Origin of the sequence: Streptococcus sp. HSISS3, assembly GCF_000448605.1 — a bacterium.
Lineage (GTDB): Bacteria > Bacillota > Bacilli > Lactobacillales > Streptococcaceae > Streptococcus > Streptococcus raffinosi.
In genome coordinates this window covers 1-43,208 of the sequence record NZ_CM002130.1, presented here as the reverse complement: position 1 = coordinate 43,208, position 43,208 = coordinate 1, and the positions used below count along the sequence as shown (strand labels likewise).

At 40.3% G+C, this 43,208-nt stretch carries 36 protein-coding genes, 13 tRNA genes, 3 pseudogenes and 1 other annotated feature (1 of these 53 running past the window's edge); of the genes and pseudogenes, 4 read left to right on the top strand and 48 right to left on the bottom strand.

Going from position 1 to position 43,208, the window contains the following annotated elements; all coding sequences use genetic code 11:
• Positions 1-207: a sequence feature (most likely nonfunctional fraction of RNA operon), on the bottom strand; it reaches 251 nt to the left of the window's first position.
• A 436-nt stretch (positions 208-643) separates the two neighbouring features.
• The 8 genes from spx to HSISS3_RS00225 all read right to left on the bottom strand — a co-directional run bounded on the left by spx (position 644) and on the right by HSISS3_RS00225 (position 7,717).
• Positions 644-1,042: a transcriptional regulator Spx gene (gene spx, locus HSISS3_RS00260; RefSeq protein WP_002886328.1), complete on the bottom strand. Its 399-nt coding sequence runs from the start codon at positions 1,040-1,042 to the stop codon at positions 644-646.
• A gap of 177 nt (positions 1,043-1,219) precedes the next feature.
• On the bottom strand, positions 1,220-2,329 hold the full coding sequence (gene recA / locus HSISS3_RS00255; protein WP_042766865.1) for a recombinase RecA: 1,110 nt from the start codon (positions 2,327-2,329) through the stop codon (positions 1,220-1,222).
• 64 nt (positions 2,330-2,393) lie between these two features.
• Entirely contained in the window at positions 2,394-3,665 is a 1,272-nt protein-coding gene (locus tag HSISS3_RS00250; RefSeq protein ID WP_021151326.1) for a competence/damage-inducible protein A, read from the bottom strand.
• Positions 3,666-3,759: 94 nt separating this feature from the next.
• Positions 3,760-4,314, bottom strand: a complete 555-nt coding sequence (locus HSISS3_RS00245) for a DNA-3-methyladenine glycosylase I (RefSeq protein ID WP_021151325.1) — start codon at positions 4,312-4,314, stop codon at positions 3,760-3,762.
• Positions 4,315-4,322: 8 nt separating this feature from the next.
• Entirely contained in the window at positions 4,323-4,913 is a 591-nt protein-coding gene (gene ruvA, locus HSISS3_RS00240; protein WP_021151324.1) for a Holliday junction branch migration protein RuvA, read from the bottom strand.
• A gap of 156 nt (positions 4,914-5,069) precedes the next feature.
• Positions 5,070-5,291, bottom strand: a complete 222-nt coding sequence (locus HSISS3_RS00235) for a hypothetical protein (protein WP_021151323.1) — start codon at positions 5,289-5,291, stop codon at positions 5,070-5,072.
• Positions 5,292-5,421: 130 nt separating this feature from the next.
• Positions 5,422-7,365, bottom strand: a complete 1,944-nt coding sequence (gene mutL / locus HSISS3_RS00230) for a DNA mismatch repair endonuclease MutL (RefSeq protein WP_021151322.1) — start codon at positions 7,363-7,365, stop codon at positions 5,422-5,424.
• 49 nt (positions 7,366-7,414) lie between these two features.
• The gene (locus HSISS3_RS00225; RefSeq protein ID WP_042771675.1) at positions 7,415-7,717 is read right to left on the bottom strand and encodes a hypothetical protein; all 303 of its coding nucleotides are present in this window, start codon (positions 7,715-7,717) and stop codon (positions 7,415-7,417) included.
• Positions 7,718-7,895: 178 nt separating this feature from the next.
• On the opposite strand from HSISS3_RS00225, the pseudogene HSISS3_RS00220 reads away from it, so the two are divergent.
• Together HSISS3_RS00220 and HSISS3_RS00215 are read left to right on the top strand one after the other, a co-directional pair.
• Positions 7,896-8,332: pseudogene (locus tag HSISS3_RS00220) on the top strand (LytTR family DNA-binding domain-containing protein).
• On the top strand, positions 8,329-8,760 hold the full coding sequence (locus HSISS3_RS00215) for a DUF3021 domain-containing protein (RefSeq protein WP_021151320.1): 432 nt from the start codon (positions 8,329-8,331) through the stop codon (positions 8,758-8,760). Before HSISS3_RS00220 ends, HSISS3_RS00215 begins: the two are co-directional and overlap by 4 nt.
• Before the next feature lie 56 nt (positions 8,761-8,816).
• Here HSISS3_RS00215 and mutS read toward each other — a convergent pair whose 3' ends face one another.
• Genes mutS through argR form a run of 3 tightly spaced genes read right to left on the bottom strand, consistent with a single transcriptional unit; the run spans position 8,817 to position 12,155 of the window.
• A complete protein-coding gene (gene mutS / locus HSISS3_RS00210) occupies positions 8,817-11,375 on the bottom strand; it encodes a DNA mismatch repair protein MutS (RefSeq protein ID WP_021151319.1) in 2,559 nt (852 codons plus the stop codon).
• Positions 11,368-11,727, bottom strand: coding sequence for a YlbF family regulator (locus HSISS3_RS00205; RefSeq protein WP_021144802.1), 360 nt, complete (start codon positions 11,725-11,727; stop codon positions 11,368-11,370). The genes mutS and HSISS3_RS00205 overlap by 8 nt, the downstream gene beginning before the upstream one ends.
• Positions 11,727-12,155, bottom strand: a complete 429-nt coding sequence (gene argR, locus HSISS3_RS00200; RefSeq protein ID WP_192805705.1) for an arginine repressor — start codon at positions 12,153-12,155, stop codon at positions 11,727-11,729. Before argR ends, HSISS3_RS00205 begins: the two co-directional genes overlap by 1 nt.
• Before the next feature lie 154 nt (positions 12,156-12,309).
• Between argR and argS the strand changes: the two genes are divergently transcribed.
• Positions 12,310-14,001 (top strand): arginine--tRNA ligase, encoded by a 1,692-nt coding sequence (argS, locus tag HSISS3_RS00195; RefSeq protein ID WP_021144801.1) that lies wholly within the window; start codon positions 12,310-12,312, stop codon positions 13,999-14,001.
• A gap of 875 nt (positions 14,002-14,876) precedes the next feature.
• On the opposite strand, the gene purB is transcribed toward argS, so the two are convergent.
• The 9 genes from purB to purD all read right to left on the bottom strand — a co-directional run bounded on the left by purB (position 14,877) and on the right by purD (position 22,569).
• Positions 14,877-16,175 carry an adenylosuccinate lyase gene (purB, locus tag HSISS3_RS00190; RefSeq protein WP_021144800.1) on the bottom strand — a complete coding sequence of 433 codons (1,299 nt, stop codon included), beginning with the start codon at positions 16,173-16,175 and terminating at the stop codon, positions 14,877-14,879.
• Between the two features lie 18 nt (positions 16,176-16,193).
• Positions 16,194-16,412, bottom strand: coding sequence for a hypothetical protein (locus HSISS3_RS00185; protein WP_042766863.1), 219 nt, complete (start codon positions 16,410-16,412; stop codon positions 16,194-16,196).
• Between the two features lie 6 nt (positions 16,413-16,418).
• Positions 16,419-17,663, bottom strand: a complete 1,245-nt coding sequence (locus HSISS3_RS00180) for a DUF4041 domain-containing protein (RefSeq protein ID WP_021144799.1) — start codon at positions 17,661-17,663, stop codon at positions 16,419-16,421.
• A 9-nt stretch (positions 17,664-17,672) separates the two neighbouring features.
• On the bottom strand, positions 17,673-17,900 hold the full coding sequence (locus HSISS3_RS00175) for a hypothetical protein (RefSeq protein WP_021144798.1): 228 nt from the start codon (positions 17,898-17,900) through the stop codon (positions 17,673-17,675).
• Between the two features lie 217 nt (positions 17,901-18,117).
• The gene (locus tag HSISS3_RS00170; protein ID WP_042766862.1) at positions 18,118-18,864 is read right to left on the bottom strand and encodes a hypothetical protein; all 747 of its coding nucleotides are present in this window, start codon (positions 18,862-18,864) and stop codon (positions 18,118-18,120) included.
• Positions 18,865-18,934: 70 nt separating this feature from the next.
• Positions 18,935-19,369 (bottom strand): hypothetical protein, encoded by a 435-nt coding sequence (locus HSISS3_RS00165; protein WP_021151318.1) that lies wholly within the window; start codon positions 19,367-19,369, stop codon positions 18,935-18,937.
• A gap of 167 nt (positions 19,370-19,536) precedes the next feature.
• A complete protein-coding gene (gene purK / locus HSISS3_RS00160; RefSeq protein ID WP_021144795.1) occupies positions 19,537-20,628 on the bottom strand; it encodes a 5-(carboxyamino)imidazole ribonucleotide synthase in 1,092 nt (363 codons plus the stop codon).
• The gene (gene purE, locus HSISS3_RS00155; protein WP_014633767.1) at positions 20,615-21,103 is read right to left on the bottom strand and encodes a 5-(carboxyamino)imidazole ribonucleotide mutase; all 489 of its coding nucleotides are present in this window, start codon (positions 21,101-21,103) and stop codon (positions 20,615-20,617) included. The genes purK and purE overlap by 14 nt, the downstream gene beginning before the upstream one ends.
• Before the next feature lie 200 nt (positions 21,104-21,303).
• Positions 21,304-22,569, bottom strand: a complete 1,266-nt coding sequence (gene purD, locus HSISS3_RS00150; RefSeq protein ID WP_021151317.1) for a phosphoribosylamine--glycine ligase — start codon at positions 22,567-22,569, stop codon at positions 21,304-21,306.
• A 307-nt stretch (positions 22,570-22,876) separates the two neighbouring features.
• On the opposite strand from purD, the gene HSISS3_RS00145 reads away from it, so the two are divergent.
• Entirely contained in the window at positions 22,877-23,716 is an 840-nt protein-coding gene (locus tag HSISS3_RS00145) for a CHAP domain-containing protein (RefSeq protein WP_042771674.1), read from the top strand.
• A 191-nt stretch (positions 23,717-23,907) separates the two neighbouring features.
• On the opposite strand, the gene purH is transcribed toward HSISS3_RS00145, so the two are convergent.
• The 28 genes and pseudogenes from purH to HSISS3_RS00005 all read right to left on the bottom strand — a co-directional run bounded on the left by purH (position 23,908) and on the right by HSISS3_RS00005 (position 43,182).
• Entirely contained in the window at positions 23,908-25,455 is a 1,548-nt protein-coding gene (gene purH / locus HSISS3_RS00140) for a bifunctional phosphoribosylaminoimidazolecarboxamide formyltransferase/IMP cyclohydrolase (RefSeq protein ID WP_021151314.1), read from the bottom strand.
• Between the two features lie 18 nt (positions 25,456-25,473).
• Positions 25,474-26,068: pseudogene (locus tag HSISS3_RS12550) on the bottom strand (hypothetical protein).
• Positions 26,061-26,618: a phosphoribosylglycinamide formyltransferase gene (gene purN, locus HSISS3_RS00130; protein WP_021151312.1), complete on the bottom strand. Its 558-nt coding sequence runs from the start codon at positions 26,616-26,618 to the stop codon at positions 26,061-26,063. The pseudogene HSISS3_RS12550 and the gene purN overlap by 8 nt, the downstream one beginning before the upstream one ends.
• Before the next feature lie 184 nt (positions 26,619-26,802).
• Positions 26,803-27,825, bottom strand: coding sequence for a phosphoribosylformylglycinamidine cyclo-ligase (purM, locus tag HSISS3_RS00125; protein WP_021144784.1), 1,023 nt, complete (start codon positions 27,823-27,825; stop codon positions 26,803-26,805).
• A gap of 210 nt (positions 27,826-28,035) precedes the next feature.
• Positions 28,036-29,475, bottom strand: coding sequence for an amidophosphoribosyltransferase (gene purF / locus HSISS3_RS00120; protein ID WP_021144783.1), 1,440 nt, complete (start codon positions 29,473-29,475; stop codon positions 28,036-28,038).
• Between the two features lie 163 nt (positions 29,476-29,638).
• The gene (locus tag HSISS3_RS00115; RefSeq protein WP_021151311.1) at positions 29,639-33,364 is read right to left on the bottom strand and encodes a phosphoribosylformylglycinamidine synthase; all 3,726 of its coding nucleotides are present in this window, start codon (positions 33,362-33,364) and stop codon (positions 29,639-29,641) included.
• Between the two features lie 56 nt (positions 33,365-33,420).
• Entirely contained in the window at positions 33,421-34,128 is a 708-nt protein-coding gene (gene purC / locus HSISS3_RS00110) for a phosphoribosylaminoimidazolesuccinocarboxamide synthase (RefSeq protein WP_002888608.1), read from the bottom strand.
• Between the two features lie 284 nt (positions 34,129-34,412).
• Positions 34,413-34,658 carry a phosphopantetheine-binding protein gene (locus tag HSISS3_RS00105; RefSeq protein ID WP_002888609.1) on the bottom strand — a complete coding sequence of 82 codons (246 nt, stop codon included), beginning with the start codon at positions 34,656-34,658 and terminating at the stop codon, positions 34,413-34,415.
• Positions 34,658-35,662: a phosphate acyltransferase PlsX gene (gene plsX, locus HSISS3_RS00100; protein WP_021151310.1), complete on the bottom strand. Its 1,005-nt coding sequence runs from the start codon at positions 35,660-35,662 to the stop codon at positions 34,658-34,660. Before plsX ends, HSISS3_RS00105 begins: the two co-directional genes overlap by 1 nt.
• 216 nt (positions 35,663-35,878) lie before the next feature.
• Complete coding sequence (gene recO, locus HSISS3_RS00095; protein ID WP_021151309.1) at positions 35,879-36,652, bottom strand: DNA repair protein RecO; 774 nt, start codon at positions 36,650-36,652, stop codon at positions 35,879-35,881.
• Positions 36,639-37,814 carry a pyridoxal phosphate-dependent aminotransferase gene (locus HSISS3_RS00090; protein ID WP_021151308.1) on the bottom strand — a complete coding sequence of 392 codons (1,176 nt, stop codon included), beginning with the start codon at positions 37,812-37,814 and terminating at the stop codon, positions 36,639-36,641. Before HSISS3_RS00090 ends, recO begins: the two co-directional genes overlap by 14 nt.
• Before the next feature lie 91 nt (positions 37,815-37,905).
• Positions 37,906-38,871 (bottom strand): ribose-phosphate diphosphokinase, encoded by a 966-nt coding sequence (locus tag HSISS3_RS00085; RefSeq protein WP_008536329.1) that lies wholly within the window; start codon positions 38,869-38,871, stop codon positions 37,906-37,908.
• A gap of 207 nt (positions 38,872-39,078) precedes the next feature.
• Positions 39,079-40,548, bottom strand: a complete 1,470-nt coding sequence (locus HSISS3_RS00080) for a PcsB-like coiled-coil domain-containing protein (protein WP_021151307.1) — start codon at positions 40,546-40,548, stop codon at positions 39,079-39,081.
• A gap of 84 nt (positions 40,549-40,632) precedes the next feature.
• Positions 40,633-41,160, bottom strand: a complete 528-nt coding sequence (gene mreD / locus HSISS3_RS00075) for a rod shape-determining protein MreD (protein WP_008536332.1) — start codon at positions 41,158-41,160, stop codon at positions 40,633-40,635.
• 1 nt (position 41,161) lies between these two features.
• Positions 41,162-41,991, bottom strand: a pseudogene (gene mreC, locus HSISS3_RS00070) (rod shape-determining protein MreC).
• Between the two features lie 62 nt (positions 41,992-42,053).
• Positions 42,054-42,141: transfer RNA gene (locus HSISS3_RS00065), tRNA-Ser, on the bottom strand.
• A gap of 4 nt (positions 42,142-42,145) precedes the next feature.
• Positions 42,146-42,219 (bottom strand) — tRNA-Ile (locus tag HSISS3_RS00060).
• A 32-nt stretch (positions 42,220-42,251) separates the two neighbouring features.
• Positions 42,252-42,322: transfer RNA gene (locus HSISS3_RS00055), tRNA-Gly, on the bottom strand.
• Positions 42,323-42,331: 9 nt separating this feature from the next.
• A tRNA-Phe gene (locus tag HSISS3_RS00050) sits at positions 42,332-42,404 on the bottom strand.
• Between the two features lie 3 nt (positions 42,405-42,407).
• Positions 42,408-42,481: transfer RNA gene (locus HSISS3_RS00045), tRNA-Met, on the bottom strand.
• A gap of 9 nt (positions 42,482-42,490) precedes the next feature.
• Positions 42,491-42,580, bottom strand: a tRNA-Ser gene (locus HSISS3_RS00040).
• A gap of 19 nt (positions 42,581-42,599) precedes the next feature.
• Positions 42,600-42,673 (bottom strand) — tRNA-Ile (locus HSISS3_RS00035).
• 19 nt (positions 42,674-42,692) lie between these two features.
• Positions 42,693-42,766, bottom strand: a tRNA-Met gene (locus HSISS3_RS00030).
• Between the two features lie 5 nt (positions 42,767-42,771).
• Positions 42,772-42,845 (bottom strand) — tRNA-Pro (locus HSISS3_RS00025).
• A gap of 6 nt (positions 42,846-42,851) precedes the next feature.
• Positions 42,852-42,925, bottom strand: a tRNA-Arg gene (locus HSISS3_RS00020).
• A 14-nt stretch (positions 42,926-42,939) separates the two neighbouring features.
• Positions 42,940-43,025: transfer RNA gene (locus tag HSISS3_RS00015), tRNA-Leu, on the bottom strand.
• Between the two features lie 6 nt (positions 43,026-43,031).
• A tRNA-Gly gene (locus HSISS3_RS00010) sits at positions 43,032-43,103 on the bottom strand.
• Between the two features lie 6 nt (positions 43,104-43,109).
• Positions 43,110-43,182, bottom strand: a tRNA-Thr gene (locus HSISS3_RS00005).
• Positions 43,183-43,208 lie beyond the last annotated feature (26 nt).

Sequence of the window (43,208 nt, the reverse complement as noted above, 5' to 3'; positions counted from 1 at the left end):
GCCCTTTCAAATGAATGACATGGGTCACCCATTGTTATGCGGTATTAGCTATCGTTTCCAATAGTTATCCCCCGCTACAAGGCAGGTTACCTACGCGTTACTCACCCGTTCGCAACTCTTCCAAGAAGAGCAAGCTCCTCTCTTCAGCGTTCTACTTGCATGTATTAGGCACGCCGCCAGCGTTCGTCCTGAGCCAGGATCAAACTCTCATTAAATTCTTTAATAATCGTTCGAGCGTTAACTCATTTCCGTCTTCTGACGTTTTTTTCTTGTAAATTGACAGGTTATAATTTCTTCTATCATAACCCTGCACTTGGTTTCTTATTCAGTTCTCAAAGGTCTTTGTCTCTCTTAAGACAACTCCTATATTCTAGCAAATCTAGAATATCTTGTCAACACTTTTTGAAAAGTTTTTTCCAAACTTCCTCGTGTCTCTGCTTCATCCTCCGATGTAGCCTATTCATATTATCATCTCTTGCTTACCTTGTCAATAACTTTTTTAAAGTTTTAATTACTTTGTTACTTGGTTGTACGCTTGAGACCTTAATAGTCTATCAAGTTTATGAACTAAAGTCAATACCTTTTCTTTTCTTTATCATGAATTTCATTAAAAAAGAAGATCTAGGCAATCTTCTTTTTTGTTTTAAAGTGCTGCACGCATACGTGCTTGTGAATTTTCGACATTACGTATTGAGCGTGGTAAGAAAGCACGAATATCATCTTCTTTATAACCCACTTGCAATCTTTTATCGTCAATTAGTATTGGACTTTTTAAGATTCTAGGGTTTTCCTGAATCAAATCAATGACTTCACTAACACTTAGTTCATCGATATCACAATTCAGAGCTTTTGCATAACGATTTTTTGATGAAACAATACTTTCAACACCGTTCTCCGTTTTTGAAAGGATATTGAGGATTTCTTCTTTTGTAAGTGGTTCTTTACCAAGGTTTTGTTCTTTATAAGGAAGTTGATGGTTATTCAACCATGTTTTTGCTTTTTTACAACTTGTACAACTTGAAATTGTATAAATTTTAATCATGTTAATTCTCTCTTTCTGTCACATGATACTATAATCTTATCACTGTCCTTTATTTTAGAAATCGGTCTAGCGACCTATTTTATACTTAAGGGATATCTTATTGAGATATTAAACATCTCTTTATTTTCAAAAACTACACTTGGACAAAGAAAAAGAGCCTTTCAGCTCTTTTTCGACTTATTCTTCAATTTCGATTGTTGAGTCAAGGTCTAAAACGAGTTCATCTGACGTTTCGTCAACCTGCTTTTCTTCAACAACATCTTCTTCATCTGGCTCAATTAAACCATAGTGTACACGTACCTTATGGTCGATTTCTTCAAAAATTTCTGGGTGATCTGCTAAATATTTTTTAGCATTTTCAGATCCTTGACCAATCTTCTCACCATTGTATGAGAACCAAGCTCCTGCTTTTTGAATGATCCCTAAATCACTAGCAATTTTAACAAGCTCACCTGTTTGTGAAATACCTTCACCATACATAATTTCAACAAAAGCTTCTTTAAATGGTGGAGCAACTTTATTTTTAACAACCTTAATTTTGGTTTCTTTACCAACATTCTGGTCTTTCTTATCACCAGTTCCTTTGATTTGTGTATTTCCACGGACATCAAGACGTACTGACGCATAGAATTTTAGGGCACGTCCGCCAGGTGTAGTCTCTGGATTACCAAACATGATACCAACTTTTTCACGCAACTGGTTAATGAAGATAGCAATTGTCTTCGTTTTATTGATAGATGCAGAAAGCTTACGCATAGCTTGACTCATCATACGTGCTTGAAGTCCGACATGACTGTCACCAATATCTCCATCAATTTCTGCACGTGGTACCAAGGCCGCAACTGAATCAACAACAACCAAATCAACTGCACCAGAGTCAATCAGCTTACCTGCAATTTCGAGACCTTGTTCACCTGAATCAGGTTGTGACAAAAGGAGCTCATCAATATTAACACCTAGGGCTGCCGCATAAGCAGGGTCAAGAGCATGTTCGGCATCAATAAAAGCTGCGATGCCACCTTCTTTTTGTGTCTGAGCTACAGCATGAAGGGCCACAGTTGTTTTACCTGATGACTCTGGTCCGTAAATTTCGATAATACGACCTTTAGGATAACCACCTGCACCAAGAGCAATATCCAAAGCTAGTGAGCCTGAGCTCATCACCTGAACCTTTTGCTCTGCACGCTCACCAAGGCGCATTACAGCACCCTTACCAAAATCTTTTTCAATATTTTTCAATGCATCATCAAGGGCCTTACGACGCTCATCACCGAATTTCTTAGTAATTTCTTCTGTTTTTTTGTTTTCTTAGCCACTTATTTTCCTCTTCTTTCTATAGTTAAAGACAAATTTAAATCAAGTTGTCTTCTTGTAATAAAGCTTGGCGAACTAGGTTAAAGGCATAGAGGGTACTAATATATCTAACATCAGAACGACTTCTTCCACCTATAACAACCTTGATTGACCTTACTTGATTCCTATCAGCAATACCAATAAATACTGTGCCTGCTGGGTGTCCTTCTAATGAATCTGGTCCAGCTACACCGGTAAGTGCAATTCCGTAATCGCTATCTGTTTTAGCTCGAGCACCTTCTGCCATTTTTTCTGCAGTAAAATGACTAACAACACCATGTTCTTCTAATTGAGACAAAGAAATACCCAACATTTTAGATTTTTCTTCAATGCTATAGGTAACAAATCCACCTTTGAACACTTGCGAAGCTCCTGAAAAATCAGCAATACTAGCTTGAAATAAGCCAGCTGTCAAACTTTCAGCTGCAGTAATGGTTTTGCCATATTTCTTAAGCAATTGAAATGCTTCATAAGCTAAGCTATTTGATTCTCCATATCCATAAATGAGATCGGATAGGGACTTACCATCTAAAGTTTTAGTAGAACGAATTTGTTTTTCTAAAACTTCTAATTTCTGATCTGCTTCTTCTTGCGAGGAAGCCTTGGTTGACAAGCGCAGTGTCACCTCGCCCACTTTAGCGTATGGAGCTATGGTTGGATCTGTTTGGTTAACAATAAAATCCTTCAGGATAGTAACCAATTGACTTTCTCCAACACCAAAAAATCTTAGAACTCTAGAATAAAGAGTAGTATGATTCTCTGTAAGCGCTGGAATAAGCTCTTGGTTCACCATTGGTTTGAGTTCACTTGGTGGACCAGGCAAGACGACATAAGTCACTCCTTTAGCAGTGATAATCCCCCCAACTGCTAAACCCGTGAGATTTTGCAAGGGCACAGACCCCTCAACAATTTGCGCTTGGCGTTCATTATTAGGTGTCCGTATATGTTTAGGACGAGTAGCAAAGAATCTATCCAGTTTTTTACTTGCCTCCTCGTCAAAGACAAGTTTTTTCCCTAGAAACTTAGCCAGTGTTTGCTTGGTTAAGTCGTCCTCCGTAGGGCCAAGTCCACCACAAAGTATGACTAAGTCACTACGTTTACTAGCTTGATCTAGAACTGAAAGAAGGCGGTTTTCATTGTCCCCTACTGCTGTGTGAAAATACACATCAATTCCTAGTTCAGCTAGTTTTTCAGATAAAAATTGGGCATTGGTATTGGTGATTTGCCCTGTAAGAATTTCAGTTCCTACTGCAATCAATTCAGCTTTCATTGGTTCACCTATATTATTATTCGTAAAAAATCTCAAAAATATGTTTGTTTATAAACTAACACGTTTTTGTCATATTGTCAATCAAATATACTCATTATTTAAAGTCGCAATCATTTTCATGATCGTTCACAAATCCTGTAGCTTGTAAAAAAGAGTAAATGGTAGTCGGGCCTAAAAATTTAAACCCTCGCTTTTTTAAATCCTTTGCTATTTGTTTAGAAAGGTCTGTTGATGATGGGACGTCCTTATATGTGGGAACGTTATTTATCAAGGGCTTCCCGTCAAAGAAATGCCAAAAATATTGGGATAGGGAGCCAAATGCATCTTGGAGTTTAAGTACTTGTTTGGCATTATTTACAGTTGCTTCTAGTTTAAGTTTGTGACGAATGATATCCGGATTTTGAAGCGCTTCTTCAAGTTCACTTAGGCTAAACTGGGCAACACACTCAATATCATAGTTATGAAAAACACGATTAAAAGCCTGACGCTTATTTAAAACCGTTAACCAGGAAAGCCCTGACTGATAACTTTCTAAGCAAAGAAGCTCAAAAAGTTTTTGATCATCAACAATAGGTTTTCCCCATTCCTTATCATGATAATCACAATAGAGTTTGTTGTCGGTTGGAACCCAACGACATCGATTGACCATTGCTTACCTCACTTCATCAACATTTTAAGAGCTGACTTAATATATTGCTCTGCTGTTTCATTGGTACCCTCAAAAAAGGCTTTCACTTTCTTAAGCTCTGTGGCTTTGTAACCAAGAGCAAGCAAGGCTTCCACAGCTTCATCCAACTGATGATTCCCTGCAGGCTGATTTGGTGTGGCTTTGGTCGTTTCTGCTGGTAATTCTGCAAATTTTCCTGCCAGATCCAGAACCATTTGTTGAGCAGTCTTTTTACCAATCTTTGGAAATTTCATCAAGTACTTAATGTCACTATTATCAACGGCAGCAACAAGTCCTTGATTATCATCTACGGCAACAATGGCTAGGGCAGTCGTCGGTCCTATTCCAGAAACCGAAATAAGCTTAAGGAAAACTTCTTTTTCATCTTCAGTATGGAAACCAAAAAGAAGGTGGGCATCATCTCTAATAACCTGATGAAGATAGACTTGGATAGTCTGATTCATTTGGTCAGAAAAACTATAGGGATTTGCTACAGTGACAATGTAACCTAGACCGTTTGCTTCTATAACGATATACTTGGCAGTAATTTTTACTAGAGTTCCCTTGATGTAATCATACATAGTGTGTAATTTCCTTTCTCGTTCGTATCTTCAATGGATTACTTTATCATTTTATATTGGTAAGATAATTGTCTTGAGTGTCCATCTTGTCCTCTCAAGGACTGCTGTACTATTGTAACAAAAATCCACTCGAAAGTGGATTCTGTTTGCTCTATTTTAAGGATGACTACTCGTCTTTAAAATATCAATAATCATCTTCAAGCCTAAGAGAACATATGTTGAAATACCTAAGGTGAGGGCAATGCTAGACACGTTTACTAGAGTATTCTCAAAACTTGGTCGACCTAACCAAGCTAAAATGTAGAAAATCAAGCTAGTCGCTAAAAATGTTAAGCCAACAAGTAAAAAGTATTTATTAGTTTTTGTTAGGTGTCTCATCACTCTACCTCCTAACTTAAAAATCAGGCAATCATCCTACAATGATATGCTAAAACATTAGAAGATTCCTTATCTTCACCACTATTATAAATCTAACATGCCTATTCGTAAAGCAAGACCAAAAAAAGTTTTAATACTTACCTAGGTCACGTAGACTCGTATGATTTTCTTGGATACGACGGAACATTTTTTCCATATCGGACTTGGTAAAGTTGACAAGAACTGGACGTCCATGAGGGCAATTGTAGGGATTTTTACACTGGGCAAGCTGTACCAGTAGATCACGCGCAGAGTAATCATCCAGAGCATGATTGGCCTTGATTGAACGTTTACAACTCATCATGATAGCTAACTCAGCACGATATGTCTTGACGGATACTTCATTCGTCAAAAGAAGCATGTCGCACATCTCATATACTGCAAATTCGATTTCTTCTTCCTTCATCCAGATAGGATGTTCACGAAGAATGAAGGTGTTATTTCCATAAGGCTCTAGATAGATACCAACCTGGTTAAGAAGGGGCATTTTTTCTTGTAAGCTAATGTAATCTGAACCTAAAAATTCAAAGAGATAGGGAACCAAGAGCTGTTGTAAACTACTGTCAACCTCACCAATCTTTTCGCGATAGTACTCATACTTGACACGTTCTTGGGCAGCATGCTGGTCAATGATGTAAAGTCCACCTTGTCCTTGTGCAAAGAGATAGGTTCCATGCATCTGACCAAAAAACTCCAACTCAGGGAAGGTTGATGTTTCCTCATTGTCCAGATTTTCAAGCATGCGCTTCATTTTCGACTTGTTTTTATAATCAAGTTTTTCGTGTTCGTTATCACCTTCATCTACCGAACGCTGTGCCTGTTTTACAGTTGGCTTCGCCTTGCTTTCATCCGGTGTTGCTATAGACTTGGACTCTGATACTAGAGGTTTGATATCTTCTTGGACAGTCTCTGGTTTAACAAAGAAATCATTACGACTGCTATCATAATAAAGATTGGTTTGTTTGAGAGGTAAACTCGTTTGAACTGGTTTAGCTACACCTCTAGTACTTGACTTAGCTAGATTTTCAAGGGCGTCAGGGATCAAATCATGCTCTCTAAGGCTTTGAGCAATGGCAGAGCTGATGAGAGCCATAAGCTCCTTTTCTTTAGAGATACGTACTTCCTGCTTTGTTGGGTGAACATTGACATCAGCCAAATAAGGATCAATTTGAATATCAATAACCGCAATAGGGAAGCGTCCCACCATAAGTTTAGAACCATAACCATCAAAAATAGCACGGTTAAGCAAAAAGTTTTTAATATAACGTCCGTTAATGAGAATCGTGATGTAGTTACGATTCGCACGAGTTAATTCAGGAAGACTAACATAGCCAGAAACTTCAAAATCAAGGTCAGAATTTGAAATTTCCACCATTTTTTTAGCCGTTGTCAAACCATAAATCCCGGCAATAGCTTGACGGAGGTCTCCAGTACCTGATGTCTGTGTCAACTGACGACCGTCATTAAACAAGGTAAAGGCAACCTCAGGATGAGCTAGACTCAGACGATTGACAACATCGACAATATGAGCCAACTCAGCCTGTAAACTCTTCATATACTTGAGACGAGCTGGGGTGTTATAAAATAAGTTTTCAACGGTAATCTTTGTTCCCACTGGGGTTGAAATAGGAGCCTGACTCTCAATTTCTCCACCTTTGGTAACCAGTTTAGTCCCGTAGGCTTCTCCATCCGCTGCGGTCACAATAGTTAGGCGACTGATAGAAGCTATTGATGGCAGGGCTTCACCTCGAAAACCAAGAGTTCGAATACGAAAGAGATCTCCTTGATTTTTGATTTTACTCGTTGCATGACGGCGCAAACTCATGGCTACATCAGCTTGAGCCATTCCTTCGCCATTGTCTGTGATTTGAATTTTTGAGAGGCCTGATTCTTCAACTTCAATGGTAATCTGGGTGCTACCTGCATCAATAGCATTTTCCACCAACTCTTTGACAACACTGGCTGGGCGCTCTACGACCTCACCAGCAGCAATCTGATTGGCTAGCACCTCAGGCAATTCGATGATTTTTGGCATAATTATTTTCCCTTCTAAAAAGTTGAGAGACTACTGTTTCTAACTGTTACTAATGCTTACTATACAACCATAACTCACACACAACTGTTAGCCAAGATAAGGCTGTGGCTATAACAATCATATCTCCATGACGAAGGTTGAACCAAATGAGCCCAGAAAAAATCAAGAGGTAGATGACTTGGAAAATCCATTGATAGGTTTTGGTAAAGCTTGTCGAATCCATAAACTGCTTCACGAAGAAATAAAGCAAGAGCAAGTTCAGTGTTAGTGACTTTTCAAAAGGTGTAAAAAAGCTCAAAATTAGACTACAGGCAAGAAAAATTCCTGCTAGCCACTTCATTATAGATTTCATGTGATTACCTCGTCAGTACGTTTTCATTAAGTATAGGGGTTTTCTAAAATATTTTCAACCACTTAGACACCATATAGGACCACATAGACAAGTGCTATTGCTGTGGGCTAGTAAATAGTGTTTAATAAAGGTGTGGAAGGGAGGAGGCCTCCTCAATTACAAATAAGAAAGGATAGTTATGAAAATAAAAGTTCAGATTGACTCAGCATTTCAAGAAGAAATATTGCAGATTCAGGCTCCTGGTCGGACGCCTAAGATTCAGCAAGTCGTCGAGTTTGTCGAAAGTTTGGATAGCAACCACCGACTCAAAGGAAAAAAGATGGCGAAACTTACCTCATCGAACCTGATGCTATTTCCAGAATTTACATCGAAAATCGTCAAGTTCTAGCTGAAACTACTCAAGGAGAGTATCACTTAGGCCTACGTCTCTATCAAGTTTTAGAAAAACTGCCATCACATTTTCTCAAAATCTCACAATCAGAGATTGTCAACCTCAAAGAAATTGAACGTTTCAACATCACCCCTAACGGCCTCGTCGAAATTCACCTTAAAAACAAGGAAACCACCTACTCATCACGCCGTTACCTAAAAGCAATAAAGGAGAAATTACAATGAAAAAACAATTTTTTAAATCAGGCACAGTTGGTATCCTTATTGGACTAGTCGTATCCATGGTTATGTCTCTTATCTGGGCGCCAAGCTACATGCCCCTAAATCCTCACTCAGCCATTGGACAATGGATGACCTCACATCAGATTCACGGATCCTTCGTATTGGCCTACTGCCTTATCACTTGGTTTGCTATCGGTATTCTTTTTGAAGTCGCTAGTTATATTTTCCGTAAGGCTGAATGGAGTTTGCTTCGTGCAACCCTCACTCACTATGCCTTGACTTGCATCGGTTTCATTCCACTAGCTACCCTCAGCGGATGGTTTCCTCTACGTTTGGCTTTCTACTTGGAACTCGTCATTGAATTCAGCCTTATCTATCTCATCGTTTGGGTCATCTCTTATTGGAAAATGAAAAAGAAATTGAGAAACTGAATCAAGAATTAAAACATCTATAAAAGACAAGAAGCCTGTCAATTGACAAGCTTCTTTTATAGTTTCTGTTTTAAATCGGCTACAGCCATCATGACTTGCATCGGTGTCATATTGTAAATGTCTAAATCACGTAACTCTTGAAGAACCGGATTTTCAGTAAAATCATCAAAGAGAGAGATTTGCTCGTTGACATGTGTTTCAGTGATAGTCTTCTCTTGAGGCGATACCTTTTCCTGAGGTTGGATGGTAACTGTCTCGCCCTCTAGTTGTGTCAAGATGGTGTCAGCACGTTCCAGTAAATCTGCTGGTAAACCTGCAATCTTAGCTACATGAATACCATAAGATTTGTCGGCTGGTCCATCGACAATCTTGTGAAGGAAAGTCACCTCACCATCCTTTTCAAGTGTCGCAACATGAACATTGACAAGGTGTGTCAAAGTATTTGACAGGGCTGTCAACTCATGATAATGGGTAGCAAACATGGTCTTAGCTCCTACCTTGTCGTGAATAAACTCAATGATAGACTGGGCCAGAGCCATACCATCATAAGTGGCTGTCCCACGTCCCAACTCATCAAAAATAATCAAGGAATTAGGTGTCGCCCTCTTAATAGCCTGGTTAGCCTCCATCATCTCAACCATGAAGGTCGACTGCCCTGAAATCAGGTCATCTGCAGCACCAATACGTGTATAGATAGCATCAAAAACTGGCAAGTCAATACTATCTGCTGGCACGTAAGACCCCATCTGAGCCATAACTACTGACAAGGCTAACTGACGCATATAGGTAGATTTACCACTCATATTTGGCCCTGTAATGAGCTGAACATTGGTCTGACTGTCAAAGGTAATCGTATTTGGAATGTATTCCTGAACGCCCATAACTTTCTCAACCACTGCATGACGGCCTTGATCAATAACAATACGATGCTCATCATTGAAAATAGGGCGGACATAATGATTGGTCTCTGCTACAACAGCTAGACTCTGAAGCACATCAACTGTAGCAATAGCCTTAGCCAAAGATTGCAAACGGTCAATATAGCGTTCAACCTGCTCACGGACACGCATGAAAATATCATACTCTAGCGTTGATGATTTTTCACGTGCCTCAAGCATTTCACCTTCAATTTTAGCCAACTCAGCAGTTCCAAAGCGCTCTGAATTTTTCAGGGTTGCCTTGCGGAAGAAATGGTCAGGAACCAAGCTAAGGTTAGAGTTGGTCACATGGAAGTAATAACCATCTTTACGGTTATAATCAATTTTTAGTGTTGTAATACCAGACGCTTCACGTTCCTTGGCTTCGATATCTGCGATCCATGACGTTCCCTCACTCATCACCTTGCGATACTTGTCCAAGGTCTCATCAAAACCAGCACGGATAATGCCACCTTCTGTAATGGTTGCAGGAGCATCTGGATCAATAGCAGACCGAATCAGACTTTCTAATTCTGGCAGAGTATCTAAGTCTTGTAAAAGGGCTGACAAGGCATCGTCATTAAAGGACTCCAAAATCGCCTTAATGACCGGAACCTGAGCTAGGGTATGACCTAGTTGAATCAAATCTTTAGGATTAGCCTTTCCGAAGGAAACACGACTAGCTAGGCGCTCAATATCGTAAACCCCTTTAAGACTCTCGGTCAAGTCACTACGCTCAAAGAAATTATCCAAGAAAACTTGGATAATATTCTGACGCTCGGTGATAGTGGCTTGATTCACTAAAGGACGATCAATCCAAGTTCGCAAGAGACGCATTCCCATAGCTGTCTTGGTTTCATCCAAAAGCCAGAAAAGAGATCCGTGTTTCTTGCTCGTTCTAGCATTTTCCAGTAAATCCAAACTTGACTTGGTCGCATAGGACATCTGCAAGTAATCCTTAATCTCATAGTGCTGAGCCTTTTGTAAATGACTAAGCTCACGCATCTGAGTACGGTGCACATACTGGAGAAGTTTACCAGCCACACTGCTTTCCAAATCTGTCAAGCTAGTGTCAATCAAGTGGACATCATCGTAAACATCTGTTTCCTTGGAGAGAAGCAGGTTGAGTTGCTTGACCAAAACTTGTTCGTCAACTTCAGGTAAATCATAACCAACCACTACTTCACGTGCCTTAAGGTTCTGAATTTCACTACAAACTGAACTGAAATCATCCAACTCTGTCGCAAAAAATTCACCCGTCGACACATCCATATAGGCCAGGCCGAATCGACTTCCAACCTTGTCAATGGCTACTAAGAAATTGTTGGCATTATCAGGTTTAGAGCTGTCAACCACTGTCCCTGGCGTGATAACCTGAACCACCTCACGCTTAACCACACCAACAGCCTGTTTAGGGTCCTCCATCTGCTCAGCAATGGCTACTTTGTAGCCCATCTCAACCAAGACATCAATATAGGCTTGAGCCGAATGATAAGGAACACCTGCCATAGGAATGGGATTATCTGCGTTCTTATTACGACTGGTTAGGCTAATTTCCAATATTTGGGCAGCCTTAACGGCATCATCGTAAAATAATTCGTAAAAATCCCCCATCCGAAACAGCAAAAAAGCATCTGGATAATTTTCCTTGATATCCAAATACTGCTGCATTCCTGGAGATATTTTTTCCTTAGCCATGTCTTAACTCCTCGTTAATCCTTTCTTCGATAGACTTGGTCACATATTGGATCAAGTCACTGGCATCTTGCATTTTTTGACGGTAGTCCTGAACAATGGGCAAATTTTCCAACTCATTCTGAATCAAATCTGCCTGCTCACCTGCCTCCTCATAGGCACGCTGTTTCTCAATTTTTTGAAAAAGCACGGCTTCTTGTTGGTAAGCCTTCATCTGTCCAGCCATATGACTGATTTGAGGGACCTGCCCGATAGCTTTCTCAGCCTCTTGAAAAGCAAGAACCGCCTCATGGTGTTTGAGGAGGTCAATTAACTCTTCTTTGGCTTTTTGGAGATCCTGATGAGAAGTGTTCATCAGTGAAACTCGCTTTCCAATTTTTCAGCAACCATAGCGTCCTTACAGATAACTAAAAGGGTATCTGCGCCAGCAACAGTTCCTAAAATTTCAGGATTGCCGTCACTATCAATCAGGTTGGCCAAAACATCAGCTTCACCCAACTCTGTGTGAAGGACCAGCATAAACTGGGCACGGGAAACGGATTTGACATAGTCCTTAACCGTAGGGTCCAAACTTGGAAGCACATGTTCAGACAGACTGTAGTAAAGTCTACCTTCCTCATCACGAAGCTTCAAGAGGCCAATCTCACGCAAATCACGTGATAAGGTAGCCTGTGTAACCGTGATACCTTCCGCCTCTAGACGTTGCTTAATTTCCTCTTGTGTCCCAATCTTCTCTCTTGAAATCATCTGTTTGATAACAGCTTGGCGATCTCTCTTCATTATCTTTCCTCTTTTTATGTATATTCCTTGCATATTATAACAGAATTTTTGTATTTTTTCATGGAATACTTCCTAAGAGATAGCTTCTTGTCCCTACCCTATTAACTGAAATAATGGTAAAATAGAAGTTAATGACAAGATTTGAAATGGAGTACCTATGAATACTAAAGAACTCATTGCAGCAGAGATTGCCAAAGTTGTTCCCGAATTGGAACAAGAAAACATTCAAAATCTGCTTGAAACCCCTAAAAACGCTGACATGGGGGACCTCGCCTTTCCTGCCTTCTCATTGGCAAAAGTCTTGCGCAAGGCTCCTCAAATGATTGCAGCAGACATCGCTGAAAAAATCGATGCCTCAAACTTTGAAAAGGTTGAAGCTGTTGGTCCTTATATCAACTTCTTCCTTGATAAATCAAAAATTTCAGCAGACGTTCTTGGACAAGTTATTGCTCAAGGTAACCACTACGCTGACCAAAATATCGGCCACGGACGTAACATTGTCTTTGATATGTCTAGTCCTAACATCGCTAAACCTTTCTCTATCGGTCACTTGCGTTCAACAGTTATCGCTGACGCTCTTGCCAACATCGTAGCTAAACAAGGTTACAAACCAGTCCGCATCAACCACTTGGGTGACTGGGGTAAACAGTTTGGTATGCTGATTGTTGCCTATAAAAAATGGGGTAGCGAGGAAGCTGTCAAAGCCAATCCTATCAATGAACTCCTTCAACTTTATGTACGTATCAATGCCGAAGCTGAAGAAGACCCATCTGTAGACGAAGAAGCTCGTGAGTGGTTCCGTAAATTGGAAGCTGGTGATGAGGAAGCAACTGCCCTCTGGCAATGGTTCCGTGACGAAAGCTTGGTGGAATTCAACCGTCTCTACGATGAACTCGGTGTTTCTTTTGATAGCTACAATGGTGAGGCCTTCTACAATGATAAGATGGATGAAGTCGTTGACATTTTGACAGAAAAAGGACTTCTCCAAGAATCTCAAGGTGCCCAAGTGGTTAACCTTGAAAAATACGGTATTGAACACCCAGCCCTCATCAAAAAATCAGATGGTGCGACACTCTACATCACACGTGACTTGGCTGCTGCCCTCTACCGTAAACGTACTTACGACTTTGCCAAAGCCATCTATGTGGTTGGTAATGAACAATCTGCCCACTTCAAACAATTGAAAGCTGTTCTTAAAGAAATGGGCTACGACTGGTCTGACGACATGACTCACGTTGCCTTTGGTCTTGTCACTAAGAACGGTAAAAAATTGTCAACTCGTAAGGGTAATGTTATCTTGCTTGAGCCAACTATCGCTGAAGCTGTCAACCGTGCCCAAGCTCAAATCGAAGCTAAGAATCCAAACTTACCTAACAAGGAAACTGTTGCTCATGCTGTCGGTGTTGGAGCTATCAAGTTCTACGACCTTAAAACAGACCGTATGAATGGTTACGACTTCGACCTTGATGCTATGGTATCCTTTGAGGGAGAAACTGGACCTTACGTTCAATATGCACACGCTCGTATCCAATCTATCTTGCGCAAGGCTGACTTCACGCCATCTGCAGATGCTACATACAGCCTAAACGACGTTGAAAGCTGGGAAATCATCAAACTCATCCAAGACTTCCCACGCATCATCAACCGTGCTTCAGACAACTTTGAACCATCTATCGTTGCTAAATTTGCTATCAGCTTGGCCCAAGCCTTTAACAAATACTATGCGCACACACGTATCCTGGATGAAAGCCCAGAACGTGATAGCCGTTTGGCTCTTTGCTACGCAACAGCAACAGTCCTCAAAGAAGCTCTTCGCCTTCTCGGTGTTGAAGCTCCAGACGAGATGTAAGCCATATTCAAAACGCCTAAGGGCGTTTTTTTAGTGACCAAAAAAAGAACCCAACACAGCGTGTTGAGCTCTTTTGGAGATTATGAAAAAGAAAAGTTCGTTGTTCTACAAAAAGTGTAAGCCAACGAGACTTACTGAACGGCGTTCAGTAAAAGTTATTTAGGAGACTTAAAGTATAACCTGACTTCCTTAAAGAAACCTTAAATCGCAGAAAAAAATCCCCTAAGGGATTTTCACAACAGTCCAAAGACCGCTGAAAAGATACGATTGTACAGGCTTCCCAACCTCTTCTTCCTAATCCTCCAAGGTGACCGCTTGTCCAATAGAATCTTTATATAACTATATTACCTTGTTTTGGAAGGGTTTTCAAGTATTTTCTTAAAATATCCTAATAAAACCTCAAAAAAGAAGAAAAAAGCCTAGATTTCTAGACTTTCTTCGGGGAGATTTGTTATGAAAAAAATTATGTTACCTCTAGCTCACAAAAGCTAGTTCCTTACTAGGATGGTTATAATATATCTTAATAAACTTAAAAGTAGCTTAAGAGATTATTATCTTTTGTCACTTTTTAAAATGATAAGCAAAATAAGTAATAGTAAGGAACCACTAGGAATATCCATATCTAAAAACCAAGAGGGGGCTTTAATACTTCCTAGATCATTCATGATGCGGATGATATTATAAGCAATGCTTACTATTAAGAGGCTAAGTTCCGGTAAATAGTTAAGTCGTCCTTTTAAGATTACTAACTTCTCCTTTCTGATAGTTTTCTTGCCATGACCCTATTATAAGGCTGAAAAGAAAACAAAACTAGTGACATAAATGTCACCATCAAAAAAAGCAGGGCAAACCTGCTTTCTGCTATTTTGTTTAGATTAGTCACCCAAACCGATGCGTTCGAAGATTTCATCAACACGTTTAGTGTAGTAAACTGGGTTGAAGATTTCGTCGATTTCTTCTTGAGTGAGGCGAGATGTTACCTCTGGATCTGATTCAAGAAGTGGTTTAAAGTCTACTTGGTTATCCCATGATTGGGCAGTCTTTGGTTGAACAAGGTCGTAAGCTTGCTCACGTGTCATACCTTTTTCAATCAAAGTAAGCATCGCACGTTGGCTGAAGATAAGACCAAATGTAGAGTTCATGTTGCGGATCATGTTTTCTGGGAAGACTGTCAAGTTCTTAACGATGTTTCCGAAACGGTTGAGCATGTAATCAATCAAGATTGTTGTGTCTGGTGCGATGATACGCTCAGCTGATGAGTGAGAGATATCGCGTTCATGCCAAAGGGCTACGTTTTCATAAGCTGTTACCATGTGACCACGGATCACACGCGCAAGACCTGTCATGTTTTCAGAACCGATAGGGTTCCGTTTGTGCGGCATTGCTGAAGACCCTTTTTGACCTTTGGCAAAGAACTCTTCCACTTCACGTTGTTCAGATTTTTGAAGACCACGGATTTCCGTTGCCATACGCTCGATAGAAGTGGCGATGCTAGCAAGAACCGCAAAGTACTCAGCATGAAGGTCACGAGGAAGGACCTGTGTAGAGATTTCTTGAGCACGGATACCCAACTTATCGCAGACGTATTTTTCAACGAATGGTGGGATATTGGCAAAGTTACCAACCGCACCAGAAATCTTACCAGCTTCCACACCAGCAGCCGCATGCTCGAAACGCTCGATGTTGCGCTTCATTTCGCTGTACCAAGTCGCCAATTTAAGACCAAAAGTTGTCGGCTCAGCGTGCACACCGTGGGTACGACCCATCATGATGGTGAACTTGTGTTCTTTGGCCTTATCTGCCACGATTTTAGTAAAGTTTGCAAGGTCCTTGCGGATAATTTCATTGGCTTGTTTGTAGAGGTAACCATAGGCAGTGTCGACCACGTCAGTAGACGTCAAACCATAGTGAACCCACTTACGCTCTTCACCAAGCGTCTCAGAAACCGCACGTGTGAAGGCAACCACATCGTGACGAGTTTGCTGCTCGATTTCCAAAATACGGTCGATGTCAAAGTTCGCTTTTTCACGAATCAAAGCCACATCTTCCTTAGGGATTTCCCCCAACTCAGCCCATGCTTCGTCAGCCAAGATTTCCACCTCAAGCCAAGCACGGTATTTATTTTCTTCAGTCCAAATATTCGCCATCTCAGGGCGAGAGTAACGTTCGATCATTGTTGTTTCTCCTTTAAATTATCTAAAAAATGCAAATATCAAAAATAAAACTAGAAATACTGCCGTAGCAACTGCCCACTTTAGTCTTTCTTCTTTAGAGGTCTGAGGTTGTTCTGCAGAAGTTACATTTGAATAAAATGTTTCGTTTTCATCTAATTCATCTTCATTATCATCAGAAGATAAACCTAATGCATTTACCCCACACCCAATAAATAATACTAAAAATAACCACTTCATCTATAGCTACCCCTTCAGTAGAGTCTGTCTATATTCGAATGCTTCAGCGTTCTCATTTAATTCTATAGTTAACTCTTCGTGTTTATCCAAAAGTGCCTTAATTTTTTCAAATGGAACCTTGAAGTATTCTTTACGGTTATTTACTTTATTAACCTTATACTCACTTAGTTGATTATGTAATTCAGTCTCTAATGCAAAGGCTTCCTCACTAAAAATCAAAGCATGAACATCAAATTGAAAAGGTACAGACGCACTACTTAATTCCCTGATGCGTTCAAGAGGTTCTAAACGACGAGTAACTCCAATTTTATAAACATCTTCACCAAAAGAACCAATGTTAGAGATTACATATACGTAGCCGGCAGTTGCATGACCTTCACGATAATCAATATCTTCTTCGATTTCATCTAATTCAGATAATTTATCTTGGTACTCAGATAACTGTCTCTGAAGTTCTTCAAACTCTTCACCAGTAGCATTTTTCAAAAGTTCCTCAACCTTAGAAACCATATTTTTAAAGTGAGTTCTATCTTTTTCCAATTGCTTTCGACGTGCTTTAATTTCAGCCTGAAGTTTTTTGTCCTCACGCTCTTTTGCTCTTTGCTCTCGAAGTAATTCTTTTTCTTCTTGCTTTTGTAGCTCAAACTCAGCAGCTAGACGTAATTCTTCAATTTTCAAATTTAGATAGGGTATCGTAATTTCAATTTGATTACGTGAATACATTCTATTCAGTTGTTGGAATGCTTTCTTCAATGCCTGAATTTTCTTTTCAACATTCGAAACAGAAACTTTTACTAACAAGGCATCCGCTTCACCATTAAAGCCACGAATAGCTGCTTTAATAAGCTGATTCTGCATTGCCCTTCCCTTGCTTTGATTATTATCTAAAAGCATAGGTACTATAATTCTACCAGCCTGACCAGATTTAACTAAGTCTTTCTGCTGTTTTCTCAAATTATCTAAAGCTTCCTTATATTTTGTGCTATCAGAAAACTTATACTGTCTTTCAAAAAATCCAAACTCTTGTAATCCAAGTGTGTCATTAGCTAAGGAAATCTCGTTCTGAATAGCAAATAATTCTGACCGTTTCTGAGATAACTCAGTATTTAACGAGACTATATCGTCTGCTATCTTTATTTGAGCTTTTAAATCTGCCAGTTTTGCTTTTTGAATAGCAATCTCTTGATTTAATCTCTGAATTTTATTTTCTAAAGCTTCATCTTTGGGTTTTCCAAAATTAAATATCGCCATTAAGGTCTCCTACTCAAACTCCTCTTTCCCAATCCACACTGATGGATAGTGATCTAGTTTATTCAAATCAGTATCCATCGGCAAATCATAGATAGCTATATAGTTTTCAGGATATTGAGCAACCAACTCTTCATACTTAGCTTTCACTTTTTCGTGATTGCTACTAGCATACAAGACTTCAACGACTGCTCCAGTCTTATCTTTCTCAACAAATGCGCTGACGATGAGTTGAATCATAAAAATTGATTAAATTCGAACACTGTATTCCGTTTTAGAAAATACAAGTACCCATGTTCCTTTCTTTTTATTTATATTTTTTATAAATAAAAAGATGTTTTTAACCTAAGTAAAAATACTAGAACTTTACCTTTTCTTTAAATTTTTGTTTATAAAAGGATTGACATATTCTTAGTCATTCTATAATCATATTTTAATTTCATACAATAATTTCTATTTAGTACGGATTATTAAAAATTTTTTCTAGAGTTTCACCATTTTTTGCAACTTCATCTAGTGCATGTTTTGTTGTATATCTAATATTTTGTGGTGGGTAAGTATCTCCTAACGGAATTAAGTTGGCATATTTTTCTGGTTTCCCATCAAAAATAAGTTTCCAATATCCTAAAAAATTATCTGATTCAACAATATCTTTTACTTTTGCAACATATTGTATACCACTTCTAGGTGCAACCTCATAGCCCGCAATATATCGAATTTTATTTTTCTTTGTCTTACCTATACGAATATCATACCATTCATGATCTTCTAAGAATACTTGTTGAAACCCTTCTTCTTGTGCTGGGACTATTATCGTTAAATCATCTTCTATATCATCTGGATTGTTTTCTTTATCTGAATCTACACCAACTAAAGCGTCCAATGTATCCAACATTTCATTTTCTTCAACATAAGTATATTTAGAAATAAGATTATCTTCAAAAGAATTTAAGGCTTTTGATATTTGAGAAACAACCTTTTCAACATCCTTTTTTAATGTTTCATAGTCATCTTTGCGAAAAAACGTATTATGAGCAATAGCATTTCTTTTTGCGATAGACTGACTAAGAACAGTACTCAAACTATTTGATAGTTTATCACTCTCTTTGATGCTATCTGATATATATCTATCCCATATAGACCTTGGAGAAGTCTTTAAAATTTCGCTATTTGCCATCCGTAGTTTTTTTCTATATCCTGCCAATTATTTAAGTCCCCTACTTCTAGATTTTTTGAAATGTTTGATATAACTGAATCTAAATTTCCTAGAGCTTCTATAAAATTTTCTTGGCCATGGTTTTCATCATTTTTTCTTCATAGATAGTAAATAATATTTTGGATAAATCACTAAAATATTTGCCATCTAAAGGTTTATATTTTTTCTCTTTCGATTTTCTATTGTCTCTAATTGATAAACTATTTGTCAGACGGGTCTCCCAATTTTGAGTATTAGATTTCAAAAACATTACCTCAGAGATTAATGCACGAGTCTTATTTTCAATAACATGAATTAATTCATAAGCTTCCTTGCTATAATATTGAGATAAAGCATCCTCTAATATAAACATTTCTAAATTATTGTATGACTCAATAAAATTATTAAGCTCACTATCCATGAACTCAAACTGTTCGATATCTGACTCTTTTTCTAAGTAAAAAATTAATACGAAAAATTTTTTATTATCTTCTTGGGAATCAGTGTTCATCATCTTTAATTCATATCTAAACGAACGTCCTTGAACACTAACAAGATTCTTATCACAAGATAAACCTGTAGTATCATTAATCGACTGTAATAATTTGTGTATATCAGAATGTATATTTTTTTTGACTTATTTTCTTTCGAGATGATTAAATATCTTGAAGTTCTATCCATTTAAAAATCAATTCCTTTCCCAAACTCAACCACACTATCTGGTTCATCACTAAACAAAGTCACATGACCCATTTTGCGGTTGTGCTTCGCTTCTAGTTTACCATACATGTGGAGGTGAGCACTTGGATTTTCTGTGACATAACGCTCAGCTGCTTCGACGTGTTGGCCGAGGATGTTGAGCATGACAGCTGGTGCATGAAGGTGGATTGCTGGAAGTGGTGCTCCGAGAACACCCAAGATGTGCGTGTCAAACTGTGAAAAGTCGCAGGCTTCGATTGAGTAGTGTCCTGAATTGTGCGGACGTGGTGCGATTTCGTTGACGATGATGTCATCAGCTGTCGCAAACATTTCCACACAGAGAGTGCCAGAGAGGTTAAGTTGCTCGGCAATCTTCACTGCCATAGCTTTAGCTTTCTCAGCTAGACTGTCAGAAATGCGAGCAGGCACGATAGTTTTAGAGAGGATATTGTTGCGGTGGATATTTTCCTGAACTGGGAAAACCGTCACATCCTTGCCGTTACCAGACACGATGACAGAAATTTCAAGGTCGAAGTTAACGAACTCTTCCAAGACACACTCGGCCGAGTTAGCAAGGGCATTTGCCTCTTCCAAATCGTCAGCTGATGTGATGACTTTTTGACCGTGGCCATCGTAACCACCTGTCGCAGTCTTGAGGACGTATTTTTTAGAAAGGTCAATATCTTCCAAATCAAGGCTAGATGTCACGACCTTGTAAGGAGCAACGGTTACTTTAGCCTTGTTTGAGAGGAAGTCCTTCTCAAAAATACGGTTTTGTGAAATGCGAAGCAGGTCTGTCCCTTGTGGAAGCTGACCGTCTTTGATAACAGCGTCAAGGCCGTCAGCGTCGACATTTTCAAATTCATAGGTAAGAACATCACAGCGGTCTGCCAACTGACGAAGGGCATCTACGTCATCGTAGGGTGCCACGATAACCTCAGACACACGAGAAGATGGACAATCTGCTGCAGGATCAAGGGTGATAACCTTGTGGCCCATGTAGATAGCTGAGATAGCCATCATCTGACCGAGCTGGCCACCACCGATGATACCAATGGTTTTAGTTGAGCTCATTTGTAGACTCCTCTGCGATTTTTCCTTGTTCTTCAGCAAAGTTAGCAAGCGCATCCGCAATGGCCTTGTCTTCTACTGAGAGAAGACGGAGGGCAAAGAGGGCAGCATTAGTCGCACCAGCTTCACCGATAGCCATGGTTGCGACTGGTACACCACCTGGCATCTGAACGATAGAATAGAGCGAATCTACACCGCTAAGAGCACGTGATTTGACTGGTACACCGATGACTGGAAGGGTTGTTTTGGCAGCAACCATACCTGGCAAGTGAGCTGCGCCACCCGCACCAGCGATGATGACCTTAATGCCACGGCTACGTGCTTCTTCAGCATGTTTGAACATGAGGTCCGGTGTACGGTGTGCGGAAACAACTTTCTTTTCGTAAGCGACACCAAAGTTGTCGAGGACTTCAGCGGCTTTTTGCATGGTTGCCCAGTCGGATTTTGAGCCCATGATAATGGAAATTACTGGTTTCATAGTTAATATCCTTTTTCTTTTTGATAATGGTCTTAGGTGGTGGGGACGGAAGCAAACCTTCGGTTTCATTCCTAAACTTTGAGCCTAAGGTCTCAAAGTTTCCCCCGACCAGAACAAAGACTGTTCTGGTCTTTTCACCACGGCGACCATTATCTTAGTTAGGCTCGCTTTCGCTCGCCATTGACAAATAATAATGTCTGTTAATCTTTTATCGCCTTGCTACCGATATCATTTCGATAGAAGAGGCCTTCTGTGTTTTGGTTGCTGAGTTCGTTGTAGATGATGTTTTGGCCGTCTTTGACGGTGTCTGCTGTTTTGACAAGCATGTAGACACGTCCTCCGTTTGAGAGGAGGTCTTGCCCATTCTCAGCGAATTTAGCACCTGCATAATAAGTGATGATGTCACCCTCTGTCTTGGCTGGAAGCTTGACACCCTTCTCATAAGCGAGTGGGTAACCGTTTGATGCTACAACCACACCCAGTGTCACACCCTTGTCGGTCCAAGTGATGACTGGCTCTTTACCATCCAAAATATCAGTGATATTTTGCGCAAAGTCAGATGTCAAACGAGGCAAGATGATTTGCGTCTCAGGATCTCCGAACCGTGAGTTGAACTCGATGACTTTAGGTCCGTCAGCTGTCAAGATAAGACCAGCGTAAAGCACACCAGTGTAAGGACGACCTTCTTTAATCATGCCTTCAAGAACTGGCTTGACAATAGTGTCAACCGCTGTGTCAACCACGCTCTGTGGCAAGTGAGGAACCGGCGCATAGGCACCCATCCCACCAGTGTTAGGACCCTTGTCGCCATCATAGGCACGTTTGTGGTCCTGAGCCGTTGGCATGATGTAGAACTTGTCCCCATTGACAAAGGCAAAGAGAGAGAACTCTTCCCCGTCAAGAAATTCCTCGATGACCACTCGCGCACCTGAGTCACCAAATTTATTGTCCAAAAGCATCTCGTGAGCAGCTTCGACGGCTTGCTCAACCGTTTCAGCAACGACGACACCTTTACCTAGGGCCAAGCCGTCTGCCTTGACGACGATTGGAGCGCCTTTTTCCTCGATGTAGGCCTTGGCTTCCTCGAAATCTGAAAATGTGCCATAGGCTGCTGTCGGAACGTCGTATTTGACCATGATTTCCTTAGCGAAATCCTTAGACCACTCCAACTCAGCCGCAGCCTTGGTCGGACCAAAGGCTTTGAGTCCTGCCGCATTGAAATCATCCACGATACCAGCCGCAAGGGCATCATCTGGACCGATAAAGGTCCAAGCAATATCGTTCGCCTTTGCGAAGTCAATCAGCTTAGAATGTTCGGAAATTCCGATATTGATCAAATCAAGACCGTCCAATGTCATCCCGTCATTACCAGGAGCCACGAAAACTTGCTCAACGTCCTTAGACTCCAATAATTTCTTGGCAATCGCATGTTCACGACCACCAGAACCAACAACCAAAAGTTTCATTTGAAAGATACCTCAATATCAAATAAGACTAGGGGCAAATGCCCGTTAACGACAATCATTCGGAAAAATTAGCAATTTTCACGAATTATACATAACCATTATAACATATTTGTTCGGAGATATGGGGGTGTAGCCAAATTTGAACACAAAAAAGGCGGCCACTTGGACCACCTCTTAGGAGATTATGAAAATGAAAAAAGTTATTTAGGATTAATGATAGTATAGTCTAAACAGCTTAAGGGAGGCTTAAACGCAAAAATTATCTCCATTTTCCTGAAAAACTGCGAATAGGTAGGTGGAGGTTAAAATGAAGAAAAAATTACTAAATTGTCTCTTACCGCTAGCTTGTCTAGCGACTGTTTCGGTTTCGTGTGGAAGCTCTGCTCAGGCGGCTGTCCTCGGAGATGACTATCCTTCCTCTTGGAAATATGGGGGCTTCGGCGTGGACCCTTGGACTATGTACTGGCGTCAGTGTACGTCCTTTGCAGCCTATCGCCTCAGCAACACCAATGGATTCACCTTACCAGTAGGTTATGGAAATGCCATCACCTGGGGACCAATTGCACGAGCGAATGGACATCGTGTAGACATGAATCCTGCTGTTGGAAGCATCGCTTGGTTTTCAGACGGTGTCAACGGAGCTGGATATATGGGACATGTGGCTTGGGTAGCCGAGGTGAATGGCGATCAGGTCACTATTGAAGAATACAACTATAATGCTGGGCAAGGGCCTGAGAAATACCATAAACGCAGTTTCCATAAGAGTCAAGTGTCTGGTTATATCCACTTTAAAGACCTCGAATCAGGAGCTCAAACTAGTAATCCAACCAACTCTTCTATCAAGGTTGGCGATACTGTCCGATTTACAGGTACTTTCCGTGTCACATCAATCGTAGGAAGTAATATCACTAGCCAAGACCTAGCTGGAGGTACACCAACCAAACACAATATTGTAGATCCTGGACCCGTTCTTGAAGTTGATGGACGAGGCAATCCAACATCAGACCAATACCTCAATCCTGGTGAGACTTTTACCATTCCAGGTAACTTCAAAGTGCTTGCCATTGATCCACCAAGCGATGGCGTCCTCGTCCAAATCGGAAATCGCAAGACTTGGGTAACCCAGTCTGTCCTTGAAAAGGTTTAAATCTATTGAACAATCGTGCGAACGGTTGTTTTTTCATGCACTGAAATAAAAAAGCCCAGCTAGTGCTGAGCTTTTAGGAGATTTATGAAAAAGAAAAGTTTTTTAGGATGGTATTAGTATAGCTTGGGTAGCTTAAAGGAAACTTAAGGCATCTAAAAAAACATCCAATTCCTTGGATGCTTTGTGAATTCTTAATGACGGAAATGTCTCACGCCTGTAAAGATCATTGTCAAACCATGTTTATCAGCTGCTTCGATTGACTCTTGGTCACGGACTGATCCACCCGGTTGGATGATTGCTTTGATACCTGCTTTAGCGATTTCTTCCACGTTATCTGCAAATGGGAAGAAGGCATCTGAAGCAAGAACAGCGCCATCAAGACGGTCTTTAGCTTGATCAATGGCGATGCGGACAGATGCCACACGGTTGGTTTGACCAGGGCCAACACCAAGTGTCATGTGGTCGTTAGTCACGATGATACCATTTGATTTGACGTACTTGATAGCTTTCCAAGCAAACTCCAGAGCTGTTGCTTCTGTCTCAGTTGGTTGGCGTTTGGTAACCACTTGCCAGTCAGCTGGGCTTTCTTTAACAACGTCTTGGTTTTGAACGAGAAGTCCACCGACAACACCAGTGTATTCTGCTTCTGCTTCGCTGGCATCTTGAGCGTCAAATGGCAACTCAAGGATACGCAAGTTTTTCTTCTTGGTAGTCAAGATTTCAAGTGCTTCATCTGTATAGCTTGGTGCAATGATGATTTCAAGGAAGACACCGTGCATTTTCTTAGCCGTCGCAGCGTCAACTTCACGGTTGAGGACTACAATACCACCAAAGATTGACACTGGGTCAGCTTCATAAGCATAGTCCCAAGCTGTTTCAATGTCGTCAGCTTGGCCGATACCACATGGGTTCATGTGTTTGAGAGCCACAACTGTTGGACGGTCTTTGAAATCACGGATGATACGGATAGCAGCATCAGCATCACGGATATTATTGAATGACAATTCTTTACCGTTAAGCTGTTTAGCTGAAGCAATGGAGTAAGCCGTTGGCAAACCTTTTTGATAGAAATCTGCGTCTTGTTGAGGGTTTTCACCGTAACGCATAGGTTGCTTGAGGTCATAAGTCAAAGTGAGTTTTTCAGGTTTTGTTTCACCCACTTGAGCTGTGAAGTATTCTGCAATCAAAGCGTCGTATGAAGCTGTGTGACGGTATACTTTTGCTGCCAAACGTTGGCGAGTTTCGTAACTTGTTTCACCGTTTGCTGCCAATTCGTCAAGAACAACAGCATAGTCAGCAGGGTCTACCACAACTGTTACGCTAGCGTGGTTTTTAGCTGCTGAACGAAGCATTGATGGACCACCGATATCGATGTTTTCAACTGCGTCAGCGTAAGTCACGTCTGGTTTGAGAATGGTTTCCTTGAATGGATAAAGGTTTACCACAACAAGGTCAATCAATTCGATATTATTGTCCTTAGCCGCTTGAAGGTGGCTATCGAGGTCACGACGAGCGAGGAGACCACCGTGGATATTTGGGTGAAGGGTCTTCACACGACCGTCCATCATTTCTGGAAAACCAGTCACATCATCAATAGCGATAGTGTCTACCCCCGCATTGTCAAGGACAACTTTGGTACCACCTGTTGAGATGATATCCCAACCTAATTTTTTGAGTTCTTGGGCAAATTCAACGATGCCCGCTTTATCTGAAACACTAATTAGTGCACGTTTAGTCATGTTTTTTCCTTTCATTTATCAAATTTTTGTCCCAGCTGGATCTACATACCAAAAATGATTACTATTTCTTTTACATTCTAAAGCTGGTACTTTCTTGGTAATCTTTCTTTTTTAAAGTTTCCATTTTCATCATAATAATCAAGCCACTCATATGGTTTATTATAGTATTTCAATTTTCCACCACATTTTGGACACGGTTCGATATGTAATTTTTCAATATTCAATCTCTTTTTCTCACCACTAATTGCATAATTAAATTTAAGGGGATAACGAGTTTGATTCTTAGTAATTTTTCGCAAAGAAAAAATGATACCTGAAAAAATAAACAAACCTAAAAAATAAACAAATAAATTTGCTTTTCTTGAACATTAGGAATATTCCCATTAAAAGAATTTTTAGCCCATTTTACAAACGGTTCAAAAAAATTGTAAAGTGGTAATAAACTTCCTATTGAAGCGAAGAAACCAATCCAACTCAATACTGCCATTGTAATTGGACTTCTCCAAATTGGTTCAGGTTCATAAGTAGCAACTTTTTCTGGTGGATCTTGATTAATTTGAATGTTAACATCTCTACCAGCTTTGTTCTTCCAATTATTAAAACTATTACCCATCTTCTTTCTTCTCAACTCCCAAACTATCCAACACTTCTGGATAGAGTTTGTACTCTGCTTCGTGGATGCGAGTTTCGAAAGTGTCAAGGGTATCATCTTCAAGGCGTGGCACACGGACTTGTTTGATGACCTTACCTGTATCAACGCCAGAATCCACCCAGTGAATAGTTACACCAGACTGGTCAACACCTGCATTCCAAGCATCCTCAATGCCGTGAGCTCCTGGAAATTCTGGAAGATAGGCAGGATGGATATTGATGATACGACCTTCATAAGCTGCTAGCAAGGTTGGGCCAACGATTTTCATATAACCGGCCAAACAAACCAAATCAATCTGGTGATCATCCAAGAGTTTGACGATAGCCTCTTCATAAGCCGCTTTATTGTCAAATTCCTTGAGTTCAAAGGCATGGCTAACCACATTAAGATTTTTGGCACGTTCTAAGACATAGGCATCACGGTGATCTGAAAAGATAAATTCTACTGGAAATTGTTCCGCAATCACCTGAAAGTTTGAGCCGTTGCCAGAGGCAAAAACAGCAATCTTCATATTCGATACAAAGGGACGTTTCGGCTAGCCGAACAGTTTCGTAGAAAAATAGGAAATCATTGCTGGGTGCTTGCACACAAAATGATTTCTCTTTTTTCCTAGAAAATGAGTCCCGTGTTCAGTTAGGCTTACTAACCAAACACTCCTTTCTACAATTTCTCCGTACAAAATGGTGATAGCACCATTATTTAATCACCACACTTGCGCCATCTTTCTTCACAATACGACCGATTTCATAAACAGGTTCGTCAAGAAGTTCTTTGACGCGTTCAACATTTTCTGGTTTAACCGCAAGCATGAGACCAATACCCATGTTGAAGATTTCAAACATTTCTTCGTGTTTGATTTGGCCATACTTTTCAAGGGCTTTGAAAATTGGAAGAACTGGCACTTTGCTTTCGTCAATTTCAGCAGCCAAGTCATCTGAGAACATACGTGGTACATTTTCAATGAAACCACCACCTGTGATGTGAGCAATACCGTTAACCAATTCTTCTTTGATGAGTGGCAAAGCTGCTTTGACATAGATACGAGTTGGTTCAAGAAGAACGTCTTTAAGTTTTTTGCCTTCAAGTTCTGGAAGAACTTCTTCACCTGTGTAATCAGAAAAGACACGACGCACGAGTGAGTAACCATTTGAGTGGATACCACTTGAAGCAAGTCCAAGAAGCACGTCACCTTCAGCTACTTTTGAGCCGTCGATGATTTGAGATTTTTCTGCGATACCTACCGCGAAACCTGCCAAATCATAGTCGTCTTCACCATACATACCAGGCATTTCAGCAGTTTCACCACCAATAAGGGCTGCACCAGCTTGCACACAACCTTCAGCAACACCAGCAACGACCTGCTCCAATTTAGCTGGTTCATTTTTACCAGTTGCTACGTAGTCAAGGAAGTAAAGGGGCTCAGCACCTGCGGCGATGATATCGTTAACACACATAGCAACACAGTCTTGACCGATAGTATCGTGTTTGTCGTACTTAATAGCAAGCATGAGTTTAGTACCGACACCATCTGTACCTGAGATCAAAACAGGCTCTTTGACACCTGTTTTTGAAAGGTCAAACATACCACCGAAGCCACCGAGAGCTCCCATAACACCTGCACGCTCTGTACGGGCAACGTGTTTTTTGATACGTTCAACAACTTCATAACCTGCTTCAACATCCACACCCGATTGAGCGTAAGCATTTTTATTTGTCATTTTATTTATTCCTTTTTTTTTTCGAGAAAGAGTGCGACGTATTTTTAGATGAACCATCTTTTTATCTAAAAATACTAGTCAGGTCTCTAGCTTTGACCCCATAGGGCAAAGTGTCTACTGACAAATGCTTTAGCTTTTAGTTAGTAGTGAGACGTGGAGCGTAAGCATTTTTAGACATAATTTTTTCCTCTTTTTTCTTCTGCACTGCTCTTAATAGAAAGAAGTGTGTTCTTTCAAACTTTCCAAATAGCGTTCTTCGTAGTCATACAATGGTGTTGGATATTTACCATCGAAGTAAGCCACACAAAGGCCACCGTTTGGTGCATCTGTGTCAATTCCAATAGAATCAATCAATCCATCAATAGACAAGTAAGTCAAGCTATCCGCTCCAATGATTTCGCGTGTTTCCTCAACTGTATGATTGGCCGCAATCAATTCCTTACGTGTTTGAATATCGATACCGTAGAAACATGGGTAGGCAAGGGCTGGGCTCCCGATTGCTACGTGGACCTCTGTTGCTCCTGCTTCTTTTAGCAAATTAACGATACGACGTGATGTTGTCCCACGTACAATAGAGTCGTCAATCATAACCACACGTTTTCCTTTAACAACACCTGATACGGCAGAGAGCTTCATACGAACCCCTTGCTCACGCAATTCTTGTGTTGGTTGGATAAAGGTACGTTGGGTGTATTGGTTTTTAATCAAGCCCATTTCATTTGGCAAGCCTGATTCTTCCGCAAATCCCATGGCTGCGCTAAGTGATGAATTAGGCACACCAACGACAATATCTGCTTCATGTTTGAACTCACGTGCCAATTGAGCACCCATACGTTTACGAGCTGTATGGACATTGACCCCTTGGATATTTGAATCAGGACGGGCAAAGTAGATATACTCCATCGAACAAACAGCCAATTGCGTATCCGTTGTATAGGTATCGTAAGTGATGCCATTATCATCGATGATAACAACCTCACCTGGATTTACATCGCGAATCCACTCTGCTCCAACCACTTCAAAAGCGCAAGTTTCAGATGAAACCACGATAGCACCGTTGGCCATCTTACCAATAGAAAGTGGACGGAACCCATTTGGATCCAAGGCTGCAATGAGCTTATCCTCAACCATAAGAAGATAAGCAAATCCACCTTTAACAGTATTCAAAGCTTCTTTAACTTTACCCATAAATGATGGGTTGTGGCTACGACGAATCAAGTGAGCTAAGATTTCTGAATCAGAAGTTGAGCTAAAAATAGCCCCATTCTTTTCCAACTCTCGTCTAAGTGACTCTGCATTAGTCAAGTTTCCATTATGAGCAAGACCTAATTGTCCATCGTGAAACTTAAACATGAAAGGTTGAATATTATCTACAGAAGCCTCACCAGCAGTCGCATAGCGGACATGACCGATAGCAGCTGTACCAGTCAACTTGTCCAAATTGGCTGGATTACGAAAAACTTCTGAGAGAAGCCCCATATCACGATGACGCTTCAATTGGCCCGCATCATTAGAGAGAATTCCTGCTCCCTCTTGACCACGGTGTTGGAGACTGTGAAGTCCGAAATAAGTTAATTTGGCAGCATCTGGGTGACCCCAGATACCAAAAACACCACATTCTTCATTAAGAGATTTAACTTCGTATGTCATTTTTTATACCTTTTATTTTTGATATTTTCCTTAGCTAGCCTAAACAAAAGCAGACATTTCTAACATCTTTTTCTAAGTGTTGAACTCAAAAATGCATCATTTTCAAGCTCTCTAAGACTACTGCTGTAGTGAAAAATATCCCTAATGAGCTCACCACGCTCGATTATTTCCCAGTAAAATATTTCACAGCTGAGGCAAAGAGGTGTTGGTCTTTGCTTCCTGGAATATTTTGGAAGAGTCCATCTTCAAAACGTTCTGAATGACCCATCTTACCAATGATTTGACCGTTCTTGCTTGTGATACCTTCAATAGCATTAACAGATCCGTTAGGATTGTATTTAGAATCCATGCTTGGTTTACCTTCGAAGTCAACATATTGGGTAAAGATTTGACCATTGTCACGTAGCTCAGCAAACTCTTCAGCTGTTACGACAAATTTACCTTCACCGTGTGATACTGGAATGGCATGGATATCACCAACTTCCACTCCGGCAAGCCATGGTGAATTCGTGTTGGCAATACGTGTTTCAACCATCTTAGCCACGTGTTGGTTGGCATCATTGTAGAAGAGGGTTGGACTCGTACTGCTTGCATCTTCAAAGTTACCGTATGGAAGGAGACCTGATTTGACAAGCGCCTGGAATCCGTTACAAATACCGATGATCAAACCACCACCTTCGATGAAACTATCGATAGCTGCACGTACTTTTTCATTGAGCAAGATGTTTACGATGAATTTAGCTGATCCATCTGGTTCATCCGCTGCTGAAAAGCCACCTGCAAAGAAGATAATGTTAGCTTTTTCGATATTGTCAACCATGGTGTCAACAGACTTGACAATTGCTTCTTCGTTAAGTGTGACAAATGGTACTAAGTTGACTTTTGCACCTTCTTTTTCAAAGGCCTTAGCTGAATCGTACTCAGAGTTGGTACCTGGGAATACTGGGATGTAAACCACTGGTGTTTCAACTGTTTCTTTAGCTTTGATAACATCATCCGATGCTACAGCAGGCACTTCTTCAAGTTCAGTTGCTTGTGCAAATTCAGTTGGATAAACCTCTTCCAATTTACCTTGGAAGGCACTGTCAAGCTTGTGTCCATCAAGGATTACGCCATTGACAACCAGTGTAAAGTCAGCCACTGTTTGTCCAATCTTGGCAACACCTGCAATGTCTTCAGGAGATGTGAAGACGAATCCACCCAATTGAGCTGTCAAGGCAGTCTCAAGATTTTCAAGGGTTACAGTGGCACCAATATGGTTACCAAATGTTGCAAGGGCAAGAGCTTCAAGGACACCACCATATTTAACAGCTGATGCAGATGTGACTTTATGATCAGCTTGGATAGCTTCAAACTTAGCAAAGTTAGACTTGATAAGATCAAAGTCAATTTCTTGTGCCAAAGCTTGACCTGGAATGTAATAGATGTTTTCACCAGCAGCTTTAAACTCCGGAGAAAGAACCTTACGGCTATCTGCTGTTGTCACACCAAAGGCAACCAAGGTTGGTGGTACTGTCAATTCTTCAAAAGTACCAGACATAGAGTCTTTACCACCGATAGATGGCAAACCAAGTTGAATCTGAGCTTCGATTGATCCAAGAAGAGCTGATACTGGTTGACCAAAACGGGCTGCTTGTTTATCCATACGCTCGAAGTATTCTTGATAAGAGAAACGAGCCTTAGACCAGTTTGCACCAACAGCAACCAAACGGGCTGTTGCTTCGATGACCGCATAAGCAGCACCATGATATGGGGACCATTCTGCGATATATGGGTTGAACCCTTGCGCCATGACAGAAGCCGTATGAGTCACTCCATGTTGGACTGGCAATTTCTGTACTGAAGCTTCAGTTGGTGTGATTTGGTAACGACCACCAAGTGGGTGATTGACTGTTGAACGACCAACTGAGCTATCAAAGATGGTTTGTAAACCTTTTTGACTAGCATGGTTAAGGTCAGCCAAGACTTCAAGAGTATCTGCTTCAAGGGTTTCAGCAGAGGTTTGGCGTTCTTCTGGAAGCTTGACATTCTTGTCAACCACCTTAGCATCTACAACTACACGTACCCCATTAGTATCAAGGAATCGACGTTCCAAATCAACGATGGTTTCGCCATTCCAGTGCATGACAAGATTTGGTTTTTCAGTCACTGTTGCAACGACAACAGCATCAATATTTTCTTTGTTACATTCAGCAACGAAGGCATCTACATCTTCCGGACGAACCACCACGGCCATACGTTCTTGAGATTCAGAGATGGCAATTTCTGTACCGTTCAAACCTTGGTATTTCAATGGCACTTTGTCTAGATCAATTTCAAGACCATCTGCCAATTCACCGATAGCCACACAGACACCACCAGCACCAAAGTCATTTGATTTCTTGATGAGACGTGTCACTTCACCATTACGGAAAAGACGTTGAATCTTACGTTCTTCGATGGCATTCCCTTTTTGAACCTCAGCACCAGCTGTTTCAACAGATTCAACCGTTTGAACTTTAGAAGAACCTGTCGCACCACCAACACCGTCACGTCCAGTCTTACCACCGAGCAAGATAATCACATCACCTGCTTCTGGTTTTTCACGGACAACATTTTCCTTAGGAGCCGCACCAACAACGGCACCTAACTCCATACGCTTAGCAACAAAACCTGGGTGGAAGTATTCACGAACATAAGTTGTTGCAAGACCAATTTGGTTACCGTATGAAGAATAACCATGAGCCGCCGTTTTAGAAATCACTTGTTGTGGCAATTTACCAGCACGAGTTTCAGCAATTGGTGTTGTGATATCACCAGCACCTGAGATACGCATAGCTTGGTAAACGTATGAACGACCTGACAATGGGTCACGAATGGCACCACCGATACAAGTAGCCGCACCACCAAATGGTTCAATTTCAGTTGGGTGGTTGTGAGTTTCGTTCTTGAACATAAGAAGCCATGGTTCTTTCACACCATTGACATCCACTTCAATTTCAACTGAGCAGGCATTGATTTCATCAGACACTTCCATGTCATCCAAACGACCATTGGCACGCTCATAACGACCAAAAATAGTCGCCATATCCATCAAAGTTTGAGGTTTTTCTGTACGTCCCAACTCATCACGCATGGCGATATATTTATCATAAGTCGCTTGCAATTGTTTTTGGAATTTAGAAGCTGAGAAGTCGATGTTTTTCAACTCAGTCTCGAAAGTTGTATGACGGCAGTGGTCAGACCAGTAAGTATCCAAAACCTTCAACTCAGTCTCAGTTGGCACACGTTCAATAGACTTGAAGTAATCTTGAATGAAGAGAAGGTCATCCACTTCCATTGCCAATCCTTGCTCTGCCTTATACTTAGCAAAATCTTCAGCCGTATAAGTTTCAAAGAAATCCAAGTTTGGAATAGTCTTGTCGGACTCAGAGAAATCCTGTTTCGCAATGCCAACAGTGATATCTTTGAAACGAGAGTCCACTGGGTTCAAGAGGTAGTTTTTGACAGCTTCCAATTCATTAGCAGCAATATCCTTGTTAACCAAGTACAATTGAGCAGTATTCACCGTTACATCATTTGAGCTACCCAGCAATAGCAAAGCTTCTTGTGAAGAGGCCGCACGTTGGTCAAATTGACCAGGCAAACTTTCAATGGCAAAGAAAGCATACTTCTCAAGATCAGCCTTCACTGCAGCTTCATCCAAAACAGTATCTGTCACTTGTTCAGAGAAGATATGTTTTTCTGCACGTGCAAACAAATCCTCTGCCAAATTAAAGACATCGTAAACTTGTGCAATACGAAGGTCCTTCAAGGTTTTCAACTGAAGATTATGCTGTAATTCCTTTACTAAAGAGTGAGATTTCACACGAAAATCAGCTTTTTTCTCAACGAAAATACGTTTATCCATTTTATTTCCTTTATTTATTTCTACTTAAAAACTGCATTGGAGAGGAATTCAAAAAATTACTTCAACCCTTGTAATTTTTCCAATACAACTTCATAAACATCTGTCAAGCTACCGAGATCACGACGGAAAACATCCTTATCCATGTGGTGACCTTTAGCATCCCAAAGACGGCAGTTATCTGGTGAAAATTCATCTGCCAAGATAATCTTGCCGTCCTTATCAAAGCCAAACTCCAATTTGAAGTCGATCAAACGAAGACCAATTTGTGCAAACCAATCTTTCAACAATTCATTGATACGACGTGTTTCTTCCTTGATATAAGCAATTTGTTCATCATTTGCAACACCCAAGAATTTCACGTGTTCGTCGTTGATAAACGGATCATCCAAATCATCGTTTTTATAATAAAACTCAACAATAGGTGTATCCAAGTTTATTCCTTCTTCAACACCAAAACGCTTTGAAAATGAACCTGCAGTCACGTTACGAAGAACAACCTCCAAAGGAATGATTTTCACCTTTTTATTGAGTTGTTCTGTGTCAGAAATACGTTCGATAAAGTGTGTTGCCACACCGGCAGCATTTAATTTTTCAAAAATAAGAGACGAAATCTGATTATTCAGCACACCTTTACCCTTAATAGTCTCCTTACGAGCACCATTAAGCATGGTTGCTTGGTCCTTATAGACCGACTTAATCACATTTTCGTCTTCTGTACTATAAATATCTTTAGCTTTCCCAGTATAAATCAGTTGGTTTGACATGGAATTGTTCGCCTTTCAAGTTTTTTCTTCTTCATTATACCATACAAAAAACCAAAAACCAACATATAACAAACTTTGTTACTTAGGTAAAATTAAATCGTTCGTGTTTAGTGGGTTATTTAGATTTTTTTAATAAATAATGTATAGAAAAAAAGGAGCCTGACAGAACTAAATCAAGGTAACATTTAGTTTCTTGTCCCACTCCTATAAGATATGAACTATAAATGCTGGCATAACTGCAGTACTAGATTCACTTGAAATCTAGAAACTAAAGTTTAACTAGCTTATCTGTTATTCAATTGCTCAGACAAATAATCCAACAAATCGGCTACCTTATCCATATGATCAATAGTATCATCAGAAATTTCAAGAGCAAACTCATCTTCCAAATTAATAATGAATTCCATAAGTTCTATTGAATCCACACCCAAGTCATCTAATTTAGTATCTTCGGTTAAAACAATGTCTTTATTCCCCATCTGATCCTGAATAACAAGTTGCATTTTATGAAGAATTTCTACTCTACTCATCATTCAGCCTCCTCTTTCGGACTAAAGGCTTCAACTAGTTGGTCAACTACCTTAGTATCAAGCATCGTACGAACTTGCTTAATGGTGTAATAAACTGCCTTAGCATCACTAGATCCATGACATTTTACTACGGGAGCTTTAAGACCAAAGAGAACCGCACCTCCGGCACTTGAGTAATCCATAGTCTTTTTCATACCTTGTAGACTATCCTTTAAGAGAAGAGCACCTAACTTAGCTTTAAGCCCACCATTCATGATGGCCGACTTAAGAGTCTTCATGGCACCAAGTCCCGTTCCTTCGATTGCTTTAAGAACCGCATTTCCTGTGAAGCCATCAGACACAATAACGTCAGCAGCACCAGACATGATTTCACGCGCCTCAACATTTCCGACGAAGTTAATACTGGGCTCCTGAGACAAGAGTTCGAAAGCTTCCTTACGAAGACTATCACCCTTAGTTTCCTCAGTCCCATTATTAAGTAGACCTACACGAGGGTTGGCAATTCCACGAACATTTTTTGCATAGAAGGATCCTAAAATCGCATATTGATGCAAGTGACTAGCTGTATTTTCTGCATTAGCACCTAAATCAAGCATATCAAAGGGTTGACCTGTAAAACTTGGCATTGTTGACATCAGACCTGGACGCTCAACTCCCTTAATACGTCCAACCACAAAGAGACCTGCTGCCAGGAGAGCACCTGTATTCCCTGCAGAAATCACTGCATCTGCTTTTTTCTCCTTAACAGCTTGTGCACCCAAAACCATAGATGCTTTCTTTTTCTTGCGAATGGCTTTAGCTGGCTCGTCATCTGAATTTATCTTTTCATCGGTATGTACAATGCTCACACGTTCAGACGCTGTCAAATAGGTCTTAATTTTAGTTTCATCACCATAAAGCTGGATTTCAATATCTTTGAAATCTGACAAAGCCTGATTGACTCCTTCTACAATTGCTTGTGGCGCATTATCGCCACCCATAGCATCAACTGCAATTACATGCATAGCATTCTCCCTCTCATCCTCTGCTCTAAAAAAATAGACTCGAATTTTCATCAATCAAACAATCTATAATTAAAATAGACATATCCAATTTTCTATTTCCAGCAGAGTCTTTCAGCTTATTATCTTCTTATTATAGCACGAACTGACCTGCATTTTAACCCCTGAGCCTGAAAACCTTTGATTCACTGTTTCACGTGAAACAAAAAAAGACAATGCCTAATCAGCACTATCTTCCTTATCCATGATATAAGCCCATGAATTTAGATTATCAATAAACTTCTTACTTTTAAGATGTATCCCAATATAATTATCATAGAGCTCATCAATAAATTGTCGCAACTTTCGTTTCATGTCATCCTTCACAGATATGCTTCTCAATTCTTTAAACGAAAGTCCCTGAAAGCGATCTAAAAGATAAGGCACATTAGGGTCCAAGTGACTACGCCTTTCATCCTCTGCATAGTGATTTGGACAAAGTAAACCTGAGTACTTATACGAGAAATCAAAAGGAAGCCCTACACGATGACAAAAGACACACTCGTGAAAATTCAATTTTACACCAAAACGGTCCAAAACCTGAACCTCAAAAATATTAGTCAGAATTTCGTAATCTAGACCTTCTTCCATTAATTCAAGCGTCTTCTCCAAAAATGCAAATAATTGCTCATCCACCATACCATCAGCAATAGCGGCATCCGTCAATCCAGCCAAATAAGTCGCATAAGACAACTTGAAAATATCGCTTGTAATTTCCTTGAAGGACTCTGCCTGGCTATAATCTTCTATGAAAGATAGACCTTCATCATTTACAGTCATCATGAATTCAGCGATGGTCAAAGGTTGAATGACAGCACTTAATTTACCTGCCCCACCACCTCTAACAAAAAACATCCGTTTTCCAGCTTGCTTAGTAAAAATCTTAACTAGTTTATCATTCTCACGATAATTACGATTGAAGAGGACAAGCCCTCTACTCTCAAGCTTCTGCATGTTCTTCCATAAACTCTTTCAAACGAGTCATAGCTGTTTCAATAGTATCCATGCTAGCTGCATATGACAAGCGAACATAGCCTTCACCATACTTCCCAAAGGCAACACCAGGGATAATCGCAATAGCCTTTTCACGTGCAAAGTCTTGGCAGAACTTAAAGGAATCTTGAGTATAGCCTTCTGGAATCTTAGCAAAGATGTAGAAAGCACCATCAGGTTTAATAATCTTGAAACCAAGTTCAGACATTTTTTCAAGAATATAATCACGACGTTTCAAATACTCAACTTTCATTGGTTGTGCATCATCCTTACCAGCAGATAAGGCTTCAATAGCTGCAAATTGTGCCATAGTAGCTGCAGCCGTCACCAAATACTGGTGACTCTTAATCAACTGAGCCGTCAAAATTGCTGGTGCAAAAATCAAACCAATACGCCAGCCTGTCATCGCATGAGACTTAGACAAGCCGTTGATCAAAATCGTTTGTTCCGGTAAATATTCCGCAATAGAGACATGATGATCCACATAAGTTAGCTCAGAGTAGACTTCATCACTAACAACAAAAATATCGTATTTTTTCAAGACTTCAGCCAAATCTGAAATCTGTTGACGCGAATAGGTCACACCAGTTGGGTTGGTTGGATAGTTAAGCAAAACTGCTTTAAGATTATCTCCCTGCTCCAAAATTGCCTTTTCTAACATCTCTGGAGTCAAAACAAAATCATTAGCAGTTGTATCAATTTCAACAATTTCAGCACCAACTAGATTAGCAATAGGTTCGTATCCAGGATATGCTGGTGCAGGAAGAAGAACTGTATCACCAGGTTCTAAGATAGCTGTCAAAGTCGCAGAAAGGGCTTCTGTTGCCCCAATAGTCACCAAAATCTCATTATCTGGGTTATAAGTAAGATTATATTTTTCCTTAACAAAATCCGCAGCTGCTTGACGTAAGACAGGAAGACCTGCCATACCTGTATAGTGCGACTGGTTAGCATCAATAGCAGCTTTAGCAGCTTCTTTTACATGATCTGGAGTTGTAAAATCAGGTTCACCAAGTGTCAACTTTTTGATCCCTGGTACATCTGAAATTGATTGGTCAAACTGACGAATCATTGAAACTTCAATCTTATCTAAATTTTTATTAAAACGTTGTGTTAAATCCATCACGGTCACCTCTTTGCAATTATGCCTTACATTATATCAAAAACTCAAACGCATTTAAACACCAAAAAAGCTAGCCTAGGCTAGCTTTAGTCTATTTATGGCCCATTTCAAACAATGGTGACAACGGACGTTTTTCATGAATACGAATGATTGCCTCAGAAATTAAATCAGCAATAGAAATTTGCTCAATCTTATCAATCAATCGTTCTTCTGGAAGATAAATCGTGTCAAGCACGACAAGTTTTTCAATAGCAGATTTTTGAATATTATCAAGTGCTGGACCTGACAATACAGGGTGTGTACATGATGCAAAGACATGAGTTGCACCAGCCTCAGCAAGCGCATCTGCCGCATGACAGATAGTACCTGCAGTATCAATCATATCATCAATCAAGATACATGTTTTACCTTCAACATTACCAATGATATTCATAACTTCAGAAGTGTTCATTTTATCAACACTACGACGTTTGTCAATGATAGCGATTGGCGTTTTCAAACATTGTGCCAATTTACGCGCACGAGTCACACCACCATGATCCGGAGAAACAACAACTACATCATCTCCAGTAAGACCAGCACGATCAAAGTAATCAGCAATAAGAGGAGCACCCATCAAATGGTCTACAGGAATATCAAAGAATCCTTGAATTTGGGCAGCATGAAGGTCCACAGTCAAAAGACGATCAACACCAGCCACCTCAAGCATATTAGCAACCAATTTAGATGTGATTGGTTCACGTGAACGAGCCTTACGGTCTTGACGTGCATAACCATAGTAAGGCATGACAACACTAACTGTCTCAGCACTCGCACGTTTTAGCGCATCAACCATGATCAAGATTTCCATCAAATTATCATTTACAGGAGAGCTTGTAGATTGAAGAATAAAGACGTGATGACCACGGATAGACTCTTCAATATTAACTTGAATCTCGCCATCTGAAAACTCACGAACACTTGATTTTCCAAGTTCAATACCCATTTTATCAGCAACTTTTGCTGCCAATTCCTGGTTAGACGACAAAGCGAACAACTTTAAATTCGTATAAGACATGATTTCCTCCAAAATATTTACTACTCCATTCTACCTTTTTTTAAACTGATTTTCAACGTCAAATAAATGGTGTCATAGGAACTTAACAAGTATCATAAGATACAATTATTAATAACAGTAATTTGCTATCTAAATGTCTATATCATAACACCCATTTTGAAAAACAAAAAACGATTCGAAAACATTCGAATCGTATCTTTAATATCATTATGGATAAATATAGTATACAGAACCACCGTGAGCTGATGATGTAGGATCAAATGTACCACGGTAATTACCAATTGACATGTTACCAGCGTAGTTTGATTCCATAACTTGAATTGAGTTTGCACCTGATGCTGATGTAACGTAAGCTACGTGACCGTAACCACCACCATCATTTGGCCAAACTGCAATTGCACCGGCTACAGGAGTTGTACCTACTGAGTGACCAGCTGCTTGCGCACTAGCAATCCAGTTTTTAGCATTACCCCAGTTATTACCAGCCCATGAAGCCAATGATTTTGCACCCCAAGTACATTGTCCAACTGGATATGTATTAGGTGTCGCAGCGGCTTCAACTTTAGCTGTTTCAGCTGGTGCTGCAGGAGCCGGAGCTTCTGATGCAGCTGGTGCTTCACTAGCTGGTGCCTCTGAAGTAGAGGCAGGAGCAGCTTCTGAAGTTGCAGGAGCAGTCGACTCTGGTTGTTCTTGACTAGCTGGCGCTGCAGGTTCTTGTGCTGCTTCTGATGTTTCTGTCGCTTGACTTGCTGGTGCTTCTGAAGTAGAAGCTGCAGGTGCTTGTGCTTCTGATGTTTCTGATGAAGCTGGTGCTTGTGCAGCCTCTGAAGCTGTCGATGTTTCAGAAGCTGGTGCCTCTGAAGGCTGAGCTACAGCTTGTGAAGTTGCTGCCGCTTCTGATTGTGCTACTGATGCTGCCGCTTCTGAAGAAGCCACAGCTTGTGCAGCTGCCTCTGATTCAGCAACTGCTTGAGATTGTGCTACCGATGCAGCAGTAGATGCAGCTGCAGATTCAGCAGTTGATTTAGCAGAAACAAGTGATGTTTTCTCATTTTGAGCTGTTGTCAATTCAGCAGCCAAAGCAACTTGTGCTGCTTCAAGTTCTGCTTGTTGAGTTGTCAAACCAGCTTCTGTTGTTTCAAGTTCTGACTTATTAGCTGCGATAGTATTAATTGCAGCTTGATTTTCTTCTTGCTTAGCAGCAAGCTCTTTTTGATCAGACTCTTGTTTTGTCAACATATCATTATTCGCTGTTACCACTTTTGAAATAGCTGTAATGCGAGTAATCGCTTCAGAGATTGACTTAGAATTCAAAATAGAGTTAATGTAGCTAGTCGCAGTATTATTTTGTTGAGCACTACGAGCTTGTTTAGCCAAAGAATCTTGGCGAGCCACAATTTTACTTGATAATTCTTGAATCTCAGATTCTAATCCTGCTGATACTTTTTCAAGTTCCGCATTTTTAGCTTCTAATTCTGATTTCTGAGTTCTAAGAGTTGATACTTGTGATTGAATTGTAGTAACTTGAGCTTGTGCAGTCTCTTGTTGAGAAGCAAGGTTACTAATTGTGTTATCTGCAGCAGCGATTTGCGAATCATAATCCTCTGCATGTACAGTTGCAGCTGCTGAAAGGGTTACACCACTTACCAGCACTGCTGAAAGAATACGTTTTTTCATAATATAAAATACTACTCCTTTTCGATAAGACCTTATAATTGTATCAAAAAATGACGCAAACTTTGTTACGTCAATATTACAGTTCTATTTAAATCTATCAACTGACAGATACAAAAATAATTTTTCAATAATAGGTTTAGTTAAAATAAACATTAAAAGATTAAAAAACAAACTAGGGCTTAATTGATAAATAATAAAATCAGTTATGGACTCGTTTGAGTAACCATATAATAATACAAACCCAAAATTGATGATGTCAAAAATAAATAAGGATAAGAAGACTAATAGTAAATCAACGTAAGCGTTTCGTTTAACAAATCGAGATAACTGTGTCAATAGAAAACATAAAATGGGAAGAGTAAGGATAACTATACCAATTGTTTTAAAATAGTAAGTGTCATAAATAAAGCCAAGAAAAATGAGATAAAGGTATGACAATCTACTAGTAGATAAGTTTAAAGTCATTAAAAAGACATATATAATAAAAAGGTGAGATGATAGAAAAAATTCTGGAGACAAATAATGATTAAGTATCATCGAAATATGACCATCCCATAGAAAAGGAATGAAACTAAGTAAAAAAGGAACAAAAGAATACTTAGAGAAATTCATATTATTTACCATCTCCAACTAAAGTAACATAAGAAATTTTATCAAAATCTGCATAAGGTTTTACAAAAATAGTTCGATTTCCTTCATAATCACTTACAGATTCAACGGTTCCAATTGGAACACCCTTTACAGAGACATCATCCAAACCGCTAGTAACCACTTCTGTACCCTTCTTAATATTTTCTGAAGAGTTAAGTTGTGTCATTTTTAAAAGCTTCTTTTTATTATCATAATTTGAAATGATGCCAAAAATCTGATTTCCATCCTCAGAAATAACACTAGAAGCTAAATAAGTATCACTAAGACTACCTGAGAGTAAAGAAATGGTAGTACTATCATCATAAACTTTTGTCACAAAACCTATGACACCACCATTAGATGTTGCTAACATAGACTTGCTAACATTCTTAGATTTACCAACATTAATCGTTAACTCTTTTAACCAATTAACTGAAGGTCGCATAGAAACTTCGGCTGTTATAACATTATCTCGACTAAGCTTATCTGAAAGATTCAAAGAAGCCCTTAGAGAATCATTTTCTTCTTGTAAATTGGAAATGATTGCAGATTGATTCTGAAGTGAGGATAAGGACTTTTTTAAATCCCTGTTCTCAGAATAAGTTGATAACAAATCAGAGATGACATTATGCGATTTAGTTAAAGCGACAAAAGGAATTGAGACCACAGAATCCACCTTAGAAATAACTCCCGAAACATTAGAAGATAAATCCTTCGTCAACTTTTTATTTGTAAAAAGAAAAGAAAAAAACATAACAAAAAAAGAAAAGTAATAAATCCATAGAGAAGAAATTTGTAAAAACTATTTTTCATTTTGTCACCTCTGTAAACAGTAAAAGAAAACGAATTATCTTACTAGATAATTCGTCATAATACGGAGAATGGGGGATTCGAACCCCCGCGCCAGTTACCCGACCTAACGATTTAGCAAACCGTCCTCTTCAGCCTCTTGAGTAATTCTCCAATATGGGCACGAGTGGAATCGAACCACCGACCTCACGCTTATCAGGCGTGCGCTCTAACCATCTGAGCTACGCGCCCAAGCTAAATGCTTGGCTATTTATTCCAAATAAAGCGGGTGACGAGAATCGAACTCGCGACAACAGCTTGGAAGGCTGTAGTTTTACCACTAAACTACACCCGCTAAACAAAATGGCGCGAGACGGAATCGAACCGCCGACACATGGAGCTTCAATCCATTGCTCTACCAACTGAGCTACCGAGCCAAATTGCGGGAGCAGGATTTGAACCTACGACCTTCGGGTTATGAGCCCGACGAGCTACCTAGCTGCTCCATCCCGCGATAAAATTAAGGAGGATGTGGGATTCGAACCCACGCACGCTTTTACACGCCTGACGGTTTTCAAGACCGTTCCCTTCAGCCGGACTTGGGTAATCCTCCAAATAATATAAACAATATATGGACCTTGTAGGACTCGAACCTACGACCGCTCGGTTATGAGCCGAGTGCTCTAACCAGTTGAGCTAAAGGTCCAAGTAATCCATATATGATATAGCGGCGAAGGGGATCGAACCCCCGACCTCCCGGGTATGAACCGGACGCTCTAGCCAGCTGAGCTACACCGCCATAAATCGGGAAGACAGGATTCGAACCTGCGACCCCTTGGTCCCAAACCAAGTGCTCTACCAAGCTGAGCTACTTCCCGATAACATGCACCCTAGAGGAGTCGAACCTCTAACCGCCTGATTCGTAGTCAGGTACTCTATCCAGTTGAGCTAAGGGTGCTCTTTATTAAATTATGCCGAGGACCGGAATCGAACCGGTACGAAAGTTTCCTTTCGCAGGATTTTAAGTCCTGTGCGTCTGCCAGTTCCGCCACCCCGGCTCCTCAAGCGAACGACGGGATTCGAACCCGCGACCCCCACCTTGGCAAGGTGATGTTCTACCACTGAACTACGTTCGCAAAGAATGCCGGCTACATGACTTGAACACGCGACCCTCTGATTACAAATCAGATGCTCTACCAACTGAGCTAAGCCGGCTATCTCTTTTATGCGGGTGAAGGGAC

Bases quoted from the DNA above. Each gene is read 5' to 3' on its own strand.
- spx (WP_002886328.1), bottom strand. From the start codon at position 1,042: ATGATTAAAATTTATACAATTTCAAGTTGTACAAGTTGTAAAAAAGCA.
- HSISS3_RS00250 (WP_021151326.1), bottom strand. From the start codon at position 3,665: ATGAAAGCTGAATTGATTGCAGTAGGAACTGAAATTCTTACAGGGCAA.
- HSISS3_RS00245 (WP_021151325.1), bottom strand. From the start codon at position 4,314: ATGGTCAATCGATGTCGTTGGGTTCCAACCGACAACAAACTCTATTGT.
- ruvA (WP_021151324.1), bottom strand. From the start codon at position 4,913: ATGTATGATTACATCAAGGGAACTCTAGTAAAAATTACTGCCAAGTAT.
- HSISS3_RS00235 (WP_021151323.1), bottom strand. From the start codon at position 5,291: ATGAGACACCTAACAAAAACTAATAAATACTTTTTACTTGTTGGCTTA.
- mutL (WP_021151322.1), bottom strand. From the start codon at position 7,365: ATGCCAAAAATCATCGAATTGCCTGAGGTGCTAGCCAATCAGATTGCT.
- HSISS3_RS00225 (WP_042771675.1), bottom strand. From the start codon at position 7,717: ATGAAATCTATAATGAAGTGGCTAGCAGGAATTTTTCTTGCCTGTAGT.
- HSISS3_RS00215 (WP_021151320.1), top strand. From the start codon at position 8,329: ATGAAAAAACAATTTTTTAAATCAGGCACAGTTGGTATCCTTATTGGA.
- mutS (WP_021151319.1), bottom strand. From the start codon at position 11,375: ATGGCTAAGGAAAAAATATCTCCAGGAATGCAGCAGTATTTGGATATC.
- HSISS3_RS00205 (WP_021144802.1), bottom strand. From the start codon at position 11,727: ATGAACACTTCTCATCAGGATCTCCAAAAAGCCAAAGAAGAGTTAATT.
- argS (WP_021144801.1), top strand. From the start codon at position 12,310: ATGAATACTAAAGAACTCATTGCAGCAGAGATTGCCAAAGTTGTTCCC.
- purB (WP_021144800.1), bottom strand. From the start codon at position 16,175: ATGATCGAACGTTACTCTCGCCCTGAGATGGCGAATATTTGGACTGAA.
- HSISS3_RS00185 (WP_042766863.1), bottom strand. From the start codon at position 16,412: ATGAAGTGGTTATTTTTAGTATTATTTATTGGGTGTGGGGTAAATGCA.
- HSISS3_RS00180 (WP_021144799.1), bottom strand. From the start codon at position 17,663: ATGGCGATATTTAATTTTGGAAAACCCAAAGATGAAGCTTTAGAAAAT.
- HSISS3_RS00175 (WP_021144798.1), bottom strand. From the start codon at position 17,900: ATGATTCAACTCATCGTCAGCGCATTTGTTGAGAAAGATAAGACTGGA.
- HSISS3_RS00165 (WP_021151318.1), bottom strand. From the start codon at position 19,369: ATGATGAACACTGATTCCCAAGAAGATAATAAAAAATTTTTCGTATTA.
- purK (WP_021144795.1), bottom strand. From the start codon at position 20,628: ATGAGCTCAACTAAAACCATTGGTATCATCGGTGGTGGCCAGCTCGGT.
- purE (WP_014633767.1), bottom strand. From the start codon at position 21,103: ATGAAACCAGTAATTTCCATTATCATGGGCTCAAAATCCGACTGGGCA.
- purD (WP_021151317.1), bottom strand. From the start codon at position 22,569: ATGAAACTTTTGGTTGTTGGTTCTGGTGGTCGTGAACATGCGATTGCC.
- HSISS3_RS00145 (WP_042771674.1), top strand. From the start codon at position 22,877: ATGAAGAAAAAATTACTAAATTGTCTCTTACCGCTAGCTTGTCTAGCG.
- purH (WP_021151314.1), bottom strand. From the start codon at position 25,455: ATGACTAAACGTGCACTAATTAGTGTTTCAGATAAAGCGGGCATCGTT.
- purN (WP_021151312.1), bottom strand. From the start codon at position 26,618: ATGAAGATTGCTGTTTTTGCCTCTGGCAACGGCTCAAACTTTCAGGTG.
- purM (WP_021144784.1), bottom strand. From the start codon at position 27,825: ATGACAAATAAAAATGCTTACGCTCAATCGGGTGTGGATGTTGAAGCA.
- purF (WP_021144783.1), bottom strand. From the start codon at position 29,475: ATGACATACGAAGTTAAATCTCTTAATGAAGAATGTGGTGTTTTTGGT.
- HSISS3_RS00115 (WP_021151311.1), bottom strand. From the start codon at position 33,364: ATGGATAAACGTATTTTCGTTGAGAAAAAAGCTGATTTTCGTGTGAAA.
- purC (WP_002888608.1), bottom strand. From the start codon at position 34,128: ATGTCAAACCAACTGATTTATACTGGGAAAGCTAAAGATATTTATAGT.
- HSISS3_RS00105 (WP_002888609.1), bottom strand. From the start codon at position 34,658: ATGAGTAGAGTAGAAATTCTTCATAAAATGCAACTTGTTATTCAGGAT.
- plsX (WP_021151310.1), bottom strand. From the start codon at position 35,662: ATGCATGTAATTGCAGTTGATGCTATGGGTGGCGATAATGCGCCACAA.
- recO (WP_021151309.1), bottom strand. From the start codon at position 36,652: ATGCAGAAGCTTGAGAGTAGAGGGCTTGTCCTCTTCAATCGTAATTAT.
- HSISS3_RS00090 (WP_021151308.1), bottom strand. From the start codon at position 37,814: ATGGATTTAACACAACGTTTTAATAAAAATTTAGATAAGATTGAAGTT.
- HSISS3_RS00085 (WP_008536329.1), bottom strand. From the start codon at position 38,871: ATGTCTTATACGAATTTAAAGTTGTTCGCTTTGTCGTCTAACCAGGAA.
- HSISS3_RS00080 (WP_021151307.1), bottom strand. From the start codon at position 40,548: ATGAAAAAACGTATTCTTTCAGCAGTGCTGGTAAGTGGTGTAACCCTT.
- mreD (WP_008536332.1), bottom strand. From the start codon at position 41,160: ATGAATTTCTCTAAGTATTCTTTTGTTCCTTTTTTACTTAGTTTCATT.